This window comes from Amycolatopsis sp. Poz14 (assembly GCF_006704225.1).
GTDB classification, from domain to species: domain Bacteria; phylum Actinomycetota; class Actinomycetes; order Mycobacteriales; family Pseudonocardiaceae; genus Amycolatopsis; species Amycolatopsis nivea.
Window position 1 is genome coordinate 7,159,127 of record NZ_JACLHD010000001.1, and the last position, 57,671, is coordinate 7,216,797.

Below are 57,671 nucleotides of genomic sequence, written 5' to 3' on the forward strand. Positions count from 1 at the left end.
TAGTCCATGGTCCGCCCAGGCTAGTGGTTGGCTCACCGCCAGGGACGGACCGGCGTCCCCCGCCATCGGGTGCGTGGCGGGACCGTCTCCCCCGCCATCACCAGCGAACCCGAACCGACCGTCGCGCCGTCGGAAATTCCGCTGCCCGGCAGTTGGAACGCGCGCGGCCCGAGGGTCGCTCCAGCACCGAGGCGCACCGGATCCAGCCGCATGACGCGGTCGTGGAACAGGTGTGTTTGCAGCACGCAGCCACGGTTCACCACGGCACCGTCGCCGAGGTGGACGAGGTCCGTTTCCGGCAGCCAGTAGCTCTCGCACCAGACGCCGCGGCCGATCCGGGCACCGAGGGTGCGCAGCCACCAGTTCAGCACCGGCGTGCCGAGGAACGATCCGGCGAACCACGGCACCGCGAGCGTCTCGACGAACGTGTCGTACAGCTCGTTCCGCCACACGAACGCGCTCCACAATGGATGCCGTCCCGGCCGGAACCGGCCGACCAGCGTCCATTTCATCAGCGTCGTCAGCAGCGCGGCGAAGAGACCGGCCGAGACGAACACCGCGGGCGCGAGCGCGGCGGCGATCCAGAAGCCGTCCGCGATGTCCACTCCGGTCAGTACCGCGCTCACGGCGAGCCCGAGCAGGCCCGCGATCAGCAGCGGCGCGATCCGGCAGGATTCGACCAACGCGCGGGCGAGTTTCAACCGGCGCGGCGGCGCGAAGGTGCGGGCGGGATCGACGGTGTCCGCGGTCCGGCGCAGCTCCAACGCGGGGCGGCCGAGCCAGGACGTGCCGTCGGGGACGGCTGCCGGGGTGTCGGACAGGACGCCGACCAGTGACGCGGAACCGAGCGTCCGGTCCGGGCCGACGACTGCGGAGTTGCCGACGAACGCGCGTTCCCCGACTTCCGAGACGCCCAGCCGGACCCAGCCGCGGTCTAGTTCGTACGGCGCGGCGAGGACGTCGTCGGCCAGGAACGCGCCGTCCCGCACTCGCAGCAGCGACGGCAGACTGAGCACAGTGGACAGTTCCACGCCACGGCCGATTCGGGCGCCCAGCAGTCGCATCCAGACCGGCGTCGCCAGCGCGGCGTAGAGCGGAAACAGCTGCCGCCGGGCGATTTCCAGTAGTTCGTGCACGAACCAGGCCGCCCAGCCCGCGCGGCTGAGCACCGGATAAACCCCCGGTCGCACGGCCAGGCTCGCCAGCCGCACGAGCAGGACGATCGTCAAGGCGTACACGACGATTCCGGCGAGAACGAGCAACGGCGTCCACGGCAGGATCGCCAGTGCGGCGCCGCGCGGATCGTCCGCCGCCGGAATCAGCAACAGTGCGACCACGATCAGCGGGATCGCGGACACCAGCATGAACATCGATCGCACCGTGCCGCCGAGCGCGAAGGCCAGCGAGTACCGCTTCGCCCGCGGTGCCAGCACGGTCGGCCGTGATGGGCGTTCGCCCGAGGGACCGGCCGGGGAGCCGCCCCAGACCGCGCCGTCGGGTACGCGGGTGTCGAGCGTCGAGCCCGGCAGCAGCACCGATCCGGTGCCGAGATCCGTGCCGGGCAACAGCGTGCTGCGGCCACCGACGCGGGCACCGGCTCCGACTGAGACCTGGCCGATCCGCAGCACCGGGCCGTCCAGCCACCATCCGGCCAGGTCCGCTTCGGGCTCGATCGCGCAGCCGTCGCCGAAGTCGGCGAGGCCGCTCACCGGCGGCGGCGAATGCAGGTCCACACCTCGGCCGACCCGATTGCCGAGCAACCGGGCGTACGGCGCGGCGAGCGGCGTTCCGGCGACTCCGGGCGGGCCCGCCACCGCGGCGAACCGTTCCGCCGTCCACAGTCTCATGTGGACAAAGCCGCCGCGCCGGTACTCCCCCGGCGCGAGCTTTCCGCGCAGCACCCGCACGCCGCCCGCGGCGAGCAGCATCCGGCCCGGCGGGCTCAGCAGCACCAGCCACGCGGGCACGAGGATCCACCACGACATCCGCGGCAGCCACTGCAACGGCAGCACCAGCGAAACCAGCGAGCCGAGCAGCGACACCGAAAGCAGCCACCGCGTTCCGGACAGGGCCAGCAAAACCAGCTGCACCCCGGCCTGCCACCAGCCGCTGCCGCGCACCGGAGCGACCTGCGGCTCTTCCGCCGCGACCGTTTCGACCGGCGCTCCGGCGAGGCGTTCGTACAGCTCCCGCGGAGTCGGACAGGAGTACACATCGGACACTGCCGCGCTGGGATACCTTTCGCGCAGCACGGAAACGAGCCGCGCGGCGGTCACGCTCGAGCCGCCGAGGTCGAAGAAGTCGTCGTCCGGACCGGCGGTGGTTCCGAGGTGTTCGCTCCACACCTGCAACAGCCAAGCCAGCTTCGGATCGGACGGCACCACCGGCGCGGCGGCTGGTTCCTCCAGCGGCCAAGGCAACGCGTCGCGGTCGAGCTTGCCCGACGCGCGCACCGGCAGATCCGGGACCAACGCGAGCCGGGGCACCAACGCCGCGGGCAACCGGTCCCGCAGAAGGCTGCGCGCTGCGGTGCGATCGAGGCTCTCGCCCTCCGGCACCACGTAGCCGACCAGCACCTGCGCGCCGCTGTCCGTGCGCTGCACGACCGTCGCGGCGGCCGCGACACCGGGCAAGGCACGCAGCGCGGCGTCGATCTCGCCCAGTTCGACGCGTCGTCCGCCGATCTTGACCTGGCCGTCCGCGCGGCCGACGAACTCCAGCCCCTCCGGCACCGCGCGCACCAGATCGCCGCTGCGGTACGCGCGGCTCCAGCCGAGCCCCGGCAGCGGCACGAATTTCTGCGCGTCCTTCGCCGCGTCGAGGTACCGGGCGAGGCCGGTGCCGCCGATCACCAGTTCCCCGCTGCGGCCCCACGGCACCGGAATGCCCGCCGGGTCCTCGGGGTCGACGACCGCGAGTTCCCAGCCGTCGAGCGGCAGCCCGATCCGTACCGGTTCGCCCGCGCGCAGCCGTTGCGCGCACGCGACGACGGTGGTTTCCGTTGGGCCGTAAGTGTTCCAGATTTCCCGTTTGCCGTCGTCGAAGCGCGTCACGACCTCCGGCGGGCACGCTTCGCCGCCGAGGATGAGCAACCGGACGCTGGCCAGAGTGTCCACTGGCCACAGCGCGGCGAGCGTCGGCACGGTGGACACGACCGTGACGCCTCGCTCGACCAGCCACGGTCCGAGGTCGGCACCCGCGCGGACGAGCGAACGCGGCGCCGGGACCAGGCACGCGCCGTGCCGCCACGCCAGCCACATTTCCTCGCACGACGCGTCAAACGCGACACTCAGCCCGGCCAGCACGCGATCGCCCGGGCCGAGCGGCTGCGCGGGGCAGAACAGCCGGGCTTCAGCGTCCACAAAGGCCGCAGCCGCGCGATGCGTGACCGCGACGCCCTTGGGTTTTCCGGTGGAGCCGGAGGTGAAGATGATCCACGCGTCGTCCTGCGGCTGCGGACGCACTCGCGGCCACTGCGGTCCACGCGACGCCGGCACTCCCGCGTCGGTCAGGACCAGGCTTACCTGAGCTTCCGTCCACACGGTCTCGGCGCGGTCGGCCGGATCGTCGGCGTCGACCGGGACATAAGCAGCGCCAGTGGAAAGAACGGCGAGAATGCTGCGGTACAGCGCCGCGGTGCCGGAGGTCATCCGGATGCCGACGCGGTCGCCCGGCATGACCCCGGCGGCGCGGAGTCGTCCGGCGAGTTCTTCGACCTGTGCGGCGAAATCGCGGTACGTCGCGCGCTCGGTTCCGTCGTCGAGTGCGAGCGCGTCCGGGTGGTTGCGCACCGTTCCGGCGAAAATGTCGTAAAGCGTGCGCACGGCGGGCGCGGGGCCCGCCTGGTAAACCGCCGTCGCCTTTTCGGCGAGCCTCTCGGGCGCGACGATGCGCGCCCGATCCGCGTCCAGCGTCACAGGAAAACCTCTTTCCAGGAGAACACGAGTCACGAAACCGGCCGGAAACCACTCAACAATGGGCGGCGTGAGGCCGGGCTGAAGCAGCAGCGCCGTTCCCGGACGCTGAAATCGGAACAAGAACAGATATCGGGCAATCCTCCGGCCGCTGCTGTGCGGCTCGTCACGCGAGTCCGGACATTAGCGGACGCACTGCCGCCGGCGTCACTCGGCAGAGTTAATTTCGGAATTCGTTCTCAACCGGTTCACAGGATCTTTGTGCTTCTCCCGTTCACCGCACGCAGGGCACCCCGCCTCCGGACAATTCGTCGGCGGGCGAAACCGGGGCGACCGGCACCGGAGGGGCCTCGCCGGCCTTTTCCCGGAAATCGGTGCCGAGCACCAGCTTCAACTCCCCCGCCGCCAGCGCGCCGTCGTAACCCACGCCGTACCCGCCGCCGAGGGCGGCCACGAGCTTCGCCGCCGACGCGGAATCCCCGCGCCCGTAGCGGACGACGGTGCGGTGCGTGTGCCGCGCGTTGGACGTGCGCCCGGCGCGGTATCCCCGCGACGGGAGAGTCTTCAGCACCCGAGCGGCCGCGCCCTCACGGCCGCTCGCGTTCACCACGTCCACCGCGGGCCCGGCCGTCGCGGCGGGCGGCGGCGGGACGGTCCGGCCAAGCAGCCGGGCCGCGGCGGCCCGTATTTGCACCGGATCGACGATATTGACGTCTTCGCCGCGCGCGTCTTTTTCGAACCGTTCGACCGGAAGCGACGCCAAGGTCAGATCCCCGCCGGCGAACGATTCCGCCTGCCGCGCCAGCGCGTTGAGGTCGAGCCCGGAATCGATCGCGACATTCTGCCGCGCGACCGAAACCAGCTGCCCGAGTTTCCCCGGGTCGCCGAACACCCCGCCTTCTTCCAGCTGATGCGCCAGCGAAACGAGAAACGCTTGCTGGCGCCGTTCCCGGTCCAGGTCGGTGAACTCGTGCTGCGAATCGCGCCGCTGCCGCACGAACGCGAGCGCCTGCGCCGCGGAAATCCGCTGCTGCCCGCTCGGGAAATCCGCACCCGAGTAACTGTCGTGGGCGGCCTCGGTCAAACACACCGTGATCGGCTGCACGACCTGCGCCAGCTGATAGAACGCGACCAGGGTGACTTCGACGAAATGGTCCACCGCGACTCCGCCGAGGAACTGGCGCACCGTAGCGACTTCTGCCGCGCGGCCGGCGTCCCGAGACCTCTGTTCGCGAGCCGCCTTCTCGGTGACGCCTTGCGCGGCAAGACGTTTGGCTTCCGCGGCGAACGCGTACCCGTATGCCTCCTTGATCCGGCCCTGGCACACTCCGTCCGGACAGCCGGCGAGATCGGTGTAATCGTCGCGCGGAATGGAGATGACCGTGGGATGCCCGCCGTCCGCCGGAACGTGCAGCAGCATCAGCACATCGGTGTTGTACCCGCCGACGTGCTGGTCTCCCGCGTGCAGCTGTTCGTACAGCTCGGCGGGAAGCGGTTCGCCCCGTTCGTCGAGCCGCGAATCGAGTCCCATGACGAGGATGTTGGTGTCCCCGCCCGGCCGGGCCTGCCCGTCGAGCGCGGTCGACGTGGCGACCCCGGACAGCAGCGCGCGCAGCTCGGCCCACCCGTAGGCGGCCCCGCCCAGCAGGACCGCGACCAGCGCGACCACGCCGATCCGTTCGGCCCAGTGCCCGTTCGCGCGCTCCATCGCTCACCGCTCCTCCCTCCGGCGGCACCCGGTCTACTCCGGGGTTCCTGTGAGAGCGATGAGAGAGAAGACCGGCCGGGCAGCCCGCCGAGGTCGGAAGGGCTGCCGCGTGCCGAAAGGCACACTTTGGAGGGTCAGCGCCGCCGTTCGCGAAGGTCGCCGGGGCGGACTCCGACCAGCAGCACCACGACGGCGAGCAGGATGATGCCCGCGCTGATCTGCAGCCCCAGCGACAGGCTCCCGGTCGAGGATTCGATGAACCCGAGCAGCGACGGCGAAGCGGCGGCGGCGAACGAGCCCATCGACGTCACGACCGCGATCCCGGTCGCCGCGGCCCGGTCGGTCAGGTAGATCGACGGGATCGAGTAGAACACCGTCAGCCCCGAGTAGTGCGCGGCCGCCATCACCGCGAGCAGCAGGATGACCACCACGACGTTGCCGCCGGACACCGAGATCGCCAGCATCGCGAACACCGCCACGATCCAGCTCGTCGCCGCGTGCCAGCGCCGCTCCAGGGTGCGGTCGGAATGCCTGCCGACCAGCAGCATCACCACGATGCCGAGCAGCGGCGGGATCGCCGAGAAGAAGCCGAGGTTCAGCACGTTGCCGACGCCGGCGTTGGCGATGATCCGCGGCGTCCAGTACGAGACAGCGTTCGCCAGCGTGTACGCACCGCACGCGCAGAGCCCGAGGATCCAGACCTTCGGGTCGCGCAGCGCGAGCAGCAGTCCGCTGTGCTTTTGCTTCGTCTCCCCTTTGTCGCGCAGGTCCGCATCGAGGTCGGCACGCACGGCCGCCTTCTGGTCCGCGGTGAGCCACTTCGCCTGCCCCGGGCCGTCGGTGACGAAGAGCAGCACGAGCCCGGCGAGCAGGATCGGCGGGATCCCTTCGATCAGGAACAGCCACTGCCAGTCCGCGAGCCCGCCGACGCCGCCGAGCGAGTGCATGATCCAGCCCGACATCACCGACCCGAGCGCGCCGGACACCGGGATGCCGATGAAGAACACGGCCGTCATCCGGGTCCGCCGCGACGACGGGAACCACAGCGACAGCAGGTACAGCGCGCCGGGGAAGAACCCGGCTTCCGCGACGCCGAGCAGGAAGCGCGCGGCGTAGAACATGATCTCGTTCTGCACGAACAGGGTCACCACGGTCATCACGCCCCAGGTGGCCATGATGCGGGCGAGCGTTTTGCGCGCGCCGATGCGGGCGAGCAGCGCGTTGCTCGGGACTTCGAAGAGGATGAAGCCGACGAAGAACAGCGTGACGCCGAGCCCGTACACCGCCGGGCCGAAGCCGAGATCCCGTTTCAGGCCCTGCTGTGCGATCCCGATGTTGGTGCGGTCGATGTAGCTCACGACGTAACACAGCACCAGCAGCGGCATGACGCGCCGGGCGATCGTGCGATAGGTCGTTTTGCGGTCGACGGCGGCGGTTGCCGGAGCGCCGGTGACAGCGGATGGTTCGGCCACGGCTGAGACTCCTTCGTCCGGATCGGGCGAGTGGCAGTCTCCGCATCGAGTGTTGAGTCTGTCAACACCCAGCGGGTAACGGCTACGATGCACGGCCATGGCCGAACGCGCAGACGGACAAGACCTGGTCCCCATCTCCGGACTGCTGTCCTACCGGCTCTCGCGCACGTCGTCGGCGATGTCGCGCAGCGCCGCGGTGCGCTACCGGCGGGACTTCGACGTGAGCCTCGGCGAATGGCGCGCGATCGCGCTCATCGCGGCCGACCCGACGCTCACGCTCAACCGGCTCGCCCGCCGCGCCGGACTCGACAAAGCGCAGATGAGCCGCGTGGTCAGCCGGCTGACCGACCGCGGGCTGGTGAACCGCACCGCCGGGTCAGGGCGCACGTCGCAGCTGGCGCTGACCGCCGAGGGCACCCGGGTGTACCGCGGCCTGATCACCGCCGCCAACGAGCGCGACGCGGACTTCCTCGCCACCCTGACCGGCGAGGAGGCGCGCGTGCTCGACCGCGCGCTGGACAAGCTGGCCGAGCACGCGCTGGCCGTCGAGGAGAGTGAGCGGGCTCACCCGGCCGCCGAGTAGTGTTGACTTTATCAACACCCTCGCGTACTTCTGGATCCACCGACGAGGAGGTGGGCCCAGGATGTCCGACGCCGTCACGATCTGCGAGTGCTTCGCCCGCGACGGGCTGCAGCACGAGCCGGAGCCCGTGCCGACCGCGACGAAGATCGCGCTGCTGAACGCGTTCGCGCGCACCGGATTCCGCCGGATCGAGGCGACCAGCTACAGCCATCCGGCGCGGGTGCCTGGGTTCTCCGACGCGTCCGAGGTGCTCGCCGGGATCGACCGGCACCCGGACGTCGCGTTCAAGGCGACCTGCCCGAACCCGCGCGCCGTCGAACGCGCGCTCGCGGACCTCGAAGCCGGGCACGGCGCCGAAGAGCTGAGCCTGCTGGTGTCCGCCACCGAAGCGCACACCGAGCGGAATCTGCGCACCACGCGCGCTGGTCAATGGGAGCGCGTGACCGAGATGGTCAAGCTCGCCGACGGACGGTTTCGCCTGGTCGGAGTGGTTTCGGTGGCGTTCGGCTGCCCGTTCGAGGGCAAGGTCGACCCCGGCCGGGTGGCCGAGGACGCCGCGAGGTTCGCCGACCTCGGCGCGAGCCTGGTGACCTTGGGCGACACGACCGGCGTCGCGACCCCGGGTTCGGTGCGCGCGCTGTACACGCGGCTGTCCCGCGAGCATCCGGACCTGCCGCTGGTCGCGCACCTGCACAACACGCGCGGGACCGGGATCGCGAACGCTGTCGCCGCGTTGGAAGCCGGGTGCCGGCATTTCGATTCCGCGATGGGCGGCGTCGGCGGGCATCCGGCGAAGATCGGCTACGGGGCCGGGCTCACCGGCAACGTGTGCACCGAGGACCTGGCCAGCCTGTTCGCCGCGATGGACGTCGACACCGGCCTCGACCTCGACCAGCTCGCCGCGGCGTCCGCGGCCTGCGAAGAAGCGCTCGGCCGCCCGCTGCACAGCATGGTCGCCCGCGCCGGCTTCGCGTCCGCCTGACTTTTCTTTGGGGAGAAACCTGTGCTGCTGACTGAAAATCACGACGCCGTCCGCGTCCTCACGTTGAACCGGCCGGACAAACTCAACGCGCTCGACACCGCGCTCACCCGGGCGCTCGACACCGCGCTTGACGAAGCCGGCCGAGACCCGAGCGTCCGCGCTGTCGTTTTGACTGGGGCCGGGCGCGGATTCTGTGCCGGGGCCGATCTGAACGAGTTCTCGTCGCTCACGCCGGACCAGCCGGAAGCCGTTCTCGAGCGTGCCGCGCTCACCGCCCGGCTCCAGACGCGCATGCAGCAGCTGCCGGTCCCGGTCGTCAGCGCGGTGCGCGGGGCGGCGGTCGGCGGCGGTGCCGGTCTCGCGATCGGAGCGGACCTGGTGGTCGCCGGGTCGGACCTGAAATTCGGCTACCCCGAGCTGAAGCATTCGATCGTGCCCGCGTTGGTGATGACCGGGCTGGTCCGGCATCTCGGCCGGAAGCTGGCGTTCGAACTGGTCAGCACCGGCCGGCTGCTCACCGCCGCGGAAGCCCTGTCGTACGGGCTGGTGAACCAGGTGGTCGAACCTGCCGAGATCATGCCCACCGCGCTCGCGGTCGCGCAGCGCTGGGCCTCGGTCGAACCTCGGGCGCTCGCCGCCGCCAAGGACCTCTTCTACCGCGTCGCGGACCTGCCGACGGACGCCGCGATGCGCGCCGGCCAGGACGTCAACGCCCTGATGCGCGGGTTCCGCTCATGACCGGCCCGCTCGCCGGAGTCACGGTCCTGGATCTCTCGCGGGTCCTCGCCGCGCCGCTGGCCACCCAGATCCTCGCCGAACTCGGCGCGACCGTGATCAAGGTCGAACGCCCTGGCACTGGCGACGAAACCCGCGGCTTCGAACCCCGGCTGCCGCACGGCGAGAGCGCGTACTTCTTCGCGTTCAACCGCGGCAAGCAATCGGTCACTGTGGACTTGAAGGACCCGCGCGGCCGCGACGTCGTCCGGAAGCTGGCCGCGCGTGCCGACGTCGTCGTGGAGAACTTCCTGCCCGGCACGCTCGACCGGCTCGGCCTCGGCTACGCGGAACTGTCCGCGGCGAACCCGGACCTCGTGCTGGTGTCCGCGACCGGATTCGGCCAGACCGGGCCGGACGCGCACCGCAAGGGCTACGACACGGTGTTCCAGGCGCTGTCCGGCGTGATGGCGATGACCGGCGATCCCGCTGGTCCGCCCGCGAAAACCGGGGTGCCGGTGGCGGACCTGACGTCCGGATTGTGGGTGGTGATCGCCGTGCTGACCGGGCTCGCCGGGCGCTCGTCCGACGGTCGCGGCCGGCACCTCGACGTCGCCATGATGGACGTCCAGCTCAGCCTGCACGCCCTGAACGCCGCGCGGCTGTTCGCGCTCGGCGAGGACCCGGTGCGCACCGGGACCGAGCATCCGGGGCGGGTGCCGTCGGCGGCGTTCCAGGCCGGGGACGGCGAATGGCTGCACATCAGCGGCAGCGACCAGCATTGGCAGCCGCTGTGCACCGTGCTCGGATTGTCCACTTTGGCCGCTGACCCTTCGCTGGCGCACAACGCGGGCCGCGTCGAACATCGCGCGCGCGTCATGAAGGCGCTGCGCGGGGCGATCGCCCAGCACGACCGGGACCAGCTGGTCAAAGAACTGCAGGCGGCCGAGGTCCCCGCTGGCGCGGTGCGTTCGGTCCGCGAGGCGCTGGCCGATCCGCACGCGGTCGCGCGGGGCGTCGTCGGGGAGTTCACGCATCCCGTCGAAGGCTCGTTCCCAGCGCTGCGGACGCCGTTGCGCGAGACTTCCGGAGACGCTCCGGCACCGGGAACGCCTCCAGTGCTCGGCGCGGACACTGACGTCGTGCTGCGCGATCTGGCGGGGCTGTCGGACGACGAGATCGAGGGCCTGCGGGCCGCGGGAGTGATCTGATGAACGAACGCGTGACGCTGGATGTCACCGACGGAATCGCCCGCGTCGAACTGGCCCGCCCGTCGGCGCGCAATGCCGTGGACCTCGCGATGTGCCACGCGCTGAAGGAAGCCTTCGACGCCGTTGACATCTCAGACGCCCGGGTTGTTCTGCTCAGCGGTGCCGGTCCGGTCTTCTGCGCCGGGGCGGACTTGAAGGAACGGACCGGCAAGGACGCCGCCTGGGTCCGCCGCCGCCGAGTCGCGTCCTTCGCGGCTTACGCGGCGATCGAGGCCTGCCGCTGTCCCGTTGTCGCGTTGGTGCACGGAACCGTCGTCGGCTCCGGCGGGGAAATCACCCTCGCCGCCGACTTCGCCCTCGCCGCCACGGGCACCGTTTTCCGGTTCCCTGAACCGCATTGGGGCACGGTCGGCGCGACCCAACGGCTTCAGCGCGCCATCGGCAAACGGCGGGCCAAGGAACTGTTGTTCACCAACACGCCTTTGCCCGCCACAGAAGCCGCTGCGCTCGGCTTGGTCAACCGCGTCGTCCCCGACCTCGCTGCCGCCGGAACCGAGGTGGCCGCCGCCATCGCCGCCGCCCCGCCCGGCGCGATCGCCCTGACCAAACGGGCGGTCGACCTGGGTTCGGAGACCGACCTGGACCGCGGCATCCGGATCGAAATGTCCGCCATCGAACAGAACCTCGCCGACGGCAGCTGGCGCGACGGCGTCGCCCGGTTCACTGGAGAGACCCGATGACCGACCTGCGCACCGCCTGCCCGCTCACCGTCCACGACGCCCTCGCCCGGGCCGCGCTCCTGGCCCCCGACGTCGAGGCCGTCGTCACCGCCGATGCCCGGATCACCTACCGGGAACTGGCCGCCGAGGTCGCCCGGGTGCGCGGCGCGCTGGCCGCCGCCGGGATTGGCCGGGGTTCCCGCGTCGGGCTCTGCCTGGGCAATACACCCGAGTGGGTCACGCTTTTCCTGGCATTGGGCTCTCTTGGCGCGCTAGTCGTCCCGGTGAACACGCGCTTCACCGCCGACGAAGTGCATTACACGCTTGCGCACTCCGGCCTCAGCACGCTGTTCGCCGCCGAGCGCGTCTTGAACGTCGACTTCCCCGCACTGTTCTCCGACGCCGGTATTGAACCCGGTTGCGCCACTCTGCCTTCTTTGCAGCGGATCATCATCCTGGGCCAAGACAGCTGGACCGATTTCCTGGCCGCCGGTTCACCCGCTGAACCTGTTGCCACGCCGGACGATCTCCTTCTCGTGCAATACACGTCCGGCACAACGTCGCGTCCCAAAGGCGTTCTCCTGACCCACCGCAGCATGTGCGCCGACGCCTTCTTTTCCGGTGCCCGCATGGGTTTGCGCCCCGGCGACCGGTTCCATTCCGCGCGCCCGTTCTTCCACGTCGCCGGAAGCACCCTGTCGGTGCTGGCTTCCCTGCAACACGCCACCACATTGGTGACGATGCCGAAATTCGAGCCAGCAGAAGCGTTGCGGCTCTTGGAAGCCGAGCGCTGCACGCACTTCTCCGGCAACGACACCATCGCCCTGCTCCTGCTCAACCACCCCGACCGCCCGCACCGCCGCCTCTCCCTGCGCGGCGCCTGGGTCGCCGCGTCCCCCACCGTCGTCCGTCGCGTCATCGACGAACTCGGCGCGCGCGAATGCGTTGCCGGGTACGGACTTTCCGAGGCGTCTCCGAATGTCGCCCAATCCGCGTGGTGGGAACCGGAAGAAATCCGCGCCTCCGGAGCCATGGCCCCCGAACCAGGAGTGGAAATCCGCATCCGGTCCCTGGACGACGCCCGCGACTGCGCCCCCGGCGAACCCGGCTCGGTGCTGGTGCGGGGCTGGAACGTCATGCAAGGCTATCTGGACGACCCCGTGCGGACCGTCGAAACCATCGACCCCGAGGGCTGGCTGTCCACCGGAGACGTCGGTCTGCTCGACGACTCGGGCCGGTTCCATTTCACCGGCCGCACCAAGGAAATCATCCGGGTGGGCGGGGAGAACGTGGCCCCCGCGGATGTCGAGGATGTGCTGCACCGGCATCCCGCCGTGCGGCAAGCCGCAGTCGTCGGCGTCCCCGACGAGCGATTGATCGAAGTGCCCTTCGCTTTCGTTGTCCTGACTGCGCCTGGCGTTTCGGAGGACGACCTGCTCTTATGGGCGAAAGAACGTTTAGCAGGCTTCAAAGTCCCACGGCATCTGCGCATTGTGGACGGTTTCGAGGCGATCGGCATGACCGCCAGCGCCAAGGTGCAGAAGAACCAACTGGCTCGCTATGCCCGAGCCCTGCTGGAGAACTCATGACGCGGCTGCGTACTTCAGTCACCGATCTGCTGGACTTGGACCTGCCCATCATCCAGGCCGGGATGTCGTGGGCCTCGTCGTCCTCGGCTTTGCCCTTGGCTGTGTCCAATGCTGGCGGCCTGGGTGTCGTCGCCGCCGGTCCGATGCGCTTGCCCGATCTGGCGCGGGTACTGGACGAAATGGCCGCCGGAACCGACCGTCCGTGGGCAGTGAACCTGCCGCTCTACCGGGCTGGCGCCGACGAGGTGATCGACCTCCTGCTCGCCCGCCGCCCTCCCGTGCTGATCGCCTCCCAGGGCGGCCCACGACGGTATCTCGATCGGTTCCACGCTGTCGGCACCCGGTGCCTGCACGTTGTGGCCGGGGTTTCGCATGCCTCGAAGGCCGCTGCCGCCGGTGTCGACGGTTTGGTGGTAGTCGGCGCCGAAGCGGGCGGACATCCGCCGCCGGGGATGGTCACGACGCAGGTTTTGGTGCGCGCTGTGGTTTCGGCCGTGCCTTCGCTCCCCGTGATCGCCTCCGGCGGGGTTGCCGATGGCGCCGGTCTGGCCGCGATGCTGTCTTTGGGCGCCGGTGCGGCCCAGTTCGGGACCCGGTTCCTGGCAAGTTCCGAGGCTACTGTGCACCCTGCTTATCAGGAGGCCGTGGTGGCCGCCGGCGTTGATGACACGCGCACGGTGGGTCATGGACTCGGGGTGATTCGCGCGCTGTCGAACGATTTCACCGCCCGAATGGCTGAACTGGAAGCTTCCGGTGCTGAGGAGGAATTGCGGCGCAAGGTTTTTCAGGCTTCGTCGTTGAAGGATGCCGCTCTGCACGGTGATGTCGCGACGGGGAAGGTGGAGGCCGGACAGTCGGCCGGGCTGATCACGGAAATCCTTCCGGCAGCGGAGATTGTCTCGCGGATCACGGCGGAGTATGCGGCCGTAGTGCGCGGCCTGCCGAGACTCGCTGGTGCCTGACCGCCACCGGATCTGGTGTCGTGAGGATGTCACCAGCTGTCCGGCTGCCGCCCGTCCACATCCGTCACCCCGTACTCCCGCGCCAGCTCCGCCGAACTCACCGACCGCTGATTCCACCGTTCCCGCGCCGGATCCGCCGCCATCGCCGCCACCCCGCGGCCCACGTACCGCGGCGATTCCGACTCCGCGAACCCGGCAGGAGCCCCCGTCGCCAAAGCCGAGCGCCAGTTCTCCTCACTGACCCCGTAAGCGTCGAGCATCATCTCCGACCGCAGCCACCCCGGCGTCACCGCGACAGCCGTCCCGCCGTAAGCGGCGAGTTCATGGCCCTGCGAGAACGCCAGCCGGTTCACCGAAGCCTTGGCCAGGTCGTAAAACACCGAGATCCGGTAGCGCGAAGCATTGTGCGCCGAAGTCCCGTCAGTCACCTCAACCACCAAGCCGCCCGGCTCGCGGATCACCAGTGGCAGCAGGAAATGCGACGTCACGAGATGCGTCTCGACACCCAGCCGCAGAATCCGCAACCCCGCGTCGAGATCGTGTTCCCACACCGGCGTGTTCCAGTCCGCCGGGCCGCCTTTGAGCCGCTCCGCGCCCCAGATGTCGTTGACCAGCACGTGAAGCCGTCCGTATTCAGCGCGGACGAACGCGGCCAGCCGGCGGACGTCGTCGTGGTCCAGGTGATCGGCGACGAACGGAACGCCGACCCCGCCGAGCTGGGATACCAGTGAAGCGGTTTCCTCGACCGTCTCCGGCCGGGCGTAATCCGAGCGCCTCAGTTCGAGACGGCTGCTGCGCCCGGTACAGATCACCGTCGCACCGGCCTCGCCGAGCGCGGCGGCGATGCCCCGCCCGGCACCGCGGGTCGCCCCCGCGACGAGGGCGACCCGGCCGTGCAGATCAGGCGGCATCGGGCCAGTGTGGCACCGGCCGCCGGAAAACTCAGCTCGAAGCGGTGCTCAGTTCCCGGCCCCGCAAGGCGAAGCGCTGGATCTTGCCGCTCGGCGTCTTCGGCAGTTCCGCCACGAAGTGGATGCGCCGCGGATAAACATGCGCGGCCAGGCGGGTTTTGACCGTCTGCTTCAGCTCGTCGACTAGCTCCTCCGACTCCTCGGCGCCGGGGTTCAGCACGACGTAGGCCACCACCAGTTCCCCGCGCAGCTCGTCCGGCGCGCCGATCACCGCGGCTTCCGCGACGGCCTCGTGCTGCGTCAGCGCGCTTTCCACCTCGAACGGGCCGATCCGGTAGCCCGCCATGAGAATCACGTCGTCGTCGCGGGAGCCGAAGGTCAAGTAGCCGTCGCGGTCGCGGGCGGCGATGTCGCCGGTGTAGTACCAGCGGCCGTCGGCGCTGAAACGTTCCGCGGTCCGCTCGGGGGCGTCGCGGTAGCCGGAGAACGGCATCAGCGGGCTGGCGGACACGTCGATCGCGACGCGGCCGGTCTCGCCGACCTCCGCGATCTCGTCGCTGCCCGCCTTCAGCACCTCGACGGCGAACCCGGGCAGCGGCCGTCCCATCGAACCGGTCTTCACCGGCGCGATCAGGTGCGGATGCCAGGCGTTGCCGACGACCATGCCGGTTTCGGTCTGGCCGTAGTGGTCGCGCACCGGGCAGCCGAGGACCTCCTCGGCCCAGGTCACGACGTCCGGCGTCAGCGGCTCCCCGGCCGACGAGCAGTGCCGCAGCCGCAGACCGGCCGGCACCGGCAGGCCCGAGCTGCGCAGCGCGCGGTACACCGTCGGGCCGGCGGTGAAGTTGGTGACGCCGAAGCGTTCGAGCACCTGCCAGGTCAGCTCGGGGCTGAACCCGGCGTGCAGCAGGATGCTGCGCCGTCCGGTCGCGAGCGGGCCGAGCAACGCGAAGTACAGCCCGTACGCCCAGCCCGGGTCGGCGGCGTTCCAGAAGACGTCCTCGTCGGTCTGGTCGAGGCCGAACTCCTGGTAGGAGTGGATTCCGGCGAGCCCGCGCAGCGGCACCGGCACCGCCTTCGGGGTGCCGGTCGTGCCGGAGGTGAAGATCTCCACCAGCGTGCCGTCGCCGCCGACCGCGACCGGGTCGGGCAGCGGGTGCGGTTCGTCCAGCAGCGCCTCGAACGACAGATCGCCGCCGGACGCTTCGCCGGTCGTCACGATGATCCGCGACGGGTCGGCGGGCAGGTCGTCGCTGGGGTCGAGTTTGGCGCGCTGACCTGCGTCGACCACGACGACGCGGGTCCCGTTGCCGACGATCCGCTGCGCGATCGCGGGCGGCGCGAACGCGGTGAACAGCGGCACGTGGACCGCGCCGAGCCGCCAGATCGCGAGCAGCGCGGTGACCAGTTCGGCGGACTTGCCCATGAGCGTCGCGACCCGGTCGCCGGGCCGCACGCCGTGCGCGGCCAGCGCGGCGGCGAACCGGGCGGAAGCGGCCTCGAGCTGGCCGTACGTGAGGTCGCGGCTGCTCAGGTCGGCCTCGACCAGGGTGAACGCGACGGCGTCGGCCGGATGCCGCCCGCACAGCAGGCGGGTCGCGTCCGCGTCCGGCGCGGCATAGGTCTGCAACAGGTCGAACATGGTGCGTTCAGGGCTCACGGGGCTGCTCCACGGTCATCGTCGGCCGGTGTCGGCACATCGTCACCGCAGGTCAGCCAGCCGACCACCCCCGAACAGGGGTGGTCGCGCCAGCCGGCGCGCCGGTGCTCTGACCAGGCGTTTCGACCCGTGGACGGCGACAACGGCGGTGCCGCTGGGTAGAATCGCACCTCCTGCCGGAGCCTCCCGTGCCGCCGAAGTGGGGTGCCTGCCGTGACGAGTGCCGCCGAGACCACCGCCGAAGTGCGCCGCGCCCTGGCCCGGCTGCGCAGCGCGGCGGGGGTGCCGCTGTCGTTCGGCGGCGAGGTCGTGGACGGCAAACGGCTGCGGATGACCGAACTGCTCGGCAACACCACCACGTCGCTGCTCGGCCTCGTCGTCGCGGAGGGCAAGGGCCTCGGCGGGCGCGCGATCGGCGTGCGGAAACCGGTGGTGCTGCCGGACTACTACACCAGCGACGCGATCAGCCACCACTTCGACCGGGCGGTCAAGGCCGAGGGCGTGCGCTCGGTGATGGCGGTGCCGGTGATCGTGCACCGGACCGTCCGGGCGGTGCTCTACGGCGCGGTCCGCGAGCACGTCCGCTTCGGCGACCGGTCGGTCACCGCGATGGTCGAAGTGGCCCGTGACCTGGAGCAGGAGCTGGCGGTGCGCGCCGAAGTGCGCCGGCGGCTGGAGCTGCTCGCCCCGGAACCGGAAGCCGCGCCGTCCGGGAAACCGGCCGAGCTCGAAGCGCTCCGGGAAAGCCACGCGGAGCTTCGCCGGATCGCCGCCGCGGTCGCCGACCCGGAACTGCGCGCCCGCATCGACGCGGTGTGCCAGTCCCTGACCGGCGACCCGGTCCGCGGGCCGTCTTTGTCGGCGCGCGAATTGGATGTCCTCGAAGGGGCCGCGGCGGGGCAGACGAACGCGGACATCGCGGCGGCGCTCGGCTTGGGCCCGGAGACGGTGAAAAGCTATCTGCGCAACGCGATGCGGAAGCTGGACGCGAAGACCCGCCTCCAGGCCGTCAACGCCGCCCGCCGAGCCAATCTGCTGCCCTGACCCCGCCCGGCCATGCGAAAGGTCCGTGAAGGACTCCTTGGGGGAATCTGATTCCCTCAAGGAGCCCTTCACGGACCACTCTCCGCGGCGATCAGACCCGTACTGCCCGATCGCGGGCGGCAAGAGCCAGCGTCTCCAGCAACGGCACCGTCCGTTCCCACCCGAGACAAGCGTCCGTCCGGCTCACCGCGCGGTCGGCGGGCACCCGTTCCGGGTCCTGTGCCCCGTCCCGCAGATACGACTCGATCATCACCCCGGCCACCGCCGCACCGTCGCGCACCTGTTCCGCCACGTCGGCGACCACGCCGGGCTGCCGGTTGTGGTCCTTCCCGCTGTTCCCGTGCGAGGCGTCGACCACCGCTCTTCGCGGCAAGCCCGCCTCCCCGAGCACCTTCATCGCCTTGGCGACCGACGCCGCGTCGTAATTCGGCGCCGGGCCGCCGCGCAGGACCAGGTGTGCGTCCGGATTTCCGCTGCTGCGCAAGGTTTTCATCCGCCCGTCGACGCCGAGTCCCGGGAACGCGTGTGCCGCCCCGGCCGCGCGGATCGCGTCCACCGCGGGTCCCAGCCGTCCGGACACGCAGTTCTTCATCCCGATCGGCATCGGCAGCCACGACGCCAGCTGCCGGTGCGGCTGGCTGGCGACCGTCCGCGCCCCGATCGCGCCCCAGCTCACCGTGTCCGCGACGTACGGCGCCAGCACCGGATCCACGAACTCGTACGCCAGCGGCAACCCGGTCGCGGCAGCGTCGAGCAAGAACTGCCGTCCTAATCGGACCCCGGTGGCGAGATCGCCTTTGCCGTCCAGCGTCGGGTCCGGCAGGAAGCCGGTCCATCCGGTCACCGACCGCGGTTTCTCCAGATATGCCCGCAACACCACCACGAGATCGTCGGCGTACCGAGCTGACATACCAGCGAGCAGCTCCGCGTATTCCAGCGCCGCCGAGGGATCGTGCACCGAGCACGGACCCACGATCACCAGCAACCGCGGATCGCGCCGGTCCAGCACCGCCGAAACCGTTTCGCGGTGCCGGGCGATGTCCGGCGCGGCTCCCGCCGTCACCTCCACCGGGCTGGGCAACGTGTCCTGCATCTACCGGCTCCTTTCCTTGGGCAGCCTCGCCGCCCCGGCAACCGCCACCACGACCAGCCCGAGCACCCACCAGAACGTGTCCGCGAAGGCCGCCGCGACATCCGCGCCCCGTGCGGCCAGCCGGTTCTGCAACACCAGCGCGAGCACGGCGGTCCCGACCGAACCGCCCAGAGTGTTCAGCAAATTCAACGCCCCAGCCGCTTTCGGCAGCTGGGTTTTCTCCAGGCTGCGATACACCAGCGCCAGCACCGGCGCACTGATCATCGCCGCCCCGAATCCGCGCAGCAACAAGGAAATGACCAATACGACATCCGGAAGTTCGGGACCCAGCTGCGTGAACGCCGCGGTTCCGAGCGCCACCAAGCCGATTCCGGACACCACGAGCGTCCGCGGGGCCAGCCGATCCACCAGCCGATGCACCAGCACCGACCCCGCAGCAGCGCCGATTCCCTGTGGTACCAACAGCAATCCGGTGTCCCACGCGCCCAATCCGGCACCGCGGCGCAGATACAACGGCAGCAGAAACATCGTCCCGAACACCGAAGCACCCAGCACGACCAGCGCCAACGACGCGGCTCCGAATGGTGGTCGCGTAAACAGACGCGGGTCCAGCAATGGTGTCCGAACTCGCAATCCGTGCCGGACGAACGCAGCCAGCATCAGCAAACCCAGCACGACCGCCGTGGTGGAAAGCCATTGCGGATATCCGTCGGAGAATCCGGTCAGCCCGAACACCACGGCGGCCAACCCCGGGGAAAGCAAAGCGGCGCCACGGAAATCGAACGGCTCTCGCGGATCAGTCGGCTCGTCCGCCGCGACATACCGCAGCCCCAGCAGAACAGCGACGACGCCGACCGGCAGGTTGACGTAGAACAGCCACGGCCAGTCCGCGACGTCGAGAATCGCCCCGCTCGCCAGCGGGCCCAGCACCGGCGAAAGCAACGGCACCACGCCGACGACGCTGATCAGCCGCCCGATCCGCTCCGGCCCGGCCGCGCGCGCCAGCAGCGCCTGTCCGGTCGGCGGCAGCAACCCGCCTGCCAGCCCTTGCAGCACCCGGAACGCGACCAGCATCGGCAGCGAGCCCGCCAGCCCGCACAACAGCGACGCCGCCACGAACACGACCACCGCGGTCAGCCAGGTCCGCCGCCCGCCGAACCGCGCGGCCAGCCAGCCGGACGCGGGCACGGCGGTCACCACCGCGAGGAGATACGCCGTGGTGACCCACTGGACCTCCGTGACGGACGCGTCGAACCGCTCCGCCAGCGTCTCCACGCCGACCGAGACGATCGTGCTGTCGAGCGTCGCCATGAACGTGCCCAGCACGAGCACGAACGCGGTCCGCCACAGGTTCAGCGCAGCCACTCGGCCGCGTCCTCGTCCAGCCGCGCCGGAAGCTCGCCGAGGAACCGCAGCAGGTCCGCGACCAGCGACTTGGCTTCCGCGGCCGAGAGAATCCCGTCCTGGTAACCGAAAATGCCGGACCAGCCGCCCGCGAGTTCGGGCACGACGGTGACCGTCATCGGGTAGTGCGTGCGCTCGCGGAACCGGGTCCCGGTGATCGCCAGCCCGGGGGCCGGTTCACGCAGTTTCGCCGGGTCCACCGGGTAGTTCTCGAACACGACGAGGCTGTCGAACAACCGGTCCTGACCGGTCAAGGCAGCCAGCTCGGCCAGTCCGACGTGCTGGTGCGCGAGCAGTTCCTGTTGCCGGGCCTGGGTTTCCACCAGGGTCTCCCCCACAGTTCCGGCAAACCGCACCCGCACCGGAACCGTGTTGGCGAGCAGTCCGAGGATCTCCTCGACACCGTCCACTTCGGACGTCCGACCGGAAACCATCGCGCCGAAAGCAACATCGGAGACCCCAGCCCGAGCCGCGAGCACTGCAGCCCAAGCGCCCTGTAGCAACGTTCCTGCCGTGACCCCGTGTCGGGCACCGGCTTGCGTCAACGAAGCGACGAGCGCAGCGTCCACAGTGAACAGTTCCGGCTCGACCGCCGCGGGCTGCCCGGTCAGGAGTTTCCGCGAAGGCAGATCAGCCAGTTCCGTCCGCCACGCATGCCCGCTGACCGCGTGGTCGCGCGCCGCGAGCCACCGCGTGTACCGCGACACCGGCACCACCTGCGGCAGCGGCTCGCCGGAGTACCCGGCGAACAACTCAGCCAGGATCCGCGGCGCCGACCAGCCGTCCGACAGCAGGTGATGGCTGGTGAGCACGAGTTCGTGCCGGTCCGGACCGTGCCGGAGCACGGTAACCCGCAGCAGCGGCCCCGCAGCGAGGTCGAACCGCTCGGCGAGGTCGTCCGCGAGCAGCTGCTCGACGTTCCCGGACACCTCACGCACCCGGAAGCCGGCCTGCGGTTCCGTGGGCAGCACCTGTACCTCGTGCCCGTCCGGGAAGACCGCGCCCAGGTTCGGATGCCGCCGCACCAGCGCATTCGCCGCGGCCGCCAACGCGGCCAGGTCCAGCGCTCCGGCCAGCGAAAACGCCGCCTGCACCGGGTACGGATCCTCGTCGGCTGCCCGCGATTCGCGCAGGATCAGCTCCTGCAGCGGCGTCAACGGCAGCAGCTCGCCAGCCGGTACCTCGGCGGCCAGCGCCGCGAGTTCCGCCTGGAACGCCGCTCCCAGCGCCGCGATCTCGTCCGCGCTGAACTCCGAGGACGGCCAGGTGAACCGCGCCGCCAGCCGCTCGTCGCGCACCATCGCGTTCACCATCAGCGCGTGCCCGAGCGGTCCTCCCGCGGAGCCGAGCGGATCGGCGTCCGGCGGCCGCTGCCACGGCGTCTCCTCCTGCGGCGCTGCCTCGAAGCGGCCGAGGTAGTTCCAGCTGACGTCCGCTCCGGTCGAGGTTCCGCCGAGGATCCCGAACCCGAGTCCGTCGCCCGCGGCCCGGAGTTGGTCGCGGACCGCGGCGATCGCCGTCTCGCCAGCGGGCGGCGCGATCCGTGCCGGGTACATCGTGGTGAACCATCCGACCGTCCGGGACAGATCGACGGTTCCGGCGAAGTCCGGCGTGTGGTCCGGACGGCCGTGGCTCTCCAGCGCGACCAGCAGCTCCGAACCGCGCCAGGCACGGTAAGCCCGCGCGAACGCGGTGAGCAGCACGGCGTCCGGACCGGTCCGGTACGCGCCCGGCAACGTCGTCAGCACCGCCTGCGTGATCTCTTCCGGCACCTCGATCTCGTGGTGCCGCGCAGTCCCGCTGACCGGACGGGCCGTCGCCGCGATCCGTTGCCAGTGCGGGCTTTCCACCTGCCGCGCCGGTTTGGCCGCGACCAGCGCGCGTGCCCAGCCGAGGAACGACGGTCCGCGATCCGGGAGCTGGCGGCCGAGATACGCCTGTTCGAGGTCGTCGAGGAGGATTCGCCACGACACCGCGTCCACCACGAGGTGGTGCGCGACCAGCGCGAGCCGTCCCGGCCGCGACGGACCGGCGTCCACCCAGACCGCCCGCAGCATCGGACCGGTTCGCGGGTCCATCGCGGAACGGACAGCCGCGATCTGCTCGTCCAGCAGCGCGCGAAGGTCCGCGTCCTCGCCCGCCGGGACCACCATCAGTACGTCCGCCCCGGTCACTGTGCCTGGTTCCGGAACGCGCAATACGTCGCCGGTCAAGTGCGACCGCAGCACGTCGTGTCGTTCGAGGACTGCGTCGAGCGCCGCCCGCCACTTCGGGACGTCGCCGCCGGACGGCACGCACACTTCGACCCACTGGCAGAAGCTGTCGGCGTCCGAGCCAGCGCGTTCCAGCAGCTGACGCATGATGGGCGTCAGCGGCGCGTCCCCGACCGCAGGTGTGAGATCCGGTGAGACCACCACGGTTTTCTCGCTGCACCGCGCCGCGATCCCGGCGATCGTGCCGCCCTCGAAGACGTCTCGCGCGGTCAGGTGCAGGCCCTCGCGGCGAGCACGTGCGACCAGCCGGAGCGACGCGATGCTGTCGCCGCCGGCGTCGAGGAATCCGTCGTCGATCGTGACGTCCGGGCCGAGCAGCTCCCGAACCACGTGCAGCAAGACGGTTTCCGCTTCCGTCGCCGGTTGCCGCGCCGCGGCGACATTCCGCGGACCGGGCGCGGGCAGCGCGGCCCGGTCGAGCTTGCCGCTGGGCCCGAGCGGCAGCCGTTCCAGCGAGAGCAACGCCGACGGCACCATGTGCGCGGGCAGTTCGGCGGCCAGGTACTCGCGCAGCGCGGCGGGATCCGGGTCCGCGCCGTCGACCGGCACGACGTAGCCGACCAGCCGCCTGTCCCCCGGCCGGTCCTCGCGGACGAGCACGACCGCGGCCCGCACGTCCGGATGCCGTGCCAGCGCCGATTCGATCTCGCCCGGCTCGATCCTGAACCCGCGCAGTTTGACCTGGTGGTCGGCGCGGCCGAGGAACACCAGCTGCCCGTCCGGCCGCCAGCGCACGAGGTCGCCGGTGCGGTACATCCGGTCGCCGGGCGCGCCGAACGGGTCGGCGACGAACCGTTCGGCGGTCTGTCCCGGCCGGTTCACGTAGCCGCGGGCGAGCTTCGGCCCGGCGAGGTACAGCTCGCCGGTGACGCCGGTCCCGACCGGTCGCAGCCCCGCGTCTAGCACGTACGCCCGCACCTGCGGGTCCGGCCTTCCGATCGGCAGCGGACCCGGATCGTCGGCGGAGTACACCCAGGTCACGGAGTTGATGGTGACCTCGGTCGGACCGTAAGCGTTGAACAGCGCGCGCCGGTCGCCCCAGCGGTGCGCCAGCTCCGGGTCGAGCCGTTCGGCACCGACCACGAAGAACACCTCCGGGTCCACCGTCGCGTCGTCCGGCATCGCGGACAGGAACGACGGCAGCAGGTTCAGCCCGGTCACGCGGTGTTTGGCGGCGTAGGCGAGCAGGTCGTCGCCGGACCCGCGGACCTCCTCCGGCGCGATCACCGAGGTGCCGCCGGACAGCAACGGCAGGAAGAACTGCCAGTAGGAGACGTCGAAACTCGTGGACGCGAAGTGCAGGTACCGCTCGCCGTGCCGGATGCCGACGATGTCCTCCTGCAGCGCGACGAGGCTCGGAATGCCGCGATGGGTGATCGCGACGCCCTTGGGCTTTCCGGTGGTGCCGGACGTGTAGATCACATACGCCAGCGAGTCCGGCGACGGAACGACATTGTCCCAAGTAGACGGTCCATTGAGGACCCCCGGATCGATCACGGGGATGCCGAAACCGGGATCCGAAGTGGACACCACCGCTGCGGGTGCGCTGTCTTTCACCAGATGTGCCAGTCGTTCCGCAGGGTACGTCGGGTCCATCGGCACATGCACCGCACCGGCCTTGAGCACGCCGAACAGCGCAACCACCAGGTCTATGTCGCGTTCCAGCAGCACCGCGACCGGGTCCTGTTCACGGACCCCGGCGGCGCGCAACGCGTGCGCGAGCTGGTTCGCCTTCCGGTCCAGTTCCGCGTAAGTCAGGCGGCGGTCTCGGCACACGACGGCTTCGGCGTCTGGAGTTTCCCGGACCCAGCGGGCGAATTCCTCCAGACAGGTACCGGCTTCCCGCCTCGGCTCGGGTCCGGTTCCTTGCCGAAGGAGAGCCGCTTCCTCTTCCGTGCCAAGGGAACGCAGCCGCGCGACCGGTTGCTGCGGGTCGGCCACGAGCTCGTGCAGCAGCGTCGTCAGCCAGCGGCCGTAGGCCTGCACGGTCGGCTCGTCGAAGGCCTGCGGCTGGTAGCCGAGGCCGATCGAGATCTCGTCGCCGGGCAGCACGATCACGGTCAGCGGATAGTGCGTCGCGTCGGTGATGTCGACGCCGGCGAGGTCGAGCCCGGGCGCGAGCGGTTCGCGTTCCCGGCTGGAGAGCGGGAAGTTCTCCATGACCAGCATCGTGTCGAACAGGTCGCCGACGCCCGCCACGCGCTGGATGTCCGGCAGCCCGAGGTGATGGTGGTCAGTGAGCCGCGCGTTCTCGTCCTGCACCCGCGCCAGCACCGCCGACGCCGGATCGGACGGGGCGAACGCCACGCGCACCGGGATGGTCGTGCCGAGCTGGCCGATCATCGCTTCCACCCCCGGAACGTCGGACGGACGACCGGACACCGGGCAGCCGAACACCACGTCCTGGCGTCCGGTGAGCCGCGCCAGCAGCACGCCCCACGCCGTCTGGAACACCGCCGTCGGCGTCACGCCGCGTTCCCGCGCGAAGCCGCGCAGCCGTTCGCTGAACTCGGCGCCGAGCCCGACGCAGATCCGTTGTGGACGGTCCGAAGCGGACTCCGCGGTCGCCGGGGCGAGCCGCGTGCCTTCTTCCAACCCGGCCAACGCGGTCTGCCAAGCCTCGACCGCCGCGTCGTGATCGCGGGCGGCCAGCACCCGGTGGTACTCGGCGAGCGGCGGCGCGACCGGAGCGGCCGGACCGCCGTCCAGTTCGGCGTAAGTGGCCAGCAGGGCGCGGCCGACGAGCGGCATCGACCAGCCGTCGAGCAGCGCGTGATGGATCGTCAGCACCAGCCGATGCTCGGCCGGGCCGAGGGTGAGCAGCAGGAACCGGATCAGCGGCGGCACCGCCGGGTCGAACGGCCGGGCCAGCTCGGCCGCGCATTCGTCCTCGGCGCTCTCCGGGTACTCGACGTGCCGCCAGTCCAGGTGCACGTCAGCAGGCACGACCTGCACGACCTCGCCCGCCGCCGTCGTGTGCAGGTGGACGCGCAGCGCCGGATGCCGTCGCAGCAGCTCCTCGGCGGCGGCTCGCATCCGTTCCGGAACAAGCTGCCCTTCGAGGTGGGTCACCGCTTGCACGGTGTAGACGTCGGGCCCGACACGCGTCAGCGTGTGGAACGACAGCCCGGTCTGGAGGGGCGTCGCGGGCAGGACGTCGGCGACCGGGCCCCGTTGTTCGAGCGCGTCGATGTCGTGCTGGGTGAGCGTGACGAGCGGAAGGTCTGACGGAGTGAGCCCGCCGGTGTTCTCCAGAGCGTGCGCCGCCAACGCGGCCAGCGCGGTCGACCACTTTTCCTGGAGGCGTTCGACCTCTTCCGGCGGCAGAACCCGGCTCGCGGCGGTCCATTCGACCGCGACCCGCGGCACGCCTTCCTCACGGACGAAGCAGTTCAGCGCCAGGACCTGCTCCAACGCCTTGGCGGGCGGCTCGAGCACGGCGAACGGATCCTCGCCCGGCAGCTGCCAGCCGCCGGACAGCGGAGTGAACCGGCCGAGGTAGTTGAGCAGGACGTCCGGCATCTCCGGCGCGAACCCGGCGCCCGGGTCCAGGTATCGCAGGATGCCGAACCCGATCCCGCCGTCCGGCACCGCGCGCCGCGCTTCCTTGACCGCGCGCAGCAACCGGTCGAGCGTGTCCACACCGGACAGTTCAATGTGGACCGGGTATTCGGCGGTGAACCAGCCGACGGTCCGGGCGAGGTCCAGCCCTTCGCGGCCGTGGCCCTCCATCGTGACGGTGAGCGCGTCTTCGTCGCCGCGCAGGGTCAGCACGAGCGCGGCGAGCAGCACCTCGTCGACACCCGCACGGTAGGCGGCGGGCAGTGTCGTGAGGATCGCCGCGCTTTCCTCTTCGGTGGCGACGGTGACCGAACGATGCGCGGTAGCAACGGTGTCGCGCGTCGGGTCGAGCTTGCTCTTCCGCGTCGACCGCCAGTAGTCGAGTTCGCCGCGCCGCGCACCACTCGTCCCTTGTTCGGCGAGCGCCAACGCGTGTCGTCGCCAGGAATTGCGCACGGGTTCGAGCACTCCGCCCTCGCACGCCGTCTGCAGATCAGGCAGCAGGACGCGCCACGAAACCCCGTCGATCGCCAGGTGGTGCACGACGATCACCAACTGGTCCCCCACCAGCGCGACACGCAGCATCTCCCCGGTGCGCGGGTCCAATTCGGACGCCAGCCGTTCGGCTACTTCAGCCGGACTCCCTGTCGCCTCGCTGACCGACGCCGAGACTGCTCCCCGCGGCCGGATCACCAACGAGCCATCGGGTTCGACACGAAGCCGCAACACGTCGTGGTGGTCGAGGATCGCCTGAACGCCTTCGCGCAGCCCCGGCACCGGGCCGTCCACGCGGAGCACTGTCCACTGTGCATAGCCGACAATCGCGTCCAGATCCGGATTCAGGTCGAACAACGTCCGCACGATCGGCGGCACCGGAACCTCGCCGATCGGCTCGTCCGGTTCACTGTCCGGTTCGGACAGATCCCGGCTCGCCGCCGCCAACGCCGCGAAACTGCGCCGCGCCAGCAGATCCCGCGGCCGGAGGTCCAGCCCGTGCGCCCGCAACCGGCTGCTCACGCTGATCGCGGTGATGCTGTCGCCGCCGAGGGCGAAGAAATCGTCGTCGACCGCCACCCGCTCCACGCCGATCACCTCGGCGATCGCCGCGCACAGCAACCGTTCCCGCTCGGTCCGCGGTTCCCGCCCGCCCTCGGCCGCCGCAGGCGCGGGCAGCGCGGCCCGGTCGAGTTTTCCGTTGCTGGTCACCGGAAGTTCGTCCAGCACCACGACCGCGGCCGGAACCATCGCCTCCGGCAACCGCTCCGCGAGCGTCGCCCGAACGTCCTCCGCAACCAGCCCTGAGCCGACGACATACCCGACCAGCCGGGGTCCGCGCACCGCAGCCGCGGCCGCCCGCACGCAGGGAACCGCACCGAGCGCGCTTTCGACCTCGCCCAATTCCACGCGGTGGCCGCGAATCTTGACCTGACCGTCGCGCCGCCCCAGATACTCCAGCCCCCGGCCCGGCACCCAGCGCACGACGTCGCCGGTGCGGTACATCCGCTCCCCCGGCGGCCCGAACGGATCGGCGACGAACCGCTCCGCCGTCCCGCCCGGACGACCCAGGTAACCACGCGCCAGATGCGGTCCGGCCAGGTACAACTCCCCGCGGCTGCCCGGCAGTACCGGCCGCAGCGCGGCATCGAGCACGTACGCCCGCGTCCCGGGCACCGCGAACCCGATCACCGGCTCGTCTCCGGTGATCGGCGCGCTCGCACCGTCCACAGTGGCCTCAGTCGGGCCGTAGATGTTGCGCGCGCGGATTCCGGACGCAGCGACCCGCTGCCACAACGCCGGTGACGTCGCCTCGCCGCCGAGCACCAGCAACGCCGGGTCGAGCGACCCCGCGTCCAGCAACGGAGCCGCCATCGACGGCGTCGTGTCGATGACGTCGATCTGGTCGCGCACGAAAGCGGCGTGCAGCGCATCGACGTCGCGCGCGGTTTCCGTGTCGTAGACGTGCAATTCGTGCCCGCAGAGCATCCACAGCAGCTGCTCGATCGCCGAGTCGAAGGCGAAGGAGTACGTGTGCGCGACGCGGAGCCGCCGCCCCTGCGCGGTCTCGGCCACCGTGGTCGCGCGATGGTTCCGCAGCAACGTCTCCAGCCCGCCGGACCGGACCAGCACGCCCTTCGGCTGCCCGGTGGAACCCGAGGTGAAGATGACGTACGCGAGGCTTTCCGGATGCCGGTCTACCTGCTCCCCCACCGCCGAATACCCGGCGATTTCCTCCCGTACCGCCGGATCGTCCAGCCGCAGCTGAGGCACGCCCGGCAGCAGGTCCGAATCCGTCACGGCGAGCTTCAGGGTCACCTCGGCGGCCAGCGAGCGCAGCCGTTCCGCCGGATGCGCGAGGTCCAGCGGCAGGAACGCCGCCCCCGCGTCGAGCACCGCCAGCAGCGCCACCACCAGATCGACCGACCGCGGCAACGCCAGCGCCACCACGTCGTCCGCTCCGACGCCCCGCGCCCGCAACGCCCGCGCCAGCCGGTGCACCCGGTCCCGCACCTCGTCGCCGGTGAGCCGCTCGTCCCCGCAGACCAGCGCGGTCTGGCCGCCGAGCCCGTCCAGGAATCCTTCTCCGGTCGGGGAAACCGCGGGAGTCGACCATTCGGCCAGCAAGGCATCGACGTCCGGCACCAGGTCCACCCCGCCGACCACCGGCGCGTCCGCACTGGTGAACGCGGAGATCAGCGCCTTCAACGCGGTGAGCTGCGCGTCGACGCCAGCCTGGTCCTGCGAACGCGCGTCGACCTCGAAGCCCAGCAGCAGCCCGCCGCCGGCGGTCGGGAGCACGCTGAGCCCCATGTCCTCCGGCGGCCCGCCCGCGACGTTCCGCATCGTCCCGCGCGCCTCGCCGAACGCCAGCTCCAGATCGAACGCCTTCAGGTTGATCCCGCGGCCGTGCAGCAGCGCACCCGCGCCGGGCACCGCCAGATCCTGCGGCAGATTCTCGCCCCGGTACCGCTGGTGCGCGCGCATCTCCCGCAACGCCTGCGCTACCCGCGCGGTCAGCTCCTCCGGACGGTCGCCCGGCTGCACGCGCACCCGCAACGGCAGCACGTTGACCGCCATCGCCGGGGTCCGCAACGCCGCGCCGACCCGGCACATCAACGGCACCGCGAACACGACGTCCGCCGTCCCGAGCACCCGGTGCAGGAACGCCGCGTAACACGCGATCAGCGCGTCGCCCCAGGTCGTCCCCGCGCTCTTCCCCAGTTCGCCCAGCCCGGCGACCTCGTCCGCGGTGAGTTCGGCACGCGCGGTGAACGTCGCCTCCGGCAGCCCCGCCGCGCTCGCGTCGTCGGCCAACTCCGGCATCGGCGTGAACCGATCGCACCAGTACGCGCGGTCCTTCGCGAACCGTTCGCTCATCCGGTACTCGCGGTCGGCTTCGACGAGATCGGCGAACCGGCCGAACGTGGACGGCGGCGTCTCTTCGCCCCGCACCGCCGCGGTGTACCGGGCAGCGGTGCGGCGAGCGAGCATCGCGGCGGTGTAGCCGTCGAACACCAGGTGGTGGCCGAGCTGGGTGAACCACACTTCGGTGTCGGAAAGCCGGAGGATCACGTGCGAGAACAACGCCCGGTCCAGCATCCCGCGGCACGCCTCGGCCACCCGCTGCCGCTCCGCCGCGACCCGCGCGTGCGCCGCGGCGAGCGGATCCGGTTCCCCTCGCAGGTCAACGACTTCCGGCAACGGCACCGGCTCGGCGGACACGGTTTGCCGCGGCCCGTCCGGAGTGTCGTGCACCCGCAGCCGCAGGCTTTCGGCCTCCTCGGCGGTCGCCCGGATCGCCTCGGCCAGCGCCGCGAGGTCGACCGGCGTGCCGGAGATTTCCACGACGTCGCCCACGACGTAGTACGGCGAATCCGGTTCCAGCCGCTGCGCGTTCCAGATGCCCAGCTGGGCGCTGGTCAGTTCGAGAGCGGCGAGTGCGGTGCTCAACTGGTGACTCCCGGGGTCAGAGCGACGGCACGACCATCGGCGTGCCGGTGACCGGATCGGGCACCACGACGCTCGGCAGGTCGAAGACTTCCTTGATCAGCGCGGCGTCCACGACGTCGCCGGGCTCGCCCTCGGCCACGACCCGGCCGTCGCGCATGGCGACGACGTGGTCGGCGTAGCGGCAGGCCTGGTTGATGTCGTGCAGCACCGCGATCACCGTGCGGCCCTCGTCGCGCAGCCGCTTCAGCAGCTCCAGCACCTGGTACTGGTGCGCGATGTCGAGGAACGACGTCGGTTCGTCGAGCAGCAGGTACGGCGTGCGCTGCGCGAGCACGACCGCGATCCACACGCGCTGCCGCTGCCCGCCGGACAGCTCCTGCACCGGACGGTCGGCCAGCCCGGCGACGCCGGCCGCGGTCATCGCGCCGACCACCGCGGTCTCGTCCTCCTCGGACCACGACGACAGCAGCGACTGGTGCGGGAACCGCCCGCGCGCGACCAGCTGCCGGACGCGGACGTCCTCCGGAGCGGACGGATCCTGCGGCAGGAAGCCGAGTTCCCGCGCCAGCGCCTTCGCCGGATACGCCCCGACCTCGCGGCCGTCGAAGGTCACGCCGCCGTCGGACGGGCGGAGCAGCCGGACGAACGCGCGCAGCAATGTCGATTTGCCGCACGCGTTCGGGCCGACCACCGCGGTGAACGCGCGGTCGGGCACGTCGAGCCGCAACTGCGTCGACACGACGCGGTCGCCGTAGCGCAGGGTGAGGTCCCGCGCGGTCAAGCGGGCGGTCACTTCCGCCGCACCTCCTTGGTGAGCAGCCAGATCAGGTAGCAGCCGCCGATCGCCGTGCTGACCACGCCGACCGGCAGCGAGACCGGGGCGAGCAGCATCTGCGCGACGAGGTCAGCGCCGGCGAGCAGCAGCGCACCGGTCAGCGCCGCGGGCAGCAGCGGGATGCCGGGCGCGCGGGCGAGCCTGCGGCCGATCTGCGGCGCGGCGAGCGCGACGAAGGCGATCGGCCCGGCTACCGCGGTGACAGTCGCCGTGCAGGCCACGCCCATCACGACCAGTTGCAGCCGCAGCGATTCGTGCCGAACGCCGGTCGTCACCGCGAGTTCCGTGCCGAGCGCCGCCTGGTGCAGCGCGGGCGCGCGAGTCAGCAGCACCGCGAACAGCACGGCCAGCACCCCGAACGGCACCGCGACGTCGCTCCATCCGATGCCGTTGAGCGAACCGGCGCTCCAGCCGACCGCGGCAATCGCCACCTCGAGGTCGGCGCGCAGCACGATCCACGAGTTCAACGCGGTCAGCATCGCGTTGATCGCGATCCCGATGACGATCAGCCGCAAGCCGGACCGGCTGCCGCCCATCGACAGCAGATAGACCGCGGCCGCGGTGATCAACCCGCCGACCACCGACGCGAATGTCAGCTGCGTCGACGACCCGGACAGCACGGTCATCGCGATCAGCGCGCCGGTGTAAGCACCGGAGTCGAGGCCGATCACGTCCGGGCTGCCGAGCGGATTCCGGGTGACGTTCTGGAAAATCGCCCCGGCCAGCCCGAGCGCGGCCCCGAACACCAGCCCGGCCGCCACGCGCGGCAACCGCCATTCGCGGATCACCACGCCCGGTCCGCCGCCGGACCCGCCGAGCGCCGCGAACACCCGCGCCGGACTCGCCCAGGCCGCGCCGTAGCAAAGCCCCAGCAACGCGAGCCCGGCGAGAACGACGCCGAGCACGGCGACGAGAACGACCGTGCGACGCTCGACCCGCAACGAAATCCGCCCTCGGCGGAACACGAACGCGGTCATAACGCGGCCGTCCCGTACTTGCGGACCGCCCAGATCAGCACCGGACCGCCGACGAACGCCGTCACGATCGCGACCGGCACCTCGCCGGTCGGCAGCAGCACGCGCGAGCCGATGTCCGACACCAGCAGCAGAATCGGGCCCAGCACCACCGCGAACGCGGTCAGCCACGGCACCGACGCGCCCGCCGCTCGGCGCGCGAGATGCGGCACGATCAGGCCGACGAACAGAATCGGCCCGGCCACCGCGGTCGCCGCTCCGGCCAGCAGGGTGATCAGCAACAGCGTCACCGCACGGATCCGGGCGACGCGCGCGCCGAGAGTGTGCGCGACGGTGTCGCCCAGCGCGAGCGCGTTCAGCTGACGGCTCAACAGAAACGCCGCGACCACGCTCACCGCGATGACGATCAACGGAACCGTCAGCGGAGCCTGTTCCCGTCCGGCCAGCGAACCGACCGCCCAGAACCGGTACCGGTCGAAAGTGTCCGGCAGCAGCAACCGCAGCCCGAGCGAAACGCCGCTGAGCACGAACGTCAGCGCGGTGCCGGTCAGCACCATCCGCAACGGCGACCGCCGGCCGACCGCGTAGACCAGCAGGGTCGCCAGCACCGCGCCGAGCACCGCGAACAGCAGCTCCCCCGACGCGGAAACGGCGATGCCAAGCGCGGAACCGATCGTGATGGCGAACCCGGCCCCGGCCGTCACGCCCAGCACGCCAGGTTCGGCGAGCGGATTGCGTGACAGCACCTGGACGAGCACCCCGGCCACCGCCAGCGCCGCGCCGACCCCGACCGCCAGCAGCGCACGCGGCGCGCGGACGTCGCGCACCACCGCCTGATCGGCCGGATCGCCGTGCCCGAAGATGGCCTGGAGCACCTCCGCCGGCGCGATGCCGTGCGCGCCGACGCCCACGCTGACCACGGCCACCGCCGCCAGCAGGACGACGGCGGCGGCCAGCAGCGCGGTCCGGCTGCGCGCGGTCACTTCTTCAGCAGCGGCGCGAACGCCTGGTCCACCGCGTCCAGCGTCTTCATCGCCGCCCGGTAGGTGGCCGCTTCGGTGTAGCGGAAGGCGAACGTCTTGCCCGCCTTCACCGCGGGAAGTTCCTTCCACAGCGGCGAATCGAGCACGTACTTCACCGCGGGCGGCACCGAGCCGTCCGGCTTCACCGAGTAGGTGATCGCGTCCGCCTGCGCGAACGCGGTCGGCAGCTCCTCGATCGACGGGTACTCGCTGACGTCCTTCGAACCGCCGCCCTTGACCTTCACCTGGCCGAAGTAGTTCGCGCCGATGTCCTGCGCGACGTTGGTGCCCCAGGAATCCTTGAACTCGCGCTGGAAGTTGCCCTTCGCGACCTCGCCGTACGCGCCGACGTGCCCCAGTTTCAGCTGCGGCAGCACGGCTTTGTACTTGTCCGCGAGCTGCTTCGCCTTCGCCTCGTACTCCTGGCGCGCGGCGTCGAACCCGGCCAGCGCGCCGGCCGCGTCGGACTGCTTGCGCGAAAGCTCCCGCCACGCCGACGGCACCGACGGGCCGATCGCCACGACCGGCGCGATCTCCTGCAGCCGCTTGACGTCGATGTCGGCGAGCACCGGCTTCGGCACGCCGATCACGATCAGGTCCGGATCGGCCTGCGCGATCGCCTCGTAGTTCGTCTCGGCGGCCTGCTCGCCCGCGACCTTCGGCAGCTCGTCGTACTTCTTGCGGTCCTCGGTCGTCATCATCGGAAGGCCGCGCTTCCACGTCGAGATCCCGACGAGCGGCGCCTTCGCCTCGAGCAGCGCCGGAACCGCGTAACCGGTCGCGATCACGCGCTTGGGCTTGACCGGGATCTTGATCTCGCCGTTGTCAGCGGCGAACACGCGGGTCGGGGCGTCGCTCCCGCTGCTGCTCTGCGCGTCGCCGGAGCCGCAGCCGGCGACCACGGTGAGGGCGACCGCGAGGGCAGCGGCGGCGAGACGGGTCTTTCTGGTGACGGTCATGCGAGGGTCCTTGCTGTTGCTGATGAATCAGTGGTCGTGCTCGTCGTCGAAGTCCGCGACGCCGCGTTTCCAGTAGCCGGTCACGTCGTAGTCCTCGCGGGCGAGCCCGAGGTCGTCGCGCAGCCAGCGGCGCAACGGCTTGATCGCGCCCGCTTCCCCGGCGATCCACGCGTAAAGCCGTTCGCCTTCCGGCACTTTGACTTCGCGCACGGCGCCGGCGAGCAGCTCGACGCTGCCCGGTGCGGCGGTTCCGCGGTGCAGCCAATGGACTTCGACGCCGTCCGGCGCGTCGAGGTCGATCTCCTCGCTCGCGTCGGCGACCTCGGCGAACGCCCAGCCCGCAGCGGTCCGCGGCAGTTCCTCCAGCCAGCGCGCGAGGGCGGGCAGCGCCGTGATGTCGCCGGCGAGCAGGTAGCGGTCGTAGTTGTGCGGCACGATCAGCCCGCCCGGCGGACCGGCGACGTGCACGGTCTCGCCCGGCCGCACCGCGCGCGCCCAGTCCGAGCCGAGACCGCCGTCGTGCAGGGCGACGTCGAGGTCCAGCTCGCCGGACGCCGGGTCGTAGCGGCGGACGGTGTACTCGCGCGAGACCGGCGACGGCTTCGGCCAGCGGAGCATGTCGCCGTTCGCCTCGGGCAGCCGCAGCTCGCCGTCGGCGTCCGGGAAGAGGATCTTCACATGCTCGTCCGGCGAATGCGCCTCGAACCCGGCCGTGCCCGGCCCGCCGAGGGTGACGCGCAGCAGTCCCGCGCCGACCGCGCTGGTCCGCACGACCTCCGCGCGCCGGATCCGGATGGGGTACGGCACTTTCTCGGCCTGCCGCCCCGCGCGGACCTCCGCGATCCGGGCGGTGTGGCGGTGCCGGTGCGTATCCCGGCTCACTGCGGGCCGCCGGTGAGCAGCTTCGTCCAGTGCCCGAGCCGCGGGTCCTCGGCGAGGTCGGCGAACTCCAACTGGGGCGCGCCCGCGCCGCGCCACTTCTCGACCAGGCTCATGATCCGCATCGAATCGAGGCCGAGGTCGGCGAGATCGGTGTCCGGGGTCAGCTCGTCGAGGCCGCAGCCGAGCAGTTCGGCGACGTCGGCGTTGACCTGCTCGGCAGTCAGTCCGGGGGTGCTCATCGAGGTGCTCCTGCGGGAATCGGCGCCGACAGCGCGGCGAGCGCGTCGGCGGTGGTGGTGACGACGCCGCAGCGTTGCGCGACGTACTCGCACGCCTGGTCGTGCCGGGAGCGGTCGAAGTCCGCGACCGCGTCGCTGATCAGGAACGGCCGGACGTCGCGCATGAACGCCTCGACCGCCGTGGTTTGGCAGCCGATGTGTGCGTACACGCCGGTGATCAGCAGCTGGTCTCGGTCGCCGAGTTGCTCGCGGAAAGTGCTGCGCTGGAACGCGCTGTAGCGCCATTTGTCCAGCACGGTGTCGCCCGGCCGCGGAGCCAACTCGTCGACGATGTCCGCCGCGCGCGGGTCGTCGTCGATCACCGCGCCGATGCCGTCGCCCCAGAACTCGGTGAGCAGCCCGCGATCGGCGGCGGGCTGCTTGCCCGGCTGCGCGGTGTAGAACACCGGCATGCCGTAGCTGCGCGCCTTCTCGGCGAGCTCCGCGATATTCGCCACCATCTCCGGAATCGGCGAACCCTCGTACGGGGCAAGGAAATACCGCTGGACGTCGTGCACGAGCAAAGCCGCCCGCGCCGGGTCGGGCCGCCACCCGACCCGCCCCGCGGGCAGGTCCGCCGCCGTCGGCAGCGGGTACGCCCGGATTCTCGGCAGGGACACGCTTCACCTCTCCTTCGCCAGGGCGGCCAGCGCCGCCCGCAGTTCGCGTTTGCTGGTCTTGCCCACGCCGGTGACCGGGAACTCCCCGACCACCTCCACCAGATCCGGCACCTTGAACGCGGCCACCCCGCGCCCGCGCACGAACCGGCGCAGTTCCGCCGCGCTGGGCTGCTCCCCGTCCGCCGGAACGACGTACGCACAGGTCCGCTCGCCGAGGTACTCGTCCGGCACCGCGACGACGGCGGCGTCGAGCACGCCCGGATGCGCCATCAGATGGTTCTCGACCTCTTCCGCAGCGACCTTCTCCCCGCCGCGGTTGATCTGTTCCTTCGCCCGCCCGACGACCTCGAGGTGCCCGGATTCCTTTTGCCGCACCAAATCGCCGGTGCGGTAAAACCCGTCCTCGGTAAACGCGGTCTTATTGTGCTCAGCGGCGTTGTAGTACCCGCGAATCGTGTACGGCCCGCGCGTAAGCAACGCACCGATTTCGCCCGGCTCGACAAGATCGTCCGACTTCGCCAGCGGATCGTCCGGGTTCACGACGCGCACCTCGTCGTCCGGCGAAATCGGCCGCCCCTGGGTGCTGAGCACGAGGTCCGCCGGATCGTCCAGCCGGGTGTAACAGACGAGCCCCTCCGCCATGCCGAACACCTGCTGCAGCCGGCACCCCAGCGCCGGACCGATGCGTTCCGCGAGCTCCCGGCCGCACTTGGCCCCGCCGACCAGCAGAACGTCCAAAGAGGACAGATCCCGCTGGGTCCGCGCCGCCGCCTGCACCCAAGCCGCCGCCAACGGCGGAACGACCCCGCTGATCGTGACGCCCTCAGCCTCGATCAGCCGAAACGCGGTGTCAGCGTCCGGCCGTGGCGCCATCACCGTGGCCGCCCCCGCGTGCAGCGCACCGAGCAACCCAGGCGAACTGAGCGGAAAATTATGCGCGACAGGCAACGCCGCGAGATACACGCTTTCCTTCTTGAGCCCGCAAATCCGCGCACTTTCCCGCACGCTGTACAGATAATCGTCGTGCGTCCGCGGAATCAGCTTCGGCAACCCAGTGCTGCCACCGGACAGCTGCAGAAACGCCATCCCCTCCGAATCCGGCTCCGGCAACTCCCGCGACGCGGTCTCCGCCAACGCCGCGAATTCCGGTTCCCCGACGACGAAGACTTTCCGCTGCCGCTGCGCGACTTCCCGCGCCATCTTCGCGTGATCATGCCCAGCATGCTCGCCGACGGTAAGGATCGCTTTCGCGTCGCTCTGCTCGGCGAAGTGCCGCAACTCGCTGTCCCGATGCGCAGGCAACGCGAACACCGGCACCGCCCCGGCCCGCCACAACCCGAAGACGACCGACACGAACTCCGGAATATTCGGCAACTGCACGACGACCCGATCGCCCTGCCCGATCCCGCTCGCGACAAACCCGGCGGCCAGCCGATGCGCCCGCTCGTCCACCTCGGCGAACGTCCAGCGCTGCCCTTCGCCGACCACCGCCGTGCGGTCCGCGTACGCCTCCTTGAGCGAGGTGAGCAAGGCTCCGAATGTTTGTCCCCGCCAGTACCCACTGGCCCGGTACTGCGCTGCGGTTTCCTCTGGCCACAAGCTCATGCGTCGCCCTCCGCGCTCAGCAACGTCCGGTCTCGTCGACACCCGCTTGCCGCGGCTTCCCGCCACAAACTCACGCGACTTCCTCCGCACCCAGCAGCGTCAGCCCTCGCAGACACCTACTCGCCCGATACCGCGCCGCCGTCTCCTCCGCGCTCAGCAACGTCCTGCCTCGCCGACATCCGCTCGCCGCGGCTTCCCGCCACAAACTCACGCGACCCCCTCCGCACCGAGCGCACGCAGCAGCGTCCCGAACTTCGCACTGGTCTCCGCCAATTCCGCCGCCGGATCAGACCCGGCGACGACCCCCGCCCCCGCGAACAACCGCGCGGTCTTGTCGGACACCTCGGCACACCGGATCGTGACGACCCATTCGCCGTCCCCCGCGAGATCGGTCCACCCGACCAGTCCCGCGTAATACCCGCGATCCTCCGGCTCGAGCCGCGCAATCGTGTCGCGCGCCAGACCGACCGGCACCCCGCACACCGCGGGCGTCGGATGCAACGCCTCAGCCAACTCCAACGACGACGGCCCATCCGCCCCCACGCGCCCGGTGATCCGGGTCGAAAGGTGCCACATCGTAGGCGTGCCAATCACTTCCGGCTCTTCCGGAACGTCCAGCTCGGTGCAGTAGCGCCCCAACACCTCCGCTACCTGCGCGGCGACGAGGGCATGCTCATTGAGGTCCTTTTCGGACACTCGCAGCTCCGAAATCGCCTGCGCGTCCTGCGCCGGATCCCCCGTCCGCCGCCGCGACCCGGCAAGCGGATTCGCGGTCACGACGTTCCCCTTGCGAGACACCAGCAACTCCGGACTGGCCCCGACGAGCGTCCGCGGCGCCGGATCCCCAGGCGCACTGACGTCGACAGCAAAGGCATGCGCCGCAGGATCCGCCACGACGAGGTTGCGGAGGAGTTTCCGCACGGAAACCCCTTGCTCGCCCACGAGATCCAGTGCCCGGGCGAGGACGACCTTACGAAGTTCCCCGTCACCGATGAGATTGACCGCCCGACGGACGCTTTCGGCATAAACCTCGGGCGCTGGCTGCGGGATTACGGTCCAGGAGGTGGCGGCATCGATGCCGTCGACGCCTGAACCGCTACGCGATCCGGCGACGGCCGCACTCTGGTTCCCATCAGGCTCCACCGCACTGCTCGCCACCTGCGAATGCCCGCCTGCGTTCCCGCCTGACCCCACCACGTTGCCCGCCGCACGCGAACGGCCGCCCGCATCCCCGCCAAACTCCGCCACGTTCCCCGCCGCACGCGAACGCCCACTCGCATCCCCGCCGAACTCGGCCGCCCGCGAACACTCACCCGCGTTCCCGCCGGACTCCGCCGGATCGCCCACGACCTGCGAACTTTCCCCCATTCGCAGGCCGCCGTCGCCGGGCAGCTCGGCCCGCCGCACCACCGCGGGCACGATCAAGCTGCTCCCGGAATCCGGCCGGAACCCGATCGCCCCCACCACGACCGGATTCGCGACCCCCGCCAGCACCGCGGCTTCCAACGCCTCGGCAGCCGCCGCGGCCCGGTTGCCCGTCGTGCCGCGGACGTGCGAGTGCACCCCGTCGGCGAGCAGCACCCCGCGGGCCGACGAGTAGTAGAACGACCCCGGCAGGTACGCGGCCAGGAGATCCGCCGCCCGGTGGACCGGCCGCGGACGGGCCGGAGCAGGTGAGGACACGAGGTGAATTCCCTTTCGCACACGCGCAGGCGGCCGAGCCGCCCCGTCCGTTCCTGCACAAGGTCCGGACCTTGACTGTTCGGTTAGCCTAACCTAATGGACAGTAACGTATCCGGACGAAAAGGAAAAGCCGCCCGGCGGATCGACCCGGGTCACGCGCGAAGCGTGGCCCCGCCGTCGACGTAGAGGTTCTGCATGGTGATGTGCCGGGCCCGGTCGGACGCGAGGAACAGCACCGCGTCCGCGATGTCGGCGGGATCGGCGATCCGCCCGAGCGGAATCCCGACGCGGAACTGCTCCGGATTCCCTGCGATAACCCGGTGTTCGCCGGAGTCGTCCGTCCACAGTAGACGTTGCATGTCGGTGTCCGTCGACCCCGGCGAGACGATGTTGCACCGGATCCCCGACCCGGCGAGCTCCAGCCCGAGACAGCGGGTGAGCATGGTCGCCGCGGCCTTCGAAGCCGCGTAAGCCGCCATCCCGGTCCGCGGGACACCGGCCGCGTTCGACCCGACGGTGACCAGCGCCCCGCTCCCTCGCGGCTGCATCCTCCGGGAGATCTCGCGCAGCACAGTGAAAACCCCGGTCGAGTTGACCGCGAAGGTCGCCGCCCAGTCCTCGTCGCTGGTCTCCCCCACCGACCCGGGCCGCAGCACCCCCGCGACCGAGACCCCGATCCCGATCGGCCCCAACTCCCGCTCGACGTCCGCCACGACCCGCGCGACCGCCGCCGGATCCCCGACATCCGCCACGAACGGCACCACGTGCCCACCGGCCGACGGCTGGACGTCAACCGGCCGCCCGGCGTCGCCAGCCGCGTGAGCCCGCGCCGTATCAACGCCGCCGTCGGCTACCAGCGCAGCGACCACCTCCGCTGCCCCATCAGCAGAAGTCGGCACTGCACCGCTCGACAAATCCCCTTCAGCCGCAACCCCGGAAGGCCGTGCGCCATCGCCACCCGCCGCCGCAGAACTCCCGGCGACGTCGCCACCCGCGAGTGTCCCCGCCGGGACACCCCCAGAAACTCGCTCGCCAGCACGCGCCGCGGACGCTTCCACCACAACAGAAGCCCGCACAGTATCTTCACCGGCACCGGCGTCCGAATCACCTCGGACATCCGCCCGGCCCAGCCCCGCGCCGTAGTCCCGCGCCGCGACCTCCCGCAACCCCTCCTCGTCGATGTCCACCGCAGCCACCACGGCACCGGCTCGGGCGAGCGCCCCCACGACGGCCGCCCCGATCCCGCGCGCACCGCCGGTCACCAGCGCGATCCGCCCTTCGATCCCGGCTCCCGCGTCCCGCGTCACCGCGCACCTCACCCTCCGTCGCCGACTGATTAGGCAAACCTAACCTAATCGAGTGAGCGTCGGCCAGGGTGATCCCGCCCACCCCGGGCTCAGCGACCCGGCGCGAAGTTCCGCAATCGCAGGCTGTTGGCCACCACCAGCACCGACGACAGCGACATCGCCGCCCCCGCGATCAGCGGGTTCAGCAGTCCGCACGCGGCGAGCGGCAGCGCGGCCACGTTGTACCCGAACGCCCAGACGAGATTCCCCCGAATGGTGCGCAACGTGCGTTGCGCGAGACGGATCGCGTCCGGAAGCACCGAGAGGTCGTCGCGGACGAGGATGATGTCGGCTGACCGCAAGGCGAGATCGGTCCCCTCGGCGACTGCCAGCCCGAGATCAGCGGTCGCCAGCGCCGGAGCGTCGTTCACCCCGTCGCCGACCATCGCCACCCGATGCCCCTTGTCCTGCAACGCAGACACCGCCGCCGCCTTCTCGCTCGGCAAGACTCCGGCGAGCACGTCGGGAATCCCGACCTCCGCGGCGACCGCCTGGGCCGTCACCTCGTTGTCGCCGGTCAGCAGCACTGTTTTCAACCCCAGCCGATGCAATTGCGCGACCGCCGCCCGCGCCGAAGGCTTCACCTCGTCCCGCACGGCGAGCATGCCCGCGACCTGACCGGCCGCCGACACGAGCACCACCGTCGCCCCGCCGGCCTCCGCCGACGCCACCGCGGCTTCGACCTCAGGGCCAACCGAAATCCCTTCGTCCGCCAGCAACCTCGGCCGCCCGACGACCACCGCCGTTCCCTCAACCACACCGCGGGCACCCAGCCCGGGCAGTGCCTCGAATTCAGCAGCCGGAAGCACCGCCGGGCCAGCAGCGACAATCGCCGCGGCAATCGGGTGTTCTGACGACGCTTCGACCGCGGCCGCGAGATGAAGCACCTCCGTCGGCGAGAACGATCCGAACGCCCGGGTCTCGGAGAGAGTCATCCGCCCCTCCGTTACGGTGCCGGTCTTGTCCAGCACGACGGTGTCGACCGTCCGGCTCGCCTCGAGAGCATCCGGCCCCTTTACGAGGATCCCGAGCTGGGCACCCCGCCCGACGCCGACCATCAGCGCGGTCGGCGTCGCGAGCCCCAACGCGCACGGGCACGCGATGATCAGCACGGACACCGCCGCGCCGAACGCGTCCCTCACCGGATTCCCGGTGAGCAACCACCCCGCGAGGGTGAGCACCGCCAACGCCGACACCACCGGGACGAAGACCGCGCACACCCGGTCGGCCAGCCGTTGCACCGCCGCCTTCCGCTCCTGCGCGCGCTCGGCGAGCGCACTCATCTGCGCCAGCTGCGATCGCGCTCCCACGGCCTCCGCACGCACCACCAGCCGGCCGTTCAGGTTGATGCTCCCGCCGATCACCCGGTTTCCCGGCCCGACCTCCGCCGGAACGGGTTCGCCCGTGATAGCGCTGACATCCACTGTGGACAGACCGCTGTCGACGGTTCCGTCCGCGGCGATCTTCTCCCCCGGTCGCACCACGAACCGGTCACCTACCGTCAGTTCGCCGATTCCGACCAGCTCTTCACCGTCCGCGCGCAGAATCCGCACGTCCTTCGCCGCCAGCGCGTCCAGCGCGCCGAGCAGGTCCGCCGCACCACGCCGGGACCGCGCCTCGAAGTACCGGCCGGCGAGCAAGAACGTGGTCACTCCGGCCGCGACGTCGAGGTACACCGAATCCGCGCCCGGCGCGGTCGCGCCGAACCCGATCCAGTAGCCCGCCTCACTGCCCGATCCGATCAGCACCGAAACCGCCGACCACAGGTAGGACGCCAGCATGCCCAAGGAAACGAGCGTGTCCATACTGGACGACCGGTGCCGCAGATTGCGCAGCGCGGCCCGGTGGAACGGTGCCGCCGACCAGAACACGACCGGGGTCGCGAGCAGCAGGCACACCAGCTCCCACAACGGGAATCGCAGCGACGGCACGAGCGCGAGCGTGATCGAAAGGTTGCCGAGCGGGACGGCCAGCACCGCCGCCACAATCAGCCGGCGGCGCAGGTCGCGGACCCGCGCGTCGCGGTTTTCCGGGGTCGCTTCGCCGCGGACAGCCGCGGTGTAGCCCGCGCGTTCGATCGTCGCGACCAGCGAAGCGGGGTCGAGGTCAGGCGGATAGTGGACAGTCGCGCGTTCGGTCGCGTAGTTCACCGTGGCGCGGACGCCGTCGAGTTTGCCAAGGGATCGCTCGACGCGCGCCGCACAGGCGGCACAGGTCATCCCGCCGACGGCGAGATCGAGTTGACGGGTCGGGGTCGCCGCGGGGGCGGCGGTCTGCGTAGACATGGTTCTCCGGATTCCAGGACGGGCACGAAGTCGGTGGCAGTGCCGGGCCGGGGAAGGCGGACCGATTTCCATCGTACGCCTGTTTTTCCGCCGCCACTCCTTCGGGTGACTTGGGAACCTTTCGGCTCTCCCCGACGACTATCCGGATGGTGGCAGTGCCCGACCCAACCCGATCAGACAGGAGCGAAAATGTCCGAAACCCTTGGCTCAGCAGGAAACCTTCAGCACGTGACCACGTTCTGCGGCAACTGCGACTGCGGCTGCCCGGAGCTGTTCCTCGACGACGCCGCCCCGCCAGAGCGTCGCGTCGTGCTGACCGACGACTTCGGGCAGCGAGTGCAGATGAGCTTGGCACAGCTGAAAGTTCTCGTCGACGACGTCAAAGGCGGAGCCTTGGACAAGGTGGTGACTGCGGTGGTCTAGCGGCGGAATCGGCTCGGTGCAACGAGATCTTCGCCGCGAGCGGCAACGCGGGCACGAGATCTGCGGGCGGCCGGATTCAGCGGCCGACGGACCGATGCCGGTCGTGTGGAACTCAGGGGCGGCCGACCCTGATCCGCACCGGCGGGCATCGGGCCTCGGTTACTGCCTTCTGGCCGCCAGGTTGGCGAGCATCGCGTTGTAGGCGGCGAAATCGTCGTCGTCGCCTTGGTCGAAGCGGCGGTCCAGCCGGGCGGCTTCGCGGTCGTCGTGGCGGCCCCACTGCACCAGCAGCGCCACGACGACCACGATCATCGGGATTTCCCCGGTGGCCCAGGCGATTCCGCCGCCGAGACGTTGATCCGAAAGGAGGTCAGGCATCCACGGCAGGGAGAGGTAGCGGTAGAACGTCTCGGCGATCACGGTCTGCTTGTTCATCAGGATCACGCCGAAGAACGCGTGGAACGGCATCACCGCGAACATCATGCCGAGCCGCGCGAGATGCGGCATCGAACGCGGCGGGCGGTCGACGCCGATCACCAGCCAGAAGAAAACGTAGCCGGACACAAGGAAATGGAGGTTCATCAGCTGGTGCGCCCAGTGGTAGCGCATCGCCTCGCCGAACAGACCCGAGAAGTACAGCGCGTAATACGAGCCGACGAACACCACAGACGCCACCAGCGGGTGCGCGACCAGGCGCGTGAACCGCGAGTGCAGCAGCACCACGAGCCACTCGCGCGGACCGTCCGGTCCTTTGCCCGCCACCGGCAAGGCACGCAGCGCGAGGGTCACCGGTCCGCCGAGCACGAGCAGCACCGGGGCGAGCATGGCCAGTGTCATGTGGATGACCATGTGCAGGCTGAAGGTTCCGGACGAGTACGTGCCCAGACCGGACGACGTCGCGATCAGCACCGTCGCCCAGCCGCACGTCCACGCCCAGAACCGGCCGCGAGGCCAGTCGTCGCCGCGATTGCGGAGACGCCGTGCCCCGACTGCGTAGCCCGCGACCGCAAGCACCGCGACGACACCGAGGAGCAAGTCCGGACGCCAATCGAGAAAGAGCCGAGCGAACGAAGGAGGATCAGGCAGGTCGTACCCGAGCACGGTCTCGCCGACTGTTGCCGGATCGTCCACGAACGCCGGCGGCACCAGATGCGCCAACCCGGCCGAGACGCCCATCGCCCCGGCCAGCACCACGACCTCCGCCACGAGAGCCGCTGTGCCGCCACGCCAATGGCCGCGCGTGACGGCGATCAGCACCGCCAACACCACCGTGACCACGACCTTCACCCCGAGGAGAAAGCCATACCCAGTAAATAATCCAGCCGGACGGGCAAGCGCCAGACCGTCGACGATTCCGGATGCGGCGAGCACGACGAGACAACACGTCGCCAGCCGTCGATACCGGCGGAGCGCGATTTCTCGTGCCGCGCCTGAGCCGCGGTGGACCAGCAGCGCAACCAGCGCACCGGTCCACAACGCCGCCGCGATCACGTGCCACACCAAGGCATTCGTGGCCAGGTCGTGCCACGCGCCGATGGAGACGTGCCCGGCGATCGCCCTCGGCAGCAACCCGACGAGGGCAAGGCCGAGCCACAGCACCGTGGTGCGCCAGGTCAACGTGCGCCAAACGCCGATCGCCACCACGGCGGCTACCGCGAGGACGCAAAGCCACGCCTTGGGTTCCTCCATGGCGTCAACGAGGACGGCCAGCTTCGCCAGATGCAACGCCTCGGAAATCGGCCGCCCTGATGCGTCAGCGGCGTCGAACGGCACCAGCATCGCGGCTGCTAGCGCCCAAACGCCCGCAGCAGCCGCCGCGGTGCGGGTCGCCGCGTAACCGTCCGGGGAGAGCCGGCCCGCTTCGCCCGGCCGGCTCAGAAACGCCGCGAACACCAACCCGCCGACGCAGACCACCCCGGCCGCGTCGGCAACCAACCGAAGCAAGGAGGTACCCAAGGACGTGACCGGACCAGGAGCCGGGTTGCCGAGAGCGGCATAGACATCGCCCGCCGCGGCGACCACCACCACGACGGCCACCGCGGCAACCCCTGCCGCGGCAAGCAAACCCCGCCGGTGCGGGGTCGGAATAGTGCGCACACCAGAGTGGTCGGAAGGAGGTGGGGGCGAGTTCCCGCGACGTGGATCACGTCATGATCCAGTTCGCGCGGAACGACGGCCCGCCGGACCGACGATGGCTCTGCTCTGCTCTGCTCTGCTCTGCTCTGCTCTGCTCTGCTCTGCTCTGCTCTGCTCTGCTCTGCTCTGCTCTGCTCTGCTCTGCTCTGCTCTGCTCTGCTCTGCTCTGCTCTGCTCTGCTCTGCTCTGCTCTGCTCTGCTCTGCTCTGCTCTGCTCTGCTCTGCTCTGCTCTGCTCTGCTCTGCTCTGCTCTGCTCTGCTCTGCTCTGCTCTGCTCTGCTCTGCTCTGCTCTGCTCTGCTCTGCTCTGCTCTGCTCTGCTCTGCTCTGCTCTGCTCTGCTCTGCTCTGCTCTGCTCTGCTCTGCTCTGCTCTGCTCTGCTCTGCTCTGCTCTGGAAGGGAGCAAATCACCAGCCCCCGCGACCTATCACCGCCCGCCCCGGACGATCACTGTCGAGCGAGCAGCCACCACCCGACGAAGCTAACCGTCCAACCAACCCGCCGGTTACCTGACGCGAACAGCACCCTGCCCACCAAGCGGACCGCCTCGCCGCCGAACGACCCCGCCCCAACCGACAACCGCGCAACCTGACGAAGAAACGGACCCCGCGTCACATCGCGGTGTCGTTCTCCTCCTGGGCGCGCAGCAGATCGTCGCGGGCGCGGGACACCCGGGAACGCACCGTGCCGACCGGGCAGCCGCACACCTCGGCCGCCTCCGCGTACGACAGGCCCAGGAATTGGGTCAGCACCAGGGCTTCTCGGCGGTCCTCGTCGAGAGTGTCCAGGAGCAGGCCCAGTTCGATCAGGTCTTCGAAGCCCGCGGTGCGCGTCCGGGCGGACTGTTCTTCGGCCGCGCGCTGCCAGTCGGCGGTCGTGGATTCGCGGGGGCGGACCGAACGCGCGCGGATGCGGTCCACGACGACCCGGCGGGCGATGGACAGCAGCCACGTCCTCGACGACGACCGGCCCGCGAACCTCGGCAGCGAGCCGAACGCGCGCAGGTACGTTTCCTGGGTGAGGTCGTCCGCTTCGGCCGGGCTGGCGCGGTGGGCCAGGAACCGCCACGCGTCGGCTTGCGTCGCGCGGACCCAGGCTTCCAATGCGGCCCGGTCGCCGCGGCCGGCGGCGAGGGCCAGCGCGGTGATCCGCTCGTCGTCGTTGTCGCGGCCGGTGGACACGGACATCACGGTAGTCCATGCCCGTCCGGGACAGTCGCCTGACCAGGCCGGAGAAAAATCGCCGGACCCGCCGGGAACCGGGACGCGGATCCGAGCGACTATGACAGACGTGAGCTGTGAAATCTTCCGCGAAGCGCTGTCCGCGCGACTCGACGGCGAAGCGGGCCCGCTGCCCGAACCGCAGGTCGACCAGCATCTCGAGACCTGCGCGGCGTGCCGGACTTGGTACGAGCGGAGTGCGACGCTGCGCCGTGCCCTGCTGGTCCGCAGCGCGCCCGAGGTGCCCGACCTCACCGGCCGGATCCTCGCCGAAACCCCGGCCCCGCCGCGGGAAAAATGGGGGCTGCGGGTCGCGCTGGGACTGGTCGGCCTGGTCCAGTGCGGACTGGCGTTCGCGCAACTGCTCGGCATGGACAACGCCCACGGCGGCGGCGGTTTCATGGAAGGCCACCTCATCAACGAAAGCGCGGCCTGGAACCTCGCCGTCGGCGTCGGACTGCTGTGGGCCGCCCTGCGCACCCGCGCGGCGGCCGGGCAGCTGCCGATGATCACCGGGTTCGTGCTCGTCCTCGCAGTGCTCACGACCAGCGACCTGATCGGCGACCGGGTGACCGTCGCGCGGGTGCTGTCGCACGTCTTCCTCGTCGTCGGGCTGGCCTTGCTCTACGCCGTCCACCGGCAGCACCGCCTCCGGCACCAGCCCGGCCCCGACCTCGCCGACACCGCCGACGACCCGGACCACACCACCGTGCCGACCCACGGTGCGCTCGCCCTGGTCCGCCCGCATCCGAAGCGAGGCCGCGACTCCCAACGCCCGACCGGACGGCACCGCGCCGCCTGACGCCCACCCGGGGTTCCGACTGGACAGCTCACCCAGCCGGAAACCCGCGGTGCGAGCACGGAATCCGCTGCACGATCACAGGGACAGCGAGCGACGCGAAGCGCACCCCAAAGAGGCGGGCGCAGCCTGGAGCCGCTGGCGCAGCGCGAGGCCCAGCCTTGAACTGCCCGAAAGCTGTCTTTGGCGAGACCATTCACAAAGCCCAAATCGAACCCGCGAAGTTCTCCGCTCGCAGACCGGACTGCGGGGCAACCGCCCTCGTGGCTAACGCCAATCCAGCGAGGACACATCCGCTCAGCCCAATAACGGACACCGCGGAATCTGTCCCACCCGCCCAGAACCAGCCAGTCGAGTCAGATCCGTGAAGCCCGCCTCGCGAAACACAGCTCGCTCGACGACAGGCTCAGCGAGTTCTGGCTGTGCAGCCATAACAAAGGCCCCGGCTGCGAGACGCGGCCTGAAACCCACCTCAATCTCAGAAGGCAGCGCATCCGAACCACCCCGCAGGGCTCAGATCATCGCAACCGCCATCACCGCCATCCCCAGGCTCATCACGCCTTCCATCGCGAGCCCGACCTCCCGCCGTCCGGGGCGGGCGACCGTCCGGGCGTGATCGATCGCCCGGGCCAGCCACGCGATCCCCGCCACCAGGAAGACCACCGCGAGCACAACCGCGACCACCACGACATGCGCAGGCGCGTGCCCGGTCATCGTCATGCCAGCGTCGCCCATGTCCATTCCGGCGTGCTCGCCGCCCATCGCGGTCGCGGACATCGTCATTCCCGCCATCGCCGACGGCATCACGAACGCCATCCACGCCATCCCGGCCATCATCAGCGCGTGGTGTGCTCCGGGCAGGCGTCCGTGCCCGAATCCCAGCGCCGTGCTGACCGCGAACCATCCGGCTGCCGCCGCGAACAGCACGACCTGCGGCATCCGGGCGAACGTCATGGTCGCAGGCCAGGCCATCGTGACCATCCCGGCGCACATCGCCGCGTGGAGTGCGTCGGCCACTCGTCCGCTGAAGCCGGGGCGCCGCGCGCATCGGTACAGGCAGAACGCCCCACCCGCCGCGAACAGCAGCGTCAGGATCCATCGCAGACCCGGTTCGGCGATCATCGGACGGCCTCCCGGCGCAGGCCCAGCAGGCAGTCCACCGCCAGGAATCCCAGCAGCGACACCCCGAACACCGGCAGGAACCAGCCCACCACCGCCAATCCGACCAGGACCGGAGCCAGCACTCGACCGGGGATCCGCCGCCATGCGCCACGCATTGGCAAGCGGCCAAAACGGCTCCTGCCTCGCGACCGGGCGGAGGATCGAAGCCCGCGCGTCGGCGCCTGGCACGCCGACTCCGCTAACGGCTGTGCCGGGGAAGCGTCGTCGCGCAACCCTGCGCCATCCGAGGACAGACGACCGGAGCCATCCGCACCCTCCATCGGCGCCTCGCCGCATACCGATTCGATGCCCACCAAGGACCCACTCGGAGCAACGTCACGCAACCGCGCACCATCCGTCGGCCGACCAGAACCAGTCGCACTCGCCGCCGACACCTCGCCACCCACCGGCTCAACGCCCACCAACGACCCACCCGGAGCAACGTCGCGCAGCCCTGCGCCCCGACCGGCAAGCACCTCCGGCGACTGACCACCAACCGCCGCCAGTCGCACAGAGCCTCCTCTGCCGCGCAGCCGCTCACCGGGCCGGGACCGCCCAGAACGGCCCCGCAGCCACCACATCCGGTACCCCCACAAGACAACGCACACCAACGCCGCTCCGAGCAGCGTCAACACCACCTGGTTCGCCACCCCGAACAACAGCCCCATATGCGCGTCGATCCCCCACCGGCTCAGCTTCGCGGCGAGCGGGTAGTCAGCGAACCTCAACGTCCCGGTGATCTTCCCCGTCCCGGGATCAACCGACATCGAGTCCTGTTTGGACGGCCAGCTCCGGCCGACCTGCTGCACCACGTAACCGCCGTCCGAAGGGGGCCGGATTTCCACTGGGTCGGACAATCCGGCGCGCGCGGTCGCGTCCCGGACCGCCTGCCAGCCGACGTCGCCGGGCGACGGGGCGGCCGACGAGACCGACGGCGTCGTCCAGTCCAAAGTGGACCGGAGGTCGGTGATGTTCGCACCGGCGTGCAGCGACCACGTCAGGCCGGTCGCGGAAAGGAACAGCAAACCGGCGGCGATCCACAAGCCGGTCGAGCCGTGCCAGGAACGCAGCCGTCCTCGGCCGGGTTTGCCTGCGGACGGCAGCAGCACCGCTCGCAAGCGCCGGCGGCGGCCGAGCCACAAGGCCGCTCCGAGAAGGGTGATCACCCACAGCCAGCTGGCCGCGAGTTCGCTGTACAGGCGGCCGAAGTCGCCGAGATGGAGGTTGCGGTGGAGGGTGTCGATCCAGCCGCGGACTGGCAGCGCCTGTCCGGAACCGTAGGTCTCCAGTGCGCCGCGGACCTCGCCGTCGTACGGGTTGACGAACACTGTGTACCGATAGCTCGGCTCCAGACTCGGACGGTCGAAGATCACCTGGGTGGTGTCAGTCGCGGACGGTGCCGGGCGAACGCCGATGACCTTCCCGTCCGGGACCTGACCTCGCGCGACAAGGACCTGCTGGTCCAGCGGGACGTCCCCAGCAGCGGCCGGGACGTGCAATTCGTGCGCGTAGACAGCCTGCTCCAACTGCGGCGTCCACACGTACGCGATCCCGGTCAACGCAGCGACCAGGAGGAACGGGCCGACGAACACTCCGGCGTAGAAGTGCAGCCGCAGCACTAACGGCCGGATCGCCGCCCACCCCGCCACCCGTGCCGGTTCCTCGTCGATGCCGATGGCCATCCTGCTCCCTTCGCGTGGTCCGCCTCCTGAGGAGTCGGACCGGCGGGGCAGTCGGTTCCCGGCCGCGGCGAACGCCCGTTCAGGTGCCCCGCACCGGCGAGGCATTGCTTCTGGCACTCGGTGACAGTATTGTCGTCCTCACATTCGACACGAAGTGTCAAATATCGCCGCCACGAGACAAGGGAGTCACGATGAGCGAGACGACAACCGCCGCCGAGACGAAGGCCGAAGAGGTCGTAGCCGACGAATTGCTCGTCGAGGAAGTCTCCATCGACGGAATGTGCGGTGTCTACTGATCGCAGCGCCGCGGCGTTCGATCTGGACGGTGCTTGGGAACTGGACAGCCGGGTCTCCATCCGGCCGGAGCGGTTCGGCGCGCTGCTGTACCACTTCGGCACCCGCCGGCTGTCCTTTCTCAAGAGCCGCACCATGCTCGCCGCGGTGCAGGCGCTGACCGACCACCCCTCCGCCCGCGCCGCGTGCGCGCAGGCCGGGGTCGCGCAGGCGGAACTGCCCCGCTACCGCGCCGCCCTCGCCGCACTCGCGGCGTCGGACATGATCCATCCGAGGAGCGTGTGATGCCGCTTGTCGACGAATTCCAGTTCGGGCTCGACGCGCCGATCTGCCTCACCTGGGAACTCACCTACGCCTGCAACCTGTCCTGCGTGCACTGCCTTTCTTCGTCCGGCCGCCGCGATCCGCGCGAGCTGAGCACTGAGGAATGCAAGGCGCTGATCGACGAGTTCGAGCGCATGCAGGTGTTCTACGTGAACATCGGCGGCGGCGAACCGACCGTCCGGCCCGATTTCTGGGAGCTGGTCGACTACGCGACCGAGCACCACGTCGGGGTCAAGTTCTCCACCAACGGCATCAAGATCACCGAGGACGTCGCGAAACGGCTCGCCGGGAGCGACTACGTCGACGTCCAGATCTCCCTCGACGGCGCCACCGAGGAGGTCAACGACCACGTCCGCGGCCCCGGCTCCTACCGCACCGCGATCCGGGCGATGGAGAACCTCGCCGCGGCCGGGTTCGCGAACTTCAAGATTTCTGTCGTGGTGACCCGGCAGAATGCGGGGCAGCTCGACGACTTCAAAGCCATTGCCGACCGCTACGGCGCCCAGCTGCGGCTCACCCGGCTCCGCCCGTCCGGCCGCGGCGCGGACGTCTGGGACGAACTGCACCCCACCGCCGCCCAGCAGCGGGAGCTGTACGAGTGGCTGGTGAAACACGGCGAAAACGTGCTCACCGGCGACTCGTTCTTCCACCTCGCGGGCTACGGCGACGGCGGCCTGCCCGGGCTGAACCTGTGCGGCGCGGGCCGGGTGGTGTGCCTGATCGACCCGGTCGGCGACGTCTACGCGTGCCCGTTCGCCATCCACGACACCTTCCTCGCCGGAAACACCCGCGGCGAAGGCGGATTCACCAGCGTGTGGCGGGAATCCGAGCTGTTCGCCGAACTGCGCAGCCCGCAGAGCGGCGGGGCCTGCACGTCGTGTTCGGCCTTCGACGCCTGCCGCGGCGGGTGCATGGCGGCGAAGTTCTTCACCGGGCTGCCGCTCGACGGCCCGGACCCGGAATGCGTGCGCGGCCACGGCGAACGCGCGCTGGCCGGGGTCGCCGCGGGCAGCGTGCCGAAACCGTCGCTGGACCACTCGCACCGCACCCGCAAGCGCGAACCGGTGCCGGTGACCATCGGCATGCGCCGTCCGCCGGACCGGGCGTGCGACGAAAACCCGCTCGCCGGCTTCGCCCCGGCACCGGGCCGCTGAAATGCGCCTGGCCGATCTGTCGTCGCCGGACGTCGCGGAACACGCGGCGTCCGGCGCGATCCTCGCCGTGCCGCTCGGGGCCACCGAGCAGCACGGCCCGCACCTGCCGTTGAGCACGGACACCGACATCGCGACGGCGTTGTGCGACCGGCTCGCCGCGGAGCGACCGGACGTGCTGGTCGCGCCGGCCGTTCCGTACGGGTCGAGCGGCGAACACGCGGGCTTCGCCGGGACGCTGTCGATCGGTCAGGCGGCCACGGAACTCCTGCTCGTGGAACTGGGCCGGTCGGCCTCCGAAACCTTCCGGCGGCTGCTTTTCGTGTCCGCCCATGGCGGAAATGCCGCTTCGGTGACCCGCGCGGTCGCGACTTTGCGGGCCGAATCGCGGGACGTCTCGGTGTTCGAGCCGCGCTGGCAAGGAGATCCGCACGCCGGACGGCCGGAAACCGCTCTGCAGCTGAGCCTTCGGCCGGACAAGGTGCAGATGGACAAAGCCGTGCCGGGCGACGACCGTCCACTGAGCCAGTTGCTCCCCGCACTACGCAAAGGCGGTGTCAAAGCGGTGACTGACACCGGAATCCTCGGCGATCCCACCGGCGCGACGGCAGACGAAGGACGGGATCTCCTCGACGACCTGACGGCGCAGTTGCGAGCGCACGTGCGCGACTGGACTTCGGTAGGCACGCCATGAAAGCCGCCCTCGTAACCGGTGCCGCGCGCGGGATCGGCGAAGCCACTGCGATAAAGCTGGCTGCGCAAGGCTGGGCCGTGCTCGCGGTCGACATCGCCGAAGACGACCCAGCTCTCCCCTACCCCATGGGAACCGGCGAAGAACTGTCCACAGTAGTCGAGACAATCCGGGAAACCGGCGGCATCGCCGAGGAATTCCGCGCAGACGTCCGCGACCGCGCCCAACTGGCCGCAGCAGTCGCAGAAGCGGAACAACGCTGGGGCGGCCTCGACGCGGCCATCGCGGCCGCCGGGGTGATCGCGGGCGGAGTACCGCTGTGGGAAATGCCGCCGGAGCAGGAAGAAGCTGTCCTGGACGTCAACCTCCGCGGTGTCCTCAACCTTACGCACGTCGCGATTCCCGCGTTGCTGCGCCGTCCGAAACCCCGCTCCGGACGGTTCCTGGCTGTCGCGTCCGCCGCCGCCACGCGCGGGTTGCCGATGCTCGCCGCGTACTGCGCCGCGAAAGCCGGAGTTGCCGGGCTGATTCGCGCGCTGGGCACGGAATTGGGCGACTCCGGCGTCACCGCGAACGCGGTCAGCCCTGGCTCGACCGACACGCCGATCCTCGCCGAGAGCGCCCGTCTGTACGACCTTCCTTCGGCACAAAGCTTTGCCGCGCAACAACCTGTGCAGCGATTGCTCGATCCCGCCGAAGTCGCCGCCGTCCTGGCGTTCCTCGCCAGCCCGGAGAGCAGCGCGACGACGGGTACGGTCATCCCGGTGGACGGAGGGCTGGCGCTGTGACCACCCCGCTGCCCGCCGGATTCCGCCTCGCGATGGACCCCAGCGTCAAACGGCTCTCCGAGGGCCTCCTCTTCGGCGGCTCCCCCGCCCGCGTACTGCGCCTCACGAAAGCCGGGCGGACGGCGTGGGAACGCCTGGCGGACAACCCGGTCGAGACCTCGGCAGAAGGCGTCCTCGCCCGGCTGCTCACCGACGCCGGGTTCGCACACCCGTTGCCACCAGCCATATCCGCCGACGCGACCGTCGTCATCCCGGTCCGCGACCGCGCCGAACTGCTCGGCCGCTGCCTCGCCGCGCTCGACGGCCGATACCCCGCGCTGGTCGTCGACGACGGATCCGCCGATCCGGCCGCCATCGCCGCCGCAGCCTCCGCGCACGGCGCGAAACTCGTCCGCCGCGACGTCAACGGCGGCCCTGGCGCGGCCCGAAACACCGCGCTGGAACACGTTTCCACCGACCTGATCGCCTTCCTGGACAGCGATTGCGTCCCGTCGCCGGACTGGATCGACCGGCTGGCCGGGCATTTCGCCGACCCGCTCGTCGCCGCCGTCGCCCCACGCGTCCGTCCCCTGGCCCCCGACACCTGGGCCGGCCGCTACACCCGCGCCGCCAGCAGCCTCGACCTCGGCACCGCCGCCGCCCGCGTCGCACCCGGCACCCGACTGTCCTATGTGCCCACTGCAGCACTCCTAGTCCGCCGAACAGCACTGGAATCCGTCGCCCGCGACGGCGCGGTCTTCGACCCGGCAATGCGCGTCGGCGAGGACGTCGACCTCGGCTGGCGACTCCACGACGCCGGCTTCCGGATCCGCTACGACCCGTCCGCGCACGTCGACCACCACGAACCGGCAACTTGGCGCACGTTGCTCAGCCGCCGCGCCAGCTACGGGACTTCCGCCGCACCCCTGGCCCTCCGCCGCCCGGCCGCGATGGCTCCGCTCGTCCTGCACCCCTGGCCGACGCTGACCGTCGCCGCTCTCCTCGCCCGCCGTCCGCTTCCGGCCGCCGCCGCGTTCGCGGGCGCGGTACTGACCATGACCCGCGTACTGCGCAAAAGCGACGTGCCCACCCACGGCGTCGCCCAGACGATGGCCACCGCCGTCGGCCAAACCTGGCTCGGATTCGGCCGCTACAGCACGCAATTCGCCGCTCCTCTGCTCGCCGCGCTCCTGCTGCCCGGCGGGCGGAAACGCTGGGGACGCCGGGCCGCGGTCGCGTCCCTGCTCGCCGGACCGCCGCTGACCTCCTGGCTCCGGCACCGCCCCAGTCTCGACCCTCTCCGCTACACCACCGGCGCGATCGCCGACGACCTCGCGTACGGCGCCGGGGTGTGGGCGGGCTGCCTCAACCACCGCACCGCGGTCCCGCTGCGGCCGCGTGTCACCTGGCGCCCTCTGCGCGTCGACCCGAAGGGAAAACGATGAGCACCACCTGGTTCGAATCCGTCGCCGAAGCACAGCGGCGGGCGAAGAAACGCCTGCCCGCGTCCGTCTACTCGGCACTGATCGCCGGTTCGGAAAAAGGGCTGACGCTGCAAGACAATCTCGCCGCGTACGACGAACTGCGCTTCGCCCCGCGCACCGCCGGGCTGCCCGGCGAACGCGATCTGAGCACGAACGTCCTCGGCCGCGACGTCGCGCTGCCGGTGCTGATCTCGCCGACCGGCGTACAGGCCGTGCACCCCGACGGCGAGGTCGCGGTGGCTCGCGCGGCCGCGGCGCGCGGGACGTCGATGGGGCTGTCGTCGTTCGCGAGCAAGCCCGTCGAGGAAGTAGTGGCCGTCAACCCGAACACCTACTTCCAGGTCTACTGGACCGGCAGCCGCGACGACATCCTGCGGCGGCTCGACCGGGCCCGGTCGGCGGGCGCGGTCGGGATCATCCTCACGCTCGACTGGTCGTTCTCGCACAGCCGCGACTGGGGCAGCCCGCACATCCCGGAAAAGATGACGCTGCGCGAACTGATCCGCTTCGCGCCCGAGGGCATGATGCATCCGCGCTGGCTGCTGACCTACGCCCGCACCAAGAAACTGCCCGACCTCAGCGTCCCGAACATGGCCGAGCCCGGCACGCCGATTCCCACGTTCTTCGGCGCGTACGGCCAGTGGATGCAGACCGCGCCGCCGACCTGGGAAGACGTCAGCTGGCTGCGGAAGCAGTGGGACGGGCCGTTCCTGCTCAAGGGCGTGTACCGCGTCGACGAGGCCCGCCGCGCGGTCGACGCCGGGGTCAGCGCGATCTCGGTGTCCAACCACGGCGGCAACAACCTCGACGGCACCCCCGCCACGATCCGCGCGCTGCCCGCGGTCGCGGAGGCAGTCGGCAGCGAGGTGGAAGTGCTGCTGGACGGCGGAATCCGGCGCGGCAGCGATGTCGTGAAGGCGCTCGCGCTCGGGGCGCGCGCGGTGCTGATCGGGCGCGCGTACCTGTGGGGCCTCGCCGCGGGCGGACAGGCCGGGGTGGAGAACGTGCTGGACGTCCTGCGCAACGGCATCGATTCGACGCTGCTCGCGCTGGGGCACCGCAGCGTGCACGACCTGAGCCGCGATGACCTGATCGTGCCGGCGGGATTCGAGCGCCGGATCGGAGCCTGACCGTCCGTCTACTGTGGACCTTCGTCCGCGAAGAACCGGACCGCCGCGGCGGTGAACTCCGGCGCGGCCGACGCCCCGTAGTGATTGCCGGGAACCGCGGCGAACTCCGCGGTCAGCAGCCGGGCGAGCGGCTCGCCGTCAGCGTGCCCCTCGTCCTCGCTGCCGACCACGACCAGCGCCGGGATGTTCAGCGCGGCGAGTTCGCGCATCGGCACGACCGAATGGAGAACGAGCAGCAGCGCCCGCGGGTCGGCGCCGAGACGGCCGATCCAGTGCGCCGTCTGGGCGTCGGCCGGATCCACCGTCCGGCCCTCGGCCAACGCCGTGAGCACCCGGTGCAGCGGACCGCCTCCACCACCCCGCTGCATGGCGGCAAGTCCTTGCCCGCCAAGGAGTATCCGGGACGGCCGCGCTCCCCGCACGACCATGCGGAGCGCGACCCGCGCGCCGAGCGAGTACCCGCCGAGGGCGTATTCGGTCAGGCCGAGCTGCTCGGCGAACGCGAGCCCGTCGTCGACGAGCACGTCCGGCGGGTAGCAGGCCGGATCGTCGGGCTGCGGGCTCGCGCCGTGCCCGCGGAAATCCGCCAGCAGCACGCGGAACCCGCGTTCGGCGAGTTGCTCGGCCAGCCCGCTGCGCAGCCACGCTTCGCCGGACGAGGTGAATCCGTGCAGCAACACGACCGGCGTGCCTTCGCCGAGTTCGCGGTAGGCCAGTTCGAGCCCGTCGCGCGCACGGAACCGATGGACGGGCAGTTCGATCACGGGGTCCACTATGGCACGAGCCCGCTGGTCCGTACGCACTGTTGACGCACGGACCAGCGACTCGCTCACGGCAGCGGGCGCGTCCCCGGCACCACCCATTCCCGGTCGACCCGGCCGTCGACCGCGACCAGGACCGCGATCCCGCCGCGCGAGCCGTCCGACCAGGTCCCGGCGATGGTCTGTCGCTCCGGGTCGAGCACCAGTTCGCCGTGCCACGCGTGCGCGTCCTTGGCGAGCACCCGCAATTCCTCGCGGTCCAGATCGCCTTCGCCCGGGCCGTCCGGCAGCTCCGACCGGCCGTCCGGCGACGGGATCGTCCAGTTCCGCGAGACCTTTCCGTCGGTGAGCACGCACAGGTCGGCTCCGGTGATGACCACGCCGTCGCGCCGGGTGACGTCCCAGGTGAAGGCGAGCCGTTCGGTGCCGTCGATGACGAAAGTGCGCGGGACGAACACGTTTCCGACGTCGCGCTGGTACTTCGCGATGAACGCCTCGGCGTCCGCCGGGCCGACCAGCGGGTCGAGGCCGGGTTTGGTGCCGGACCACTGGCGGCCGTCGGCGGTGAGCAGCCGGTGCGCGAGCGAGGCGTCCTCGTTCCACATGCGGCACCAGAGGGCGGGGATTTCTTCGGGGTTCAGGTCGTTTGCCATGCGAGAACGATCGCGGCCGCCGGCGACACCGTCCTGTCGGTGTTTTCCCGCCGCGTGGCGCAGGTCACTCGCCGAGCGGGCGGGCGGAGATCCGCGCGAGTTCGGCGTCGAGGTCGACCTCGCGGCGCTCGACGCGGTCGCCGGTCAGCGCGAGGGCGCGGATCCGGTCCAGCAGGAAGCCGCGGACCGCGTCGCGCAGGCGGCACCAGCCGAGCACGTACCAGCCCGCCGGGCCCCACAGCAGGCCCAGCGGCTCGACGTCGCGTTCGGTCTCCTGGCCTTGGGCGTCCACATACGACAGCCGGAGGACGCGCCGCGCGGCGAGAGCGGTCAGGATCAGTCCGCTGTGGACGGCGGGCGGTTCGGGCTCGCCGACCCGGTGCAGCCGCGCGGCGAGGTGCTGTTCGGCGTCGCGGACGTCGGACGGCAGCCGCGCGAGCACCTTGCGCGCCGCCGACTCCGCCGCGCCCGCGAAGGGCGAACCGGCGGCCGAACGCAGCGCGACGGTGATCGCGATGGCTTCCTCCGGCGTGAGCGTGAGCGGCGGCAGGGTCCGTTCGCGGTCGAGCCCGTAGCCGCCGGTCCGGCCGGTTTCGGTCCAGATCGGGACGCCTGCCTCGCGCAACGCGCCGAGGTCGCGCTCGACCGTGCGCACGCTGACCTCGAACCGGGACGCCAGCCACGCCGCGGTCCGGGTGCGCGGCGCGACCGCCCGGAGTTCCTCGACAAGTGCGTACAGCCGGTCCGTGCGATTCACCC

At 70.7% G+C, this 57,671-nt stretch carries 44 protein-coding genes and 1 pseudogene (1 of these 45 cut by a window edge); 17 read left to right on the plus strand and 28 right to left on the minus strand.

Features of this window, described 5'->3' with window-relative positions; all coding sequences use genetic code 11:
* The 4 genes from FKO37_RS33270 to FKO37_RS33285 form a co-directional block, all read right to left on the minus strand.
* Positions 1-8 carry the 5' end (the start) of a hypothetical protein gene (locus tag FKO37_RS33270; RefSeq protein WP_238607108.1) on the minus strand. Its footprint begins 271 nt before the window's first position, so 8 of the gene's 279 nt are visible here — the first part of the coding sequence; it begins with the start codon at positions 6-8; the stop codon falls past the left edge of the window.
* Between the two features lie 24 nt (positions 9-32).
* The gene (locus tag FKO37_RS33275) at positions 33-3,917 is read right to left on the minus strand and encodes a Pls/PosA family non-ribosomal peptide synthetase (protein ID WP_238607109.1); all 3,885 of its coding nucleotides are present in this window, start codon (positions 3,915-3,917) and stop codon (positions 33-35) included.
* Between the two features lie 271 nt (positions 3,918-4,188).
* Positions 4,189-5,622: an LCP family protein gene (locus tag FKO37_RS33280; protein ID WP_238607110.1), complete on the minus strand. Its 1,434-nt coding sequence runs from the start codon at positions 5,620-5,622 to the stop codon at positions 4,189-4,191.
* A 134-nt stretch (positions 5,623-5,756) separates the two neighbouring features.
* Entirely contained in the window at positions 5,757-7,094 is a 1,338-nt protein-coding gene (locus FKO37_RS33285; RefSeq protein ID WP_037819774.1) for an MFS transporter, read from the minus strand.
* A gap of 97 nt (positions 7,095-7,191) precedes the next feature.
* On the opposite strand from FKO37_RS33285, the gene FKO37_RS33290 reads away from it, so the two are divergent.
* The 7 genes from FKO37_RS33290 (at position 7,192) to FKO37_RS33320 (ending at position 13,854) form a co-directional block, all read left to right on the plus strand.
* On the plus strand, positions 7,192-7,677 hold the full coding sequence (locus FKO37_RS33290; protein WP_238607111.1) for a MarR family winged helix-turn-helix transcriptional regulator: 486 nt from the start codon (positions 7,192-7,194) through the stop codon (positions 7,675-7,677).
* A 61-nt stretch (positions 7,678-7,738) separates the two neighbouring features.
* Entirely contained in the window at positions 7,739-8,659 is a 921-nt protein-coding gene (locus tag FKO37_RS33295) for a hydroxymethylglutaryl-CoA lyase (RefSeq protein WP_238607112.1), read from the plus strand.
* Positions 8,660-8,680: 21 nt separating this feature from the next.
* Positions 8,681-9,397 (plus strand): enoyl-CoA hydratase/isomerase family protein, encoded by a 717-nt coding sequence (locus FKO37_RS33300; RefSeq protein ID WP_238607113.1) that lies wholly within the window; start codon positions 8,681-8,683, stop codon positions 9,395-9,397.
* Positions 9,394-10,584 (plus strand): CaiB/BaiF CoA-transferase family protein, encoded by a 1,191-nt coding sequence (locus FKO37_RS33305; RefSeq protein ID WP_037819787.1) that lies wholly within the window; start codon positions 9,394-9,396, stop codon positions 10,582-10,584. The genes FKO37_RS33300 and FKO37_RS33305 overlap by 4 nt, the downstream gene beginning before the upstream one ends.
* Positions 10,584-11,324 carry an enoyl-CoA hydratase/isomerase family protein gene (locus tag FKO37_RS33310; protein ID WP_134731913.1) on the plus strand — a complete coding sequence of 247 codons (741 nt, stop codon included), beginning with the start codon at positions 10,584-10,586 and terminating at the stop codon, positions 11,322-11,324. Before FKO37_RS33305 ends, FKO37_RS33310 begins: the two co-directional genes overlap by 1 nt.
* Positions 11,321-12,892: an AMP-binding protein gene (locus FKO37_RS33315; protein WP_238607114.1), complete on the plus strand. Its 1,572-nt coding sequence runs from the start codon at positions 11,321-11,323 to the stop codon at positions 12,890-12,892. Before FKO37_RS33310 ends, FKO37_RS33315 begins: the two co-directional genes overlap by 4 nt.
* Positions 12,889-13,854 (plus strand): nitronate monooxygenase family protein, encoded by a 966-nt coding sequence (locus FKO37_RS33320; RefSeq protein WP_238607115.1) that lies wholly within the window; start codon positions 12,889-12,891, stop codon positions 13,852-13,854. The genes FKO37_RS33315 and FKO37_RS33320 overlap by 4 nt, the downstream gene beginning before the upstream one ends.
* Before the next feature lie 29 nt (positions 13,855-13,883).
* On the opposite strand, the gene FKO37_RS33325 is transcribed toward FKO37_RS33320, so the two are convergent.
* Positions 13,884-14,765 (minus strand): SDR family oxidoreductase, encoded by an 882-nt coding sequence (locus FKO37_RS33325; protein ID WP_238607116.1) that lies wholly within the window; start codon positions 14,763-14,765, stop codon positions 13,884-13,886.
* Positions 14,766-14,796: 31 nt separating this feature from the next.
* A complete protein-coding gene (locus FKO37_RS33330; protein ID WP_374204421.1) occupies positions 14,797-16,425 on the minus strand; it encodes an AMP-binding protein in 1,629 nt (542 codons plus the stop codon).
* A 213-nt stretch (positions 16,426-16,638) separates the two neighbouring features.
* On the opposite strand from FKO37_RS33330, the gene FKO37_RS33335 reads away from it, so the two are divergent.
* Positions 16,639-17,469: a LuxR C-terminal-related transcriptional regulator gene (locus FKO37_RS33335; RefSeq protein ID WP_037819805.1), complete on the plus strand. Its 831-nt coding sequence runs from the start codon at positions 16,639-16,641 to the stop codon at positions 17,467-17,469.
* A gap of 91 nt (positions 17,470-17,560) precedes the next feature.
* Here the strand turns inward: FKO37_RS33335 and FKO37_RS33340 are convergent, their stop codons facing one another.
* From FKO37_RS33340 to FKO37_RS33405, 15 genes and pseudogenes are all read right to left on the minus strand, one after another.
* Positions 17,561-18,562 (minus strand): 3-deoxy-7-phosphoheptulonate synthase, encoded by a 1,002-nt coding sequence (locus FKO37_RS33340; protein WP_238607117.1) that lies wholly within the window; start codon positions 18,560-18,562, stop codon positions 17,561-17,563.
* The gene (locus FKO37_RS33345) at positions 18,563-19,873 is read right to left on the minus strand and encodes a DHA2 family efflux MFS transporter permease subunit (RefSeq protein WP_238608371.1); all 1,311 of its coding nucleotides are present in this window, start codon (positions 19,871-19,873) and stop codon (positions 18,563-18,565) included.
* 41 nt (positions 19,874-19,914) lie between these two features.
* Complete coding sequence (locus tag FKO37_RS33350) at positions 19,915-29,748, minus strand: non-ribosomal peptide synthetase (RefSeq protein WP_238607118.1); 9,834 nt, start codon at positions 29,746-29,748, stop codon at positions 19,915-19,917.
* 16 nt (positions 29,749-29,764) lie between these two features.
* A complete protein-coding gene (locus FKO37_RS33355; RefSeq protein WP_238607119.1) occupies positions 29,765-30,541 on the minus strand; it encodes an ABC transporter ATP-binding protein in 777 nt (258 codons plus the stop codon).
* Positions 30,538-31,560, minus strand: a complete 1,023-nt coding sequence (locus FKO37_RS33360; protein WP_238607120.1) for an iron chelate uptake ABC transporter family permease subunit — start codon at positions 31,558-31,560, stop codon at positions 30,538-30,540. The genes FKO37_RS33355 and FKO37_RS33360 overlap by 4 nt, the downstream gene beginning before the upstream one ends.
* Positions 31,557-32,540 (minus strand): iron ABC transporter permease, encoded by a 984-nt coding sequence (locus tag FKO37_RS33365; RefSeq protein WP_037819824.1) that lies wholly within the window; start codon positions 32,538-32,540, stop codon positions 31,557-31,559. Before FKO37_RS33365 ends, FKO37_RS33360 begins: the two co-directional genes overlap by 4 nt.
* Complete coding sequence (locus FKO37_RS33370) at positions 32,537-33,538, minus strand: ABC transporter substrate-binding protein (RefSeq protein ID WP_037819826.1); 1,002 nt, start codon at positions 33,536-33,538, stop codon at positions 32,537-32,539. The genes FKO37_RS33365 and FKO37_RS33370 overlap by 4 nt, the downstream gene beginning before the upstream one ends.
* A gap of 27 nt (positions 33,539-33,565) precedes the next feature.
* Positions 33,566-34,420 (minus strand): siderophore-interacting protein, encoded by an 855-nt coding sequence (locus tag FKO37_RS33375; RefSeq protein ID WP_238607121.1) that lies wholly within the window; start codon positions 34,418-34,420, stop codon positions 33,566-33,568.
* Positions 34,417-34,659: a phosphopantetheine-binding protein gene (locus tag FKO37_RS33380; protein WP_238607122.1), complete on the minus strand. Its 243-nt coding sequence runs from the start codon at positions 34,657-34,659 to the stop codon at positions 34,417-34,419. Before FKO37_RS33380 ends, FKO37_RS33375 begins: the two co-directional genes overlap by 4 nt.
* A complete protein-coding gene (locus FKO37_RS33385) occupies positions 34,656-35,318 on the minus strand; it encodes an isochorismatase family protein (protein WP_037819834.1) in 663 nt (220 codons plus the stop codon). The genes FKO37_RS33380 and FKO37_RS33385 overlap by 4 nt, the downstream gene beginning before the upstream one ends.
* 3 nt (positions 35,319-35,321) lie before the next feature.
* Positions 35,322-36,923, minus strand: coding sequence for a (2,3-dihydroxybenzoyl)adenylate synthase (locus FKO37_RS33390; RefSeq protein WP_238607123.1), 1,602 nt, complete (start codon positions 36,921-36,923; stop codon positions 35,322-35,324).
* A gap of 207 nt (positions 36,924-37,130) precedes the next feature.
* Entirely contained in the window at positions 37,131-38,291 is a 1,161-nt protein-coding gene (locus tag FKO37_RS33395) for an isochorismate synthase (RefSeq protein WP_374204465.1), read from the minus strand.
* A gap of 467 nt (positions 38,292-38,758) precedes the next feature.
* Positions 38,759-39,520 carry a 2,3-dihydro-2,3-dihydroxybenzoate dehydrogenase gene (locus tag FKO37_RS33400; RefSeq protein WP_238608372.1) on the minus strand — a complete coding sequence of 254 codons (762 nt, stop codon included), beginning with the start codon at positions 39,518-39,520 and terminating at the stop codon, positions 38,759-38,761.
* A gap of 246 nt (positions 39,521-39,766) precedes the next feature.
* Positions 39,767-39,925 (minus strand): annotated as a pseudogene (locus FKO37_RS47020) (SDR family NAD(P)-dependent oxidoreductase); the annotation flags it as partial.
* Between the two features lie 77 nt (positions 39,926-40,002).
* Positions 40,003-42,237 carry a cation-translocating P-type ATPase gene (locus tag FKO37_RS33405; RefSeq protein ID WP_238607125.1) on the minus strand — a complete coding sequence of 745 codons (2,235 nt, stop codon included), beginning with the start codon at positions 42,235-42,237 and terminating at the stop codon, positions 40,003-40,005.
* 189 nt (positions 42,238-42,426) lie between these two features.
* On the opposite strand from FKO37_RS33405, the gene FKO37_RS33410 reads away from it, so the two are divergent.
* Positions 42,427-42,660: a hypothetical protein gene (locus tag FKO37_RS33410; protein WP_134731933.1), complete on the plus strand. Its 234-nt coding sequence runs from the start codon at positions 42,427-42,429 to the stop codon at positions 42,658-42,660.
* A gap of 159 nt (positions 42,661-42,819) precedes the next feature.
* On the opposite strand, the gene FKO37_RS33415 is transcribed toward FKO37_RS33410, so the two are convergent.
* Positions 42,820-44,757 (minus strand): cytochrome c oxidase assembly protein, encoded by a 1,938-nt coding sequence (locus tag FKO37_RS33415; RefSeq protein ID WP_134731935.1) that lies wholly within the window; start codon positions 44,755-44,757, stop codon positions 42,820-42,822.
* Between the two features lie 649 nt (positions 44,758-45,406).
* Entirely contained in the window at positions 45,407-45,976 is a 570-nt protein-coding gene (locus FKO37_RS33420; protein WP_106961353.1) for a sigma-70 family RNA polymerase sigma factor, read from the minus strand.
* Between the two features lie 100 nt (positions 45,977-46,076).
* Here FKO37_RS33420 and FKO37_RS33425 point away from each other — a divergent pair, with 100 nt between their 5' ends.
* A complete protein-coding gene (locus FKO37_RS33425; RefSeq protein WP_051729750.1) occupies positions 46,077-46,817 on the plus strand; it encodes a zf-HC2 domain-containing protein in 741 nt (246 codons plus the stop codon).
* Positions 46,818-47,327: 510 nt separating this feature from the next.
* On the opposite strand, the gene FKO37_RS33430 is transcribed toward FKO37_RS33425, so the two are convergent.
* Both FKO37_RS33430 and FKO37_RS33435 read right to left on the minus strand, forming a co-directional pair.
* The gene (locus tag FKO37_RS33430) at positions 47,328-47,936 is read right to left on the minus strand and encodes a DUF5134 domain-containing protein (protein ID WP_037819542.1); all 609 of its coding nucleotides are present in this window, start codon (positions 47,934-47,936) and stop codon (positions 47,328-47,330) included.
* Positions 47,933-49,657, minus strand: a complete 1,725-nt coding sequence (locus FKO37_RS33435; protein WP_051729749.1) for a PepSY domain-containing protein — start codon at positions 49,655-49,657, stop codon at positions 47,933-47,935. Before FKO37_RS33435 ends, FKO37_RS33430 begins: the two co-directional genes overlap by 4 nt.
* Before the next feature lie 191 nt (positions 49,658-49,848).
* Between FKO37_RS33435 and mftA the strand changes: the two genes are divergently transcribed.
* From mftA to mftD, 7 genes are read left to right on the plus strand one after another with little or no spacing between them, the layout of a single operon-like run.
* The gene (mftA, locus tag FKO37_RS33440) at positions 49,849-49,953 is read left to right on the plus strand and encodes a mycofactocin precursor MftA (protein ID WP_037819541.1); all 105 of its coding nucleotides are present in this window, start codon (positions 49,849-49,851) and stop codon (positions 49,951-49,953) included.
* Positions 49,943-50,236 (plus strand): mycofactocin biosynthesis chaperone MftB, encoded by a 294-nt coding sequence (gene mftB, locus FKO37_RS33445; protein WP_043833371.1) that lies wholly within the window; start codon positions 49,943-49,945, stop codon positions 50,234-50,236. The genes mftA and mftB overlap by 11 nt, the downstream gene beginning before the upstream one ends.
* Positions 50,236-51,429: a mycofactocin radical SAM maturase gene (gene mftC / locus FKO37_RS33450; RefSeq protein WP_037819538.1), complete on the plus strand. Its 1,194-nt coding sequence runs from the start codon at positions 50,236-50,238 to the stop codon at positions 51,427-51,429. Before mftB ends, mftC begins: the two co-directional genes overlap by 1 nt.
* A 1-nt stretch (position 51,430) precedes the next feature.
* Positions 51,431-52,120 carry a mycofactocin biosynthesis peptidyl-dipeptidase MftE gene (gene mftE, locus FKO37_RS33455; protein ID WP_238607127.1) on the plus strand — a complete coding sequence of 230 codons (690 nt, stop codon included), beginning with the start codon at positions 51,431-51,433 and terminating at the stop codon, positions 52,118-52,120.
* Positions 52,117-52,905: a mycofactocin-coupled SDR family oxidoreductase gene (locus FKO37_RS33460; protein ID WP_238607128.1), complete on the plus strand. Its 789-nt coding sequence runs from the start codon at positions 52,117-52,119 to the stop codon at positions 52,903-52,905. Before mftE ends, FKO37_RS33460 begins: the two co-directional genes overlap by 4 nt.
* On the plus strand, positions 52,902-54,329 hold the full coding sequence (gene mftF, locus FKO37_RS33465) for a mycofactocin biosynthesis glycosyltransferase MftF (protein WP_238607129.1): 1,428 nt from the start codon (positions 52,902-52,904) through the stop codon (positions 54,327-54,329). The genes FKO37_RS33460 and mftF overlap by 4 nt, the downstream gene beginning before the upstream one ends.
* Positions 54,326-55,498 carry a pre-mycofactocin synthase MftD gene (mftD, locus tag FKO37_RS33470; protein WP_037819533.1) on the plus strand — a complete coding sequence of 391 codons (1,173 nt, stop codon included), beginning with the start codon at positions 54,326-54,328 and terminating at the stop codon, positions 55,496-55,498. The genes mftF and mftD overlap by 4 nt, the downstream gene beginning before the upstream one ends.
* 8 nt (positions 55,499-55,506) lie before the next feature.
* On the opposite strand, the gene FKO37_RS33475 is transcribed toward mftD, so the two are convergent.
* The 3 genes from FKO37_RS33475 to FKO37_RS33485 form a co-directional block, all read right to left on the minus strand.
* Complete coding sequence (locus tag FKO37_RS33475) at positions 55,507-56,262, minus strand: alpha/beta fold hydrolase (protein ID WP_238607130.1); 756 nt, start codon at positions 56,260-56,262, stop codon at positions 55,507-55,509.
* Between the two features lie 65 nt (positions 56,263-56,327).
* Positions 56,328-56,912, minus strand: coding sequence for a nuclear transport factor 2 family protein (locus FKO37_RS33480; RefSeq protein ID WP_238607131.1), 585 nt, complete (start codon positions 56,910-56,912; stop codon positions 56,328-56,330).
* Between the two features lie 64 nt (positions 56,913-56,976).
* The gene (locus FKO37_RS33485; RefSeq protein ID WP_134666552.1) at positions 56,977-57,669 is read right to left on the minus strand and encodes a YafY family protein; all 693 of its coding nucleotides are present in this window, start codon (positions 57,667-57,669) and stop codon (positions 56,977-56,979) included.
* Between the last annotated feature and the right edge of the window lie 2 nt (positions 57,670-57,671).

What these genes read in the sequence shown, in the direction of transcription:
- FKO37_RS33280 (WP_238607110.1), bottom strand. Translation starts at nt 5,622, where the DNA reads ATGGAGCGCGCGAACGGGCACTGGGCCGAACGGATCGGCGTGGTCGCG.
- FKO37_RS33290 (WP_238607111.1), top strand. Translation starts at nt 7,192, where the DNA reads ATGGCCGAACGCGCAGACGGACAAGACCTGGTCCCCATCTCCGGACTG.
- FKO37_RS33295 (WP_238607112.1), top strand. Translation starts at nt 7,739, where the DNA reads ATGTCCGACGCCGTCACGATCTGCGAGTGCTTCGCCCGCGACGGGCTG.
- FKO37_RS33305 (WP_037819787.1), top strand. Translation starts at nt 9,394, where the DNA reads ATGACCGGCCCGCTCGCCGGAGTCACGGTCCTGGATCTCTCGCGGGTC.
- FKO37_RS33310 (WP_134731913.1), top strand. Translation starts at nt 10,584, where the DNA reads ATGAACGAACGCGTGACGCTGGATGTCACCGACGGAATCGCCCGCGTC.
- FKO37_RS33315 (WP_238607114.1), top strand. Translation starts at nt 11,321, where the DNA reads ATGACCGACCTGCGCACCGCCTGCCCGCTCACCGTCCACGACGCCCTC.
- FKO37_RS33320 (WP_238607115.1), top strand. Translation starts at nt 12,889, where the DNA reads ATGACGCGGCTGCGTACTTCAGTCACCGATCTGCTGGACTTGGACCTG.
- FKO37_RS33325 (WP_238607116.1), bottom strand. Translation starts at nt 14,765, where the DNA reads ATGCCGCCTGATCTGCACGGCCGGGTCGCCCTCGTCGCGGGGGCGACC.
- FKO37_RS33340 (WP_238607117.1), bottom strand. Translation starts at nt 18,562, where the DNA reads ATGCAGGACACGTTGCCCAGCCCGGTGGAGGTGACGGCGGGAGCCGCG.
- FKO37_RS33345 (WP_238608371.1), bottom strand. Translation starts at nt 19,873, where the DNA reads ATGGCGACGCTCGACAGCACGATCGTCTCGGTCGGCGTGGAGACGCTG.
- FKO37_RS33360 (WP_238607120.1), bottom strand. Translation starts at nt 31,560, where the DNA reads ATGACCGCGTTCGTGTTCCGCCGAGGGCGGATTTCGTTGCGGGTCGAG.
- FKO37_RS33370 (WP_037819826.1), bottom strand. Translation starts at nt 33,538, where the DNA reads ATGACCGTCACCAGAAAGACCCGTCTCGCCGCCGCTGCCCTCGCGGTC.
- FKO37_RS33380 (WP_238607122.1), bottom strand. Translation starts at nt 34,659, where the DNA reads ATGAGCACCCCCGGACTGACTGCCGAGCAGGTCAACGCCGACGTCGCC.
- FKO37_RS33390 (WP_238607123.1), bottom strand. Translation starts at nt 36,923, where the DNA reads ATGAGCTTGTGGCCAGAGGAAACCGCAGCGCAGTACCGGGCCAGTGGG.
- FKO37_RS33395 (WP_374204465.1), bottom strand. Translation starts at nt 38,291, where the DNA reads ATGGGGGAAAGTTCGCAGGTCGTGGGCGATCCGGCGGAGTCCGGCGGG.
- FKO37_RS33405 (WP_238607125.1), bottom strand. Translation starts at nt 42,237, where the DNA reads ATGTCTACGCAGACCGCCGCCCCCGCGGCGACCCCGACCCGTCAACTC.
- FKO37_RS33410 (WP_134731933.1), top strand. Translation starts at nt 42,427, where the DNA reads ATGTCCGAAACCCTTGGCTCAGCAGGAAACCTTCAGCACGTGACCACG.
- FKO37_RS33425 (WP_051729750.1), top strand. Translation starts at nt 46,077, where the DNA reads ATGACAGACGTGAGCTGTGAAATCTTCCGCGAAGCGCTGTCCGCGCGA.
- FKO37_RS33430 (WP_037819542.1), bottom strand. Translation starts at nt 47,936, where the DNA reads ATGATCGCCGAACCGGGTCTGCGATGGATCCTGACGCTGCTGTTCGCG.
- FKO37_RS33435 (WP_051729749.1), bottom strand. Translation starts at nt 49,657, where the DNA reads ATGGCCATCGGCATCGACGAGGAACCGGCACGGGTGGCGGGGTGGGCG.
- mftA (WP_037819541.1), top strand. Translation starts at nt 49,849, where the DNA reads ATGAGCGAGACGACAACCGCCGCCGAGACGAAGGCCGAAGAGGTCGTA.
- mftC (WP_037819538.1), top strand. Translation starts at nt 50,236, where the DNA reads ATGCCGCTTGTCGACGAATTCCAGTTCGGGCTCGACGCGCCGATCTGC.
- mftE (WP_238607127.1), top strand. Translation starts at nt 51,431, where the DNA reads ATGCGCCTGGCCGATCTGTCGTCGCCGGACGTCGCGGAACACGCGGCG.
- FKO37_RS33460 (WP_238607128.1), top strand. Translation starts at nt 52,117, where the DNA reads ATGAAAGCCGCCCTCGTAACCGGTGCCGCGCGCGGGATCGGCGAAGCC.
- mftD (WP_037819533.1), top strand. Translation starts at nt 54,326, where the DNA reads ATGAGCACCACCTGGTTCGAATCCGTCGCCGAAGCACAGCGGCGGGCG.
- FKO37_RS33480 (WP_238607131.1), bottom strand. Translation starts at nt 56,912, where the DNA reads ATGGCAAACGACCTGAACCCCGAAGAAATCCCCGCCCTCTGGTGCCGC.